Source organism: Aggregatibacter aphrophilus ATCC 33389 (assembly GCF_900636915.1).
Lineage (GTDB): Bacteria > Pseudomonadota > Gammaproteobacteria > Enterobacterales > Pasteurellaceae > Aggregatibacter > Aggregatibacter aphrophilus.
The window spans coordinates 689,797-747,467 of sequence record NZ_LR134327.1 but is presented as its reverse complement, the minus strand read 5'-3'; the positions used below and the strand labels follow the sequence as shown (position 1 = coordinate 747,467).

Genomic DNA, 57,671 nt, shown 5'->3' with positions numbered 1-57,671 from the left:
ACGGCTTCACTCAATTAGGTTTGGTGGAAATGACTCGCAAACGCACGCGCGAAAGTTTGGAGCATATCCTTTGTTGCGAATGCCCGACTTGCGAAGGTCGCGGACGGGTAAAAACCGTGGAAACCGTATGTTACGAAATCATGCGCGAAATTATCCGCGTGCATCATTTATTCTCCAGCGAACAATTTGTGGTTTACGCCTCCCACGCCGTTGCCGATTATTTAATCAATGAAGAATCCCACGGCTTACTGGCCGAGTTGGAAGTTTTCATCGGCAAACAAATTCAAATAAAAACCGAACCGTTTTACACACAAGAACAGTTTGATGTGGTGGTGATGTAAAAAAAGTGCGGTAGATTTTATGAGTATTTTAGAAACACCTATACTTCCTCCGTAAATAGAGGAAACCAAGCGATACAATCTAAAAATACCCGGTATTATGTAGCAAATGCACAAAACGCTTGCTGAGCTTGTCGAAGCATTCGTTTTGTGTATCGGAGAAGCTGAAATGACTTACACATCGACAAGCTCAGCGACCGTCATTTCAGCTTTGTGCAACTGCTATATAATTTCGAAAATACCCGCAAAACCCACCGCACTTTCCTCAACAGTAACAACAAAAGGAGACCTTATGAAACTCTACGTTTACGACCATTGTCCGTTTTGCGTGCGCGCCCGCATGATTTTTGGTTTGAAAAAAGTGCCTGTTGACTTGGTCACGATCCTAAACGATGACGTGGAAACGCCAACCAAGCTCATCGGTCAAAAAATCGTCCCGATTTTAGTTAAAGAAAACGGCGAAGCCATGCCGGAAAGTTTGGATATCGTGCGTTACATTGATGCACACTACGGGGAAAAAGTTTTATCGGAAAAGGTTCGTCCACAAATAGAAGATTGGCTAAAACAGGTTGGAAGCTATCACAATCATTTGGTTCTCCCGCGTTTTACCCGCCTTGGTTTACTGGAATATGCCACCCAAAGTGCGGTCAATTATTTCACTGAAAATAAAGAAAAATCGATCGGCAACTTCGCTGACAATCTGGCAAATACCGACACCTATCTCGCCCGTCTTGCACCTGATTTAGCTCAACTCTCCGATTTAATCCAATCGGACACCGCACTTAATGGCAATCTTTCCTTAGAAGACATCCTCGTTTTCCCAATCTTGCGTAACCTCACCTGTGTAAAAGGCATCCATTTCCCGCCGAAAGTAAAAAACTATGTGGAAACCATGTCCCGCTTGAGCAACGTGCCGTTGTATTGGGATAAGGCGATTTAGGTGGGGAGGAGAAGATGAAACCTCTTTGTGTCGTATTAAGCGGTGCAGGCATTAGCGCCGAAAGCGGTATTCCGACGTATCGCGCGGAGGATGGTTTATGGGCAGGGCATAAAATTGAGGAAGTTTGCACGCCGGAAGCCCTGCAACGTAACCGTAAAAAAGTGTTGGATTTTTATAATGAACGCCGCCGTAATTGTTCTGCAGTCCAACCCAACGCAGCACACAAGGCCTTGGTAGAATTGGAACAAGGCTACAACGTGCAAATCATCACGCAAAACGTAGATGACCTGCACGAACGCGCCGGTAGTGCTAATGTGTTGCACCTGCATGGCGAATTAAACAAAGCGCGCAGCGGTTTTGACCCCGATTACATCGTACCTTGCTTCGGCGAACAATCCGTGGACGATAAAGACCCGAACGGACACCCAATGCGCCCCCATATTGTCTTTTTCGGCGAAAACGTCCCCATGTTAGAACCGGCAATTGACTTGGTTTCGCAAGCGGACGTTGTTCTGGTTATCGGCACTTCATTACAGGTTTACCCCGCCAACGGCTTGGTCAACGAAGCCCCGAAAAATGCCCAAATTTACCTCATCGACCCGAATCCAAATACAGGCTTTATCCCACGCCCGGTGGAAACAGTAAAAATGAAAGCCGGCGAAGGCGTACCGAAAGTAGTGGCGGAGTTATTAGGAAAAGTAAAAAACATTTAGAAAAACGACCGCACTTTAAATAAATAAAATATATTACAGCACATAGGAACCTTAAAATGCGCTATCCACTTTGGCTACGAGTTGCCATACAGAACGGCAATATTCTTTATCCTTATATTGTTCAAAAACATTATGAAACATCTTTAACAAAACGTTATAAAAATAATTTTAAGATTTCATCAGTCCTATCTGATGTAATTGTTGTTCCGGAACAATATCGACTTGGGAATTATTTTTGTGATTTTTATTATAATAATGAAGATTGTGAATGCGTTTTTTCTGAATATAAATTTTCAGAGAATAAAAAAGTAGAAATTGTTCGCAATCTAGACTATAAACTACGAATGGATCATAACATTGTTGAGAAGTTTAAAGAGGAATTTCCTGACCGCGATGAGTTAATTATTTACTCCGGATATATGGGGGTTAATTACTTTCGTAATGGTCTTCAAAGCAATCTACTTTTTTGGGATAAAACTTTTTGGTATAGCTATTCCAAACCGGACTTTATGACAGCTGAGTTAGAACAGTTGGTACAAGAAAAAAGGGTAAGGTTACTTGATGTTCCCGGTATGGAAGGAATAACCAAGATAATGTTTGTTAATGAGTTTGAGCCTTTTGATTTGAATCGAGCATTGCCGGTCAATAATTCAACGATTACAAATCATCATTCTTTATTACCTAAATATACATTGCCAAGATTGAAAGTATTACTTTTTCTTATTTTATTTTTCATCTTCTTCTTTTATTGTGTTGTGTCTCCTTCTTTTGAATTTACAACCTATCCATATGAACTCTACCATTATTTGTATTATCCGGTTATTGCTCTTTCTATTATGCTAGTCTTTATTTTGGCTAAGCATAATCATTTCAAAACGATGGCAATATATGCTTTTACTAAGCTGTATATTTGGGGGATTTCTATCAGTGCTGCAATTATTCTAAGTATATTCTTGTTGAAAGGAGTAATTTTGCCTTATGGCGGTAAACTTTATACGCTGTTAAAGTCACCGGAATATCATGATCTTGTTATAACAAATTCAGTTGAATCTAAGGAGAATTATTCAAACTATCAATTGTATGGAGAACGTTGCAACTATCTTCTTCAATTAACAGATAATTCTCAAGATAAACACTATTATTTTTGTTCTTCAAAAGATAAAAATGAATTGCCTAAATATTATGAGATGGAAATCCAAGAATCGAAATTTGGATATCATATTAAGCAGATCCAACCCAAGTATTAACCTTGTTTTTAGCGTTTAACAATCGAAGAGCGGTCAAAATTCTTAGTGTTTTTTGATCGCATTTTTCATTATATTTATTTTTATATAACCAATGTGCTATATTTACTTCACTTTTTAAACAGGAGTGTGAGATGAAAAAAGTAGCAACATTGGCCGTGTTGATGATGGCGGCATTTTCTGCGCAGGCAGCGGATTTGTATCTTTATGCCGGCGCAGGCTTGAAAGAACCGGTTGAAAAAATTATTCAGCAATTTGAAAAGGATACGGGTAATAAAGTCACCGTGGAATACGGCGGTTCGGGGCAGCTTTTGGCACGTTATAATCAGGTGAAAAGCGGCGATTTGTTCTTGTCCGGTTCGGCGGATTATGTGGAAAAATTGCAACAGGCGAATGAAGTGAAAGACGTTGCGCCGGTGGTATTGCATATTCCGGTGATGGCGGTGCGTAAGGATAAAAGCGCGGGGATTGATTCTTTCAAGGCACTGGCGGAAAGTCAGTTGCGTTTGGGCATTGGCGATAGTAAAGCCATGGCATTAGGCAAAGGTGCGGAAAAAATCTTTGAACTGTCCGGTTATCAACAACAGCTTAACGATAAAGTGGTGGTGAAAGCGGCGACGGTTAAACAATTGATGTTGTATTTGCTTAATGGGGATGTGGATGCGGCGGTTGTTGGTCGTTCCGGGGCGTGGAAAGTGCGTGATAAAGTGGATTTATTACCAAACCCGGTCGGTACGCCGGAAGAAAAAGTGACCCTTGGTTTGCTTTCCTCAAGTCAGCAGCCGACAGAAGCCAAACAGTTGTTAGACTTTTTCAAATCCGAACAAGGCGTGAAATATTTTACCAATGAAGGCTTCCTCCCTATTAAATAAAAGCCTCAGTTTAAAGTTAGCACTGATTCCGCTGGTTATGTTGTTATGTATTGTCGTAGGCGCAGTGCTTTCTTTAACGGCGCAATTGGATTTTTATTTTTTCAAAAAAGCGTTGTTCGATGCAGAGTTGCATTTCGCCTTAGGGATGTCTCTCGGTACCTCGCTTATTTCTCTTCTTTTGGCGCTATGTATTGCTATTCCATCCGCGTGGCTGATGAGCCAAGTGCGGTTACCTTTGCAAAAGTTTATTGATACGTTTCTTGATTTGCCGATGGTGTTGCCGCCGTTGGTGACAGGCTTGAGTTTGTTGCTGTTGTTTAATTCGCAGGGCATATTGAGCCAACTGATTCCTGGGATCAGCCAATGGATTTTTAGTCCGATCGGCATTGTGGTGGCGCAGACTTATATCGCCTCGTCTATTTTGTTACGCAATGCCAGAGGCATTTTCACGTCGTTTGATCAGGGGTACCGTCTCGCCGCCTACAATTTAGGCTTATCGCCTTTCAGAACGCTGTTTAAAGTGGAATTACCCATGTGCTGGAAGCCGTTGTTGGGCGGTGCAATTTTGGCGTGGTCGCGGGCCATTGGGGAATTTGGCGCGACACTAATGCTTGCCGGTGCCACCCGCTTTAAAACCGAAACCTTGCCGATGGCGGTGTATCTGAATATCTCCAGTGGTGACTTTGAAATTGCGATCGGTGCCGCGTTGTGGCTCTTGTTTATTGCTACCTGTTTGCTGTTTTTGCTTCGGGTGCTGAATCGGAATGTTTAATATGCTGAAGATCGAAAAGTTACAGGCCGGTATTTTGCAACAGGTTTCTCTTTGTGTAGCAAAAGGAGAATGTGTCGCCGTAGTGGGCGAGTCGGGTAGCGGAAAAACCACCTTGCTAAATGCGATCGCCGGTTATATTGATTACGAGGGCGAGATTTTACTCGCACAGAAAAATCTGAATGTATTGCCACCGTGGCAACGAAATTGCCGTTATTTAAATCAGCGCTTGTATTTATTTCCGCATAAAAGCGTCGCCGGTAATTTAATGCTCGCCAAATCCGATGCGTCCCGTGAAGAACAGTTGGCATTGTTGGAAAAATTGAAAATCGCCCATTTAATTGATCGTTATCCTCATCAATTATCCGGTGGCGAACAACAACGGGCAGCGCTTGCCAGAGCGTTAATCCATCCGCCAGATTTGCTGTTATTGGATGAGCCTTTTTCTTCTCTTGATTGGCAAACCCGTGAGCATATTTGGCATGAGGTAAAAAGCCTAACTCAGGCATTGCAGATCACCACATTATTAGTAACACATGAGCCGAAAGAGGCGGATTTTTTAGCAGGAAGACAGGTTAGATTGCATTTAGGACGATTTATTTAAGGAGAACACATGATTTATTTTTCAGATAAAGAATTAGACGATTTTTTATTGGAGGATATTTATCGTGGCGATTTGACGACGCGTGCGCTCGGTTTGGACAACGTATCGGCGAGAATTTTATTTAAACGTAAAAATGCCGGTATTGTGGCGGGAATCGGTGTGGCAGAAAAATTGCTGAAAAAACTGGATATTGAACCTCAGGTTTATGTGCAGGAAGGCGAAACCGTTGACGCCGGCATGGTGCTGTTAAGTGCGGTGGCTTCCGGCGACAAATTACATCAGGCATGGAAAGTGGTTCAGTTGGTGTTGGAGTGGTCTTGTGGCGTGGCGCAATACACGGCGGATATGATCGCTAATGCCAAAGCCATTCATCCTCATGCGGTGGTGGCTTGTACCCGTAAAAGCATTCCGAATACCCGAAAGCTGGCGACCAATGCGGTGTTGGCCGCGGGCGGGCATATTCATCGCCAAGGCATTAGTGAAACGTTGCTGGTGTTTACCAATCATCGCAACTTGCTTGCGGAACCCGATAATTGGACGGCAATCGTGGAACGTTTAAGACGGGAAGCGCCGGAAAATAAAATTACTTTGGAAGCGGATAATTTCAGTCAATTTGAACAAATGCTCGATGCCGAACCGGATATTATTCAACTGGATAAATGGTCGGTGGATGACGTGAAGCGTGCATTGTCTTTGGTGGCGGCAAGCGGTAAAAAAATCACCCTTTCTGTTGCAGGCGGCGTAAATAAAAATAATGTCGCCGATTATGCCAAGTTGGGCATTCATTTATTTATCACCTCCGCCCCTTATTATGCACCGCCGGAAGATATTAAAGTGGTGATTGAGCGGCAATAACAATAATAAATGTGGCGTAAAGTGCGGTTAATTTTGGGGGTGTTTTGGAAAATACTTCGAAAAATGACCGCACTTTTTATTCCCCTCTAACCGCCTCAAAAATAAATCTGTAATCTACATTTTAGCTAACTTTCTTTTTCGGTTTTTGCGGAAAATACGTTATAATTTTGCACAATTTTCTCAACTTTTTTTTGATTTATTTTTGAGTGTGATTTCATGTTAAAACAAGTGACTGACTCCCTACTAGCCCGTAATAATTTGACATTGTCCGATTTGCCGAATGTGTTTGACACGTTGGCGCAGCGCAATGTGGATTATGCGGATTTGTATTTTCAACTTAGCCAAGATGAAAATTGGGTGTTGGAAGATAGTATTATTAAAGAGGGCGGTTTCCATATTGATGGTGGCGTAGGCGTCCGTGCAGTAAGTGGTGAGAAAACTGGGTTTGCCTATTCTGATCAAATCAACTTAACTAATTTGCAACAATGCGCACAGGCAGTGCGTGGTATTGCGCAACCTTCCCAATGTAATTTTATTCTACCGGTGAGATTTAATCCGCTGGATGCACCTTTGCGTTATCAGTCGATTAACCCGCTATACAGTTTAAGCCAAGAACAAAAAATTGAATTATTGCGTTTGGTTGATAGAACCGCCCGCGCGGAAGACCCACGAGTGGTGCAGGTGAATGCCGGATTAAGTATGGTGTATGAAGAGATACTGGTAGCGGCCACCGATGGCACCTTGGCGGCAGATATTCGACCGTTAATTCGTTTATCGATCTCCGTGTTGGTAGAACAAGACGGTAAGCGCGAGCGTGGTAGTGCGGGCGCAGGCGGTCGTTTCGGTTTGGAATGGTTCTTTGAGAGCTATAAAGGCGAACAAAGAGCGGTCTATTTTGCGAAAGAATCTGTGCGTCAAGCATTGGTAAATTTAGGCGCGGTGGCGGCGCCGGCAGGATTAATGCCGGTTGTGTTGGGCGCAGGTTGGCCGGGTGTGTTATTGCACGAAGCAGTAGGACATGGCTTGGAAGGCGATTTTAATCGTAAAGAAAGCTCATTGTTTACCGGCAAAATTGGTGAATTAGTCACGTCGCCGCTATGTACGATCGTGGATGACGGTACCTTAATGGATCGTCGTGGCTCGGTCACCGTAGATGATGAGGGCGTGCCAGGTCAATATAACGTATTGATTAAAGACGGTATTTTGCAGAAATACATGCAAGATAAAATGAATGCCCGTTTGATGGGCGTGCAGCCGACAGGTAATGGACGTCGTGAATCCTATGCGCATTTGCCAATGCCTCGCATGACTAATACCTATATGTTGGCGGGTAAAGATAAATTTGAGGATTTGGTGGCTTCCGTAGAACACGGCATTTTTGCACCGCACTTTGGTGGCGGCCAAGTGGATATTACCTCCGGCAAATTCGTGTTCTCTACTTCAGAAGCTTATTTGATCGAAAAAGGCAAAATCACTAAGCCGGTGAAGGGCGCAACGTTAATCGGTAGTGGTATTGAAGTCATGCAAAATGTGTCCATGGTCGCCGATGACGTGGAATTGGATCATGGTGTAGGTACTTGCGGTAAAGAGGGGCAAAGCGTGCCGGTAGGCGTGGGGCAACCGGCATTACAAATTGACCAAATTACCGTGGGCGGTACAAATTAACCTAGTTTAGCAATTACAAATTTAAGGAACGGAGAAAGTCCTATGATAGGCAAAAAGAAATTTGTAGCAGTGGGGGCTATTGCGTTAGCTGTTGCAGGTAGTGTTTATTGGTATCAACAACAAAAAACAGATGATACTAATGCGATTACGGTGAAATTTAATCGCATTCAACAGAGTGATTATGAACAAACGCCAAGCGTGATTTACCCACTGAATATTGAGTTTAGTGGTAGTGTCGCACCGATTGACAAAGTGAAGGGAGAAATCAATCAAGGTGTGAAAATTGAACCGGCCATTGAGGGGAAATGGGTCTGGAAAAATGATCATTTATTAACATTCACCCCGAATCAAGATTGGCCGACAGGGCAAGAATATAAAATTACGTTAGAAAAAATCGCATTAAATCCAAGCCTAACCTATGCTAAATCGGTGGTGGGAACTCATTCCATCAAAACCGAGCCATTTAGTGTTACGCAATCCGATGTTGAATTTTATCAAGATCCTAATTTGGCGCATGTTCGCCATTCTTTAGCGCATTTCACCTTCTCTAACCCTATTGATCCGAAAGAATTAGAAAAAGCGGTTGAGGTGAATTTGGTGCGTCAAAATCAAGATAAATCGCTTGATATGATTAATCCGCTGAAATTTAAAATTAATTATTCTGACAACAAATTGGATGTGTGGATTAGTTCTGATGAATTGGGGTTATCTACCCAACCGAATCAATTTGTCGAAACTAAAATCAGTCAGAAATTACGCGCCAAAACAGGGGTGAATACCTTGGAAAAAGGTGTGTCGGAGCTGGTTGCGATACCGACCAAATACAGTTTGGATAATTCCTATAATCAGTTCAAAATTATTAATAATGAACGCGATGAGGCAGAACAGGTATTAACCCTCAATTTTAACTATGGCGTAAAGGGTAAGGATATTGCCGATAACTTGATTACAGTGCTATTGCCGGAATTGCCTGAAGGTCAAAGTTATACCCGTACGAAACTGACGGAAGCCATGGTAAATAAAGGCGAACGCATTCAGCCCGAACTCATTCTAAGCGAACAACCTTATGCTAAAGCACAGTCTTTTCGTTTTGATATTCCGGAAGGTCGTTGTGTGTATTTGCAATTGGAAAATAAATTTACGGCATTAGGCGGTTATCAACTTAAAGACGCTGTAGGCGATTTACAATGCGCTCCGAATTATCCAACGTATATCAGCTTTGTGGGCAAAGGGGCATTGTTATCTCAATATGGTGACGGCAAACTCACCCTGGCAGTTCGCAATGCGGATAATGTTCGATTAGATATTGGTCGCGTCCAAGGCGAGCAGTTACGCCATATTGCCAATTTAAATTCCGGTAGTTTCCAAAAACCGGATTTGGGTCGTTTGAAATTTGATGATATTGCGAATTTCAAAACCGAAACCTTGGTTGTCAACAACAGTGAACCGCGCAAATCTGATTATCTCAGTGTCGATTTGAGTCAAAAAGGCTTGCCAAGACAAGGGATCTTCTGGGTGAAGGCAAGTGCGGTCAATTCCGGCGACGATTCTTCTAATGATGACAATAGCAACAAATTGAAAGATTCCGATGAAACGTCAGAATACGACTATTATTCTGAGCAAGAGTCGAAAAAAGTTGATTATCGTTTGGTGGTGTTAACGGATTTAGGCATTATCGTCAAAAAGGCCGCTGATGGTACTCAATCTGTGTTTGTACAATCTATTGCAAGTGGCGATCCGGTATCCGGTGCAACCGTGAAAGTTATTTCCCGTAATAACACAGTGATTGCTTCCCAATATACCAACCGTCAAGGCGTTGCGTTGTTGCCATCTTTGGAAAATTACAAACAGGAATTGGAACCTGTGATGTATTTGGTGACTCGCGGAGCAGATCAATCTTTCTTACCTATTAATAAATCCGACCGCACTTTAGATTTCTCTCGCTTTGACATTCGCGGCCAAGAAATTTCACCGGAGCAAAATGCTATCAAAGCCTTTGTGTTTAATGATCGTGGCATTTATCGTCCGGGCGAATCTCTTTATATCGGGATTATCAGCAAGGCCTTGGATTGGCAGAAATCGTTGGCTGGCGTACCGCTAGTGGTGGAATTGACTTCACCATCAGGCAAAATTCTTTGGCAGAAAAATATTCGTGTAAATGAAGGTGGTTTGAACAGTTTGAATTATCCGTTAGAGGAAAGTGCAGAAACCGGCGAATGGTCTGCGCGGGTTTATATTGCTCAAGGAAAAGAGCAAACCGAAGTAGGTTCCATGACCTTCCAAGTGCAGGAATTCCAACCGGATACGTTAAAAATTAATACCGGTTTTAACGGCGATCAAAAATTGGCTTGGGTTGCGCCACAAGATTTAAAAGCCACCGTGCATTTAACTAATTTATTCGGTACCCCGGCGCAACAACGTAAAGTAAGTGCAAATATTATATTGCATTCTATCTTCCCAAGTTTTCCGGAATATAAGGATTATCAATTCTATGATAACCAACGAAATAAAGATGCGATCCTGCTAGAACGTGAGTTGCAAGATCAGCTGACCGATAATAACGGTGACGCGACTTTTGCCTTAAATTTGGCACAAGAAGCGGAAAATACCGTGCAAATGTTATATTTCACGGCAGACGGTTATGAAAACAACAGTGGCCGTGGTGTGTCCAAAGTGCAATCTATCTTAGTGTCTGCTCAGCCTTGGTTAGTGGGTTATAGCAGTTCACAAGATTTAAGTTATTTAAGAGAAAATAGCGAAAATAAAGTCAGCTTAATTGCCATTGACCCAAGTTTGCAAAAAGTATCCGTTGAGGGCTTAAGTGCGGTCTTAATGGAGCGCAAATATGTTTCCGTATTAACAGAGCAAGCATCCGGTGCGTATAAATACGAATCCAAAATGGTAGAAACGCAACTCAGCGAACAACCATTAGTGATTAATCGTATTGGTTCCGAAGTGAGTTTAAATACAGAACGTAGCGGTGATTTCGTGTTGGTGATTAACAATCAATATGGCGAAACCGTAAACCGTATTCCTTACACTGTCATCGGTAATAGCAATGTGACGGTGGCCATGGATAAAAACACCGAGCTAAAATTGAATTTAAACAAAAAACAATTTATGCCGGGTGAAGAAATTGAAGTGGCAATTAATGCACCTTATGCAGGTAGTGGCTTAATTACGATTGAACGTGATCGTGTTTATGCCCATCAATGGTTTAAATCCACCACTAACCGCTCTGTTCAAAGAATCAGAATTCCTGCTAATTTTGAAGGCAGTGGTTATATCAACGTGCAATTCTCCCGTGATATGAAGTCTGATGATATTTTCACCAGTCCATTAAGTTATGGTGTTGCACCATTTAGCGTGAACGTAAACAATCATCGCTTAGAAATGAATGTCAGCGCGCCAAAAATGGTGAAATCTGGTGAAAAAGTAGATCTTACTTTGACGACCAATAAACCGAGTAAAGCAATTATTTATGCCGTGAATGAAGGGATTTTACAGGTTGCCGGTTATCAACAGGCGGAACCATTGAAATTCTTCTTCCCGAAATATGCATTACAAGTTGAAACTTTGCAAATTCTAGATTTAATCCTGCCGGAGTTCCGTAAAGTGTTGCAATACGCTCAAACCGGTGGTGACGCCGATCTTGAAATGGCTATGGCGGCGAAAGTGGCGGCAAATACCAATCCGTTTAAGCGTAAAGTCGATAAACCGGTCGTCTTTTGGTCGGATATTGTGGATGTAGACGGCAGCAAAACGGTAAGCTATCGCGTGCCACAAGGCTTTAATGGCAATTTGAAAGTTATGGCCATTGCCGTGGCGAACGATGGCGCACAAATGAATATCGGACAAAGTGAAACCTTAGTGCGGGATGATGTGGTTTTATCACCAACCGCACCGATTACCTTGGCTCCGAATGATGAAGCGCAAGTGAGTTTAAGTGTTGCTAATAATACAAAAAGCGAACAAAACATTTTGATTCAGCTAAATGCTGCACCTCAATTCCGTTTATTAAACAATGCGCAAACCTCTATTACGTTGGCGCCAATGAGCGAAGGTTCGGTTGATTTCAAATTAAAGGCTACCGATCATCTAGGTTCCGGTATTTTATATTTTACTGCCGCCTATTTAGATGAGCACCAGCAACCGGCGCAAGCAGAACGTAAATATCACATTTCTGTACGTCCGTTGACGGCAAAACAACAATTCATCAAAGTCGGTGAAGTTGCGTCAAATAAACAGGCAGAAATCCAATTACCGGCAGTATTGTTCCCGCAGAGCCGCAAACAAACAGCATTAATTTCACCTGCACCATTGGTGTTGGCACAAGGGATAAGCAGTTATTTAGGTAACTACGATAACTTATGCACCGAGCAAATTATTAGTGCGGCGATGCCGAATCTGTTATTTGCCAATAATCCGGAGTATCAAAGCTTGTTAGGCGTATTATCTCAGGTAGGTGATACCCAAGCCCTTCAAGCCAACAAAGAACAGCTTAACAAAAACTTGTTACGTGTCTTTAGCCTGTTGCCGGAGCGTCAAACGACGGATGACGGTTTCGGCTTATGGTCGGGCTTAGATGGCAACGATGCTTTCTTAACCGCTTATGTGGCACACTTCTTAATTGAAGCGCAAGAACACGGCGTGAAATTACCGGCGGCTTGGGTAACACCAAACGGGTTATTTAATAAGGCGGTCAGCGCCTTAGAGCGCTTAAGTCGTCCTGACAGCTCGGATGATTTACCGATGTTACGTCAACGCGCCTATGCTACCTATTTATTAGCACGTTTAGGACAAGTGCCAAGTGACAGTTTAATGTCTATTCGTAGCTTGTTAGATCGCAACTTTAAAGCCGAAGAATGGCAATCCGATTTAACCGTTGCTTGGCTGGCAGGTGCTTATCAATTAGTGAAACAAGAACAAGATGCGGATATGCTGATTAGCGATGTGATGGCAAAATTCAGTGATTTACAATCGCAAGCTAAATGGAGCTATAGCTATTATCTTGATCCATTGATTGAAAAAAGTGCCGTGTTATATGTGTTAGCACGTCATTTCCCTGAACAAGCAGAAAAATTGTCCGACACCCTGCTTAATAGCATTGTGCAGGATTTGAATGAAGAACGTTATAACACTTTATCTTCCTCCATGGTGTTACTTGCCTTAGATGCCTACGGTAAACAGCATCCGGAACAATTGGCGAAGTTACATATTCAACAAAATGGACAAGATATCGGTCAATTACAAGGTGTATTCTTATCTGCTGAGGTCGATGCCGATAAAGCGCAATTAAACTTTGTAAACCAAAGTGAACAAAAAGCCTGGTATGCCATCAGCCAAGCCGGCTATGTGCAGCAACCGAAAGCAGAAGCCATTAAAAACGGTGTAGAAATCGACCGCACTTATACTGATAAAGATGGCAAACCGGTGACTTCCGTGAAACTGGGTGATGTGGTTAACGTTCAAGTGAAAGTACGATCTCTGCAAAATGTACAGCAGGATATGGTGATTACCGATTTATATCCGGCAGGTTTTGAGGTGGTTAGCCGTAGTAATAACGATGAAGACAATATTAATGCAAAAGAGGATGATGTCATTTATATCTTTGATTTTGCTCATCGTGATTTGCGTGAAGATCGTATGTTGAGTTACGGCACAGTAGGAGACACTACAACGGTGATCAATTACCAATTAAAAGCAGTGAATACGGGTAAATTCCAAATTCCACGCGCTTATGCGGAAAATATGTATAACCGTGCAGTAAACGCCCAATCTGCCGATAAAGGCTATATTGAAGTGGTTCAATAACAAGTGGCAATCCTCTCCGTGACTTAGCGGAGAGGATTATTTTTTATTATCAAAATTTGCTATTTTTAAACATAAACCTCACAGGTTTGAAAGCATCATTATTCCAACCCTATGCCAAAATCTCGCAAAAGAATTTATTGCCTTTTATTGTTGTCATTCCTCCTCGGCATAGGCTTACTCATTCGTTTTTTGCCTCACGAACCGTTAAAACAACGTTTTCCTTATTCTGTTGCCGTGTATGACGAACAGCAAAATCTGTTGCGTTTAACCACGGCGAAAGATCAGAAATATCGCCTTTGGACGCCTTTGGAACAGCTTTCTCCACAACTCGTTGAGGCGGTGTTATTTCAAGAAGACGAATGGTTTTATTACCATTTTGGTGTCAACCCTTATGGTTTATTGCGTGGGGCGACGCAGACTTATTTATTAGGTGGGACGCCACAGGGCGGATCTACCATTACGATGCAGTTGGCACGGATTTTGTGGGACATTGATAGTCGTAAAATCAGTGGAAAAATTGAACAAATCTTACGCGCGATTCAACTTGAATTGCAATATTCCAAACATGACATTCTTGAGGCCTATTTCAATTTTGCGCCTTATGGCCGCAATGTCGAAGGTGCCGGTACCGCCAGTCTGATTTATTTCAATAAAGCCAATAAAAACCTGAACTTGGCAGAAGCGATGATTTTGGCGATTTTGCCGAAAAACCCTAACGGCTATATTCAACAGAATAATAATCAGCTTAATCCGCAACTGTTTAACGCACGCAATAAGTTATATCAACGTTGGATTACCGAACATCCGCAAGATCGTCAATGGCAATCTCATTTCACCTTGAATTACCCCTTGCGTTCCTTAGAAAAACTCCCGTTTTTTGCACCGCACTTTACCGATCAAGTGTTGCAATATTATGCCGACAGTGATGCGATTCAAAACGGACAAATTGTCACCAGTCTAAATAGTGGTTTGCAACGCTTGGTAGAGCGTATTAGCCGACGTTATTTAGCCCAACAAAAACATTATGGCGTGACCAATATGGCGGTGTTGGTGGTAGATAATCGCACCATGCAAATTAAAACGTTGATTGGGTCGGGAGATTATTTCAATACACAAATCAGCGGCCAAATTAACGGCACCTTAGCAAAGCGCTCCTATGGTTCGACGCTGAAACCCTTTATTTATGGCTTGGCATTTGATCAAGGCTTGGCGCATCCAAAAACCATTTTGAAGGATTTGCCCACCAATTTCGCCGATTATCAACCGGAAAATTATGAAGGTAATTTCCTCGGGCCGGTGACGGTAACTCAAGCGTTGCTGCAAAGTCGCAATATTCCTGCGGTAGAAATGGCACAACAGCTGAAGCAGCCTGATCTTTATGATTTATTAAAACTGGCAAATATTTCGTTGCCAAAAAATAAACAACATTATGGTTTGTCTTTAGTATTGGGCGGGGCAGAACTTTCTATGCAGCAGTTAGCAGAGTTATACGCCGCCTTGGTCAACCAAGGTCAATGGCAACCGCTGCAATTATTAAAGAACCCAGTGACTACTCAAGGCGCACGTTTGCTTAGCGCCGAAAGTAGCTACATGGTGAGCGATATGCTAAGGCAAAATATTCGTCCCGATATTTATAATAAATCCATTAAAACAAAACTGCCGCTATATTGGAAAACCGGCACATCTAATGGCTTACGCGATGCTTGGACGGTAGGCTATTTCGGCAATTACACACTGGTGGTATGGTTTGGGCATTTTAATAATAAAAGCAATCCGCAATTTATCGGTCGTCGTCTTGCAACGCCGTTATTTTTACAACTGGCAGACGGCATTATTGCGCAATATCCAAACATGAAAGACCCATTAAAACGTGAAGGATTAAATTTAACGGATGTGTCGGTTTGTGCCGCCGATGGTAATTTACCGAACCAACATTGTCAGCAACTCACCCAAACCCTGTTTATCCCCGGTAAATCACCGATTCAGGTGAGTAATATTTATCAACAATTACGCGTGCGAAAAGGTACCGACATGTTGGCGTGTGAAAGCGATCCGAACGATCAAACGGAACAAAAAATCTATGAAATCTGGAGCACCGATTATCAAAAGCTCTTTGCTCAAGCCGGGATTATGAAACGTAATCCGATGGTGAATGTTGAATGTCCTTACGAACAGCAAAATCAATCTTTACAACAGATCACGCAAAATCCGTTGCGAATTAATTCGCCATTAGAAAATCGTACTTATCACATTCATCCAAACAACCCTGAAAACCATATTCCGCTTATCGCCACCACATCAGGTGAAATCCAACATTTATATTGGTTTATCAATAATGCCTATTTAGGCGAAAGCCTTTCATCCAAAACTTTCCTCTGGAAACCCACCAAAAGCGGCACCTACCAAATCACTGCCGTCGATGATCAGGGGCACAGCATGACAATGAGTGTGGATGTAAGAGTGGTAAATTAGCAGAAGTGATGAAATATTATTTATCCAATTTTATGAAATATATATTTATTTTATTAAAAGTGCTTAATTTAAGATTGAATAAGATTTAGCATTTATAATCATAAAACTATATACTTAGCAGCATTAAATTTTACTAAATTAGTTTTCATTTTTATTAATGGAGTTTTCTTATGTCGGCCCAATCCGATTACCGTTACAGCTTAAAAGTCAATGGTAATACCGAATTTGACGTAGTGAGTTTTGTATTAACCGAGGGACTTTCGCAACTATTTCGTTTAGAATTGGAGCTAGCCGCCTTTAACCCCGCCTCTTCTTTTTCCGATGTGTTAGATAACGAAGCGACCTTGACCTTTTGGCAAGGTTCGGCGCCAGTGCGTTATGTTTCGGGCATTGTCACAGGGTTTGCGCAAGGCGAAAGCGGTTTTAGTCGAACCCGGTATAAAATGGTAATTGAGCCGTCGTTAAGTCGGGCGCGATATCAATCGGATAATAAAATCTTCCAACAGCAAAACAGCGAAAAAATCCTCCGTACACTGTTGCAAAAGAATCAGGTCTCGCAAGTGGATTTCAGTTTAACGAATGCGGATTGGGTGCGAGAATATTGCGTGCAATATCGGGAAACGGATTTAGCCTTTATTGAACGTTTAGCGGCAGAAGAAGGCGCCTATTATTATTTTGAACATCAAGCGGACAGCCATCTCTTACATTTCTGCAACGATAGCCAAACCGCCCCGCATAAAGGCACCTTGCTTTATAACGCCACGCCGTCAGGCGACCGTCCGCAGGCCGCGTTATGGCATTTCGCTTATGAAGCCAATCTTACCCCACAAAGCCAAACCTTACGTGATTATACCTTCACCAATCCCCGCTATAACTTAGAACAGTCTTCGCTTGCCCAAGGGCAAAATATCCTCGGGGGGCAAAGTGCGGTCAATTCTGCGGGCGTTTATGAAAAGTACGACTACCCGGGACGATACAAACGGGATGAACAGGGTAAACCTTTTAGTCAATATCGTTTGGAGTATGAGCGTCGTGAAGCGGAAGTCGCCTTTGCTCAGGGAGATGATTTACGGGTAGTGCCGGGGTATGTGTTTGAGCTTGAAGGGCATCGTAGAGCAGACTTTAATCGCCCTTGGCTCATTGTGTCAATCGAACATCGCGGTTATCAACATGGGATTTTAGAAGAAGAGGCGGGAGCGTTAGGTAATCGTTATGAAAACCACCTTAAACTGATACCGCACACCACGCAATGGCGACCTCTGCCACAACCGAAACCGAAAGTGGACGGTCCACAAATGGCGCATGTGGTGGGTCCGGAAGGGGAAGAAATCTATTGTGACGACTGGGGCCGGGTGAAAATCCGGTTTCCGTGGGACAGAGTCGGCAGTCATGACGAACACAGTTCTTGCTGGGTGCGGGTCAGTCAGGGTTGGGCGGGTGCGCAGTATGGCAGTCAAATGCTGCCGCGCATCGGACAAGAAGTCATTGTCAACTTCTTGGAGGGTGACCCGGACCAACCGATAATCACCGGACGTACCTATCACAGCACTACCGAACCACCTTATCCGCTGCCGAAACATAAAACGCGGATGACGATAAAATCAAAAACGCATAAAGGCAACGGCTTTAATGAATTACGTTTTGAAGATGAAAAAGGTCAAGAAGAAATCTTTCTGCATGCAGAGAAAGACCATAACCATATCGTCAACCATGACGAAACCAGCCAAATAGGGCATGACCGCACGGAGCAGGTGAGTCGAAACGAAACCGTGAATATCGGACATGACCGCATGGAAACTGTCGGTCTGGATGAAAGCCTGACTATCAACCGAGACCAAATGCGCCATATTGGTCGCAACCGCATCAGCAAAATCGAAAAAGACAATCTTCTCAATATCGGCAATAACTACCAAGTGAACGTGCATGCGGACACGATTATCAAGGTGGGTAAAGATACCACGATTGAAGTGGCGCAGAATGGCGAATGGCTTGCCGGTGATTTACTGGAGAGTATTTGTAAGCATTTTAATATAGAGGGCTATGAGGAAGTGCGTCTGCAGGGCCCGGCGGGCGAGATTGTGGTAAATCAAGAAGGGATTACATTGATAGGGAATGTGCGGATTGAGGGGGAATTGGTTCGGGAAAATGGGGGGCCGGATGCTGTTACTCGTTTCGAAACAGAAAACCATACACCAAATTCACCTTTAATGCAGATACAATTTTTCTTATCTCCACACTCTGAACAGCCACTAATTGGTATGCCTTATACGTTATATGCAGATGGGAAAGAAATCGGAAAGGGTATGACGGATGATAAGGGTGAGATTGAAATTACACATGAAGAAAATGTAGAAAAATATGAAGTCAAATTTATTAATGGGATTCATTATGAAATTCCGATGATTGAGGAGTTTGTCAATGATTCGGATAAGGATGAGATAATGAGTCATGGCTTCTATTTAGATCCAGAAAAAAATATAAAAGAAGCGCTTGAAGAAGCCAAGAACTACGCAAAATTAATTGGAAAACTAGTGTAAGAAAGGGTTATAGAATGACTGATGTAACAAAAAAGCCTATTCAAATTCCAGCTTCCAAATATATGCCAAAGGCAAAAGTTGGATTGAGTTGGTTTTTATCTGAGGAAGATAAAAAAGAGTTTGAACCTAGCATGTCAGATGCACATAGTAAGCAAGTTCCAGCCACATTCAGGGCATTAATTAATGGAGAGGAAGCTTTTGGGGCTATCTATGACAAAATAGAGAATGCAAGTTCTTCCATAGATATTGCAATCTGGGGCTTTCAGCCTTCTATGTACTTTAAACGCAAAAAAGACGGTAAATTTTTACGAATAGGTGATCTTCTTATTAAGATGGCCTTAAACAATGTAAAAGTAAGACTTCTTGTTTGGAGTATGTGGGGTGATGTGCAAACAACCTCCGAAGATGCTGCAAATTTGGGGAATAGACATTATATTGGTTATGGTCGAGCTGCGAAGGAAATTTCTCAGGAACAAATGGAATATGATGCTTATTGGTATGAAGCAATTAGGGGAGAGTTCCATACAACATTTGATAGGATTCGTAATTCGCCAGATGGAGATAGTGAGAAACTTGATAAAATCGCATCTGAATTAGAAGAGAAATATAAAGCAAGATTTCCTTATTTATGGAAAATTTCAAAAGATCAAGAACGCTTAAAAAAAATTCAGTATAAAAACAGACGAGTAACGTTATTTAACGATATAACAAATGGAGGATATTCTGATAAGAATTTACCCTGGCTTGCTGAATTAGCATTGAGTGCGGCATCTACACACCATCAAAAAATGGTTTTAATTGACTATAAAAAGCCCGAAAAAGCAGTTGGTTTTGTGATGGAGCACAATATGTTGGATAACTATTGGGATCGTAGTACTCATATCTACGGAAATTTAGAGGCTGCTAATGCAGGGAAAAATGTTAATACGCCCCTACAAGATGTATCAAGTATTGTAACAGGGGAAGTACTATGGGATTTAAATTATAACTTTTGTCAATCTTGGGATAGAGATGGTTTTTTCGATAATCGAGGATACTATGATTCGAGCGAAAATTTAACTCAAGATAGAAAAGGCATTCAGCGTAGTAGTTTTAAACCTAACCCCAATATGGGAATGGACGGAATGACATTACAGGCTCAGATAGTACGTACCTACGATAAACCTAGAGTGAAGGATATTATGAAAGTTTATTTAAAAAATATCCAACAAACAACGAGTTATATCTATACTGAAAATCAATATTTCCGTTGGCCTGTATTAGCTGAAGAGTTTTTATCTCATTGGAAAAACATGAGAAAAGGCAGACCTGGTCCCATTCATTGGTTTGTTGTTACAAATTCATCGGACAGTGGTATCGGTTCAGGTACATTTACTACTAATAATATGTTGAAATTGTTAGGACGTCAGGATGTGATGCCGAATGTGGCTAGAAACGTAAACTTAGAAGAGTTAGAGACAGAAAAATCTAGAATAGCTTTATCCAATCCCAAAGGGACTTTGGGGGTTCCGGGACCATTGGATGAAACGAGAAAAGCTAGGATAAAGGCGCTAGATGCCGAGATTGAGTCTCGTAAAAAAGACTTAGAGAACGAAAAACAAAAGATCAAAAAAGGTGATATTGCTGAACCGGAAGAAGATCGTCAATTTACGCAAAAACTAGGTTATGAATTTAAAGACACACCGGGTATCAATGCGCATATTTGCACATTGGTGGCAGATAATGCCTGGCAGGAAGTGTATGTGCATTCGAAAGTGACGATTATGGATGACACCTTTACCATTATTAGCTCGGCAAACTTGAATACGCGCAGTATGGAAAAAGATACCGAATTGGGCATTATTTTACAAACAGGCGAGGTCGCACGTGATTTACGCAAGCGGTTGTGGAGTTTGCATACCAAGAAGAATGCAGCAGCCAATCCGGATGGTATGCACGATTATAATGTGGCTGAAAGTGCATTTGATGAATGGAAAGACTTGCTTGATGCTAATCGACAAGCAAAAAAAGAAAAATCCTCAAAACCATTATATCCGCTACGTCAATTTTTTAGACCTAATCCAAAGGTTTCAAGGAAAGATTGATGAAAAAATGTTTTAAAATTTTACTGGTTTTATTGTTAGCTAGCATTATTGGGCTGTTCTTTTTATATCGCTATTTAGAATGTAACCCAATATTTCTGGGAGGAGGGCCTTCTGGCCCGCGCCCTGAGCGCTGCGATATAAAGGAAAAAGAACAACAAAGGAAAACACAAATGGCACAATTAGAACAGTTGGCAGCATTGGAATTTACGTGTCAAAAAGAAGAACTTCCGCCACTTTCGGAAGAAACTCAACAATTATATAACTACGCGCTTTACCATGACTTACATAATATGTGGACGGGAGATAAAGGGGATGAAGTATGGAACGGCTTGGCTCGTTATTACCGCATTGCTGCGGCTAATGGCGATTATAAAGCTAATGTGCGGTTGCAATATCTGTTAAACACCGGGCGCATTAGCACCGATATGCCACAAACGGAAGTGCATAATCTCAATGAAGAACTGGCAAAACAATTGCTGGCGACAGCCTACTATAATCTATATGGTTATTTGGATGAAGATTATGGAGTACGTACCGAAGAGGGCGGTAAATATGCTTATTTGAGAAAAGCAGCGGATTTAGGCAGCCGGGAAGCGCAATATACAGTGGCTGAAATGCTAGAGAATATAGAGGACCCAAATGAGAGTGAAGAGGCCTTTAAATATCGCATGTCTATTGCAAAAGATTTGTACTCTTGTGCATCAGAGCAAGGATTAGGTGATGCTTCAAATGAATTAGCTCTAGGTTTACTATTTCATAAAAAATATTCCGAAGCTCTAGTAGCTTTACATCGAGGGACAAAAAATGGTCATGACTCATCGGCCCGTCGATTGAGTAAGGCTTTTGGTGGTAAATACAAAAATGATGATATGTATTTTTTAAATATACCTGAAGATAAAGAACGTTCACGTCGTTACGAAATTATTGCAAAATACTTATCACGCTATGATTATCTCCACCCCAAAGTCCCCGACCTAGACGAAATTGTGCCATTGCCCCCGGCAAAATTACCGGAATGGGATGGTAAAATCGCCTTCCAGCGTTGGTATGAAGGGGAAGCCCCGCCTAAACCGAGTGAGGCACTGATGCAGAAATTGGCGAATCAGGCAGGACTTCGAGTGGATAATGGACTGGATTTAGAAACAAATTTACCGAAATCCGTAAAAAAATAATAAAATATTGACCGCACTTTATATGTTTAAAGTGCGGTTTTATTTTGAGATGTTGTTCTAATAGGGTGCCCAATGAAAAAATGTTTTAAAATTTTACTGGTTTTATTGTTAGCTAGCATTATTGGGCTGTTCTTTTTATATCGCTATTTAGAATGTAACCCAATATTTCTGGGAGGAGGGCCTTCTGGCCCGCGCCCTGAGCGCTGCGATATAAAGGAAAAAGAACAACAAAGGAAAACACAAATGGCACAATTAAAACAGTTGGCAGCATTGGAATTTACGTGTCAAAAAGAAGAACTTCCGCCACTCTCAAAAGAAACTCAACAATTATATAACTACGCACTTTATCACGATTTGCATAATATGTGGACGGGAGATAAGGGGGATGATGTATGGAACGGGTTAGCCCGTTATTATCGCATTGCTGCCGCTAATGGCGATTATAAAGCTAATGTGCGGTTGCAATATCTGTTAAACACCGGGCGCATTAGCACCGATATGCCACAAACGGAAGTGCATAATCTCAATGAAGAACTGGCAAAACAATTGCCGGCGACAGCGTACTATAATCTGTATGGTTATCTGGATGAAGATTATGGAGTACGTACCGAAGAGGGCGGCAAATATGCTTATTTGAGAAAAGCAGCGGATTTAGGAAGTCGAGAAGCACAATATACAGTGGCTGAAATGCTGGCAGATATAGAAGATAGTGAGGAAACTCAAGATGCCTTCAAGTATCGCTTAGAGTTAGTTAAGCAGTTGCGAACTTGTGCATCTGAACAGGGCGTTGGTAATGCATCCTCTAATTTAGGTGCAAACCTTGAATTAGCTAAAAAATATTCGGAAGCTGTAAAGAGTTATCATCAGGGTGTAAAAAATGGCGATACGATATCTGCATTAGCACTTTCTCTCGGTTTTAATCGAGAAACAACTAGGGATTCTTTTAATTTTCTTGATGTCCCATCCTGATGATGAGCGAGCAAAACGTTATAGCGTGATTCGTTCATACCTATCACGCTATGATTACCTCCAACCCAAAGTCCCCGACCTAGACGAAATTGTACCCTTACCCCCAGCAAAATTACCGAAATGGGACGGTAAAATCGCCTTCCAGCGTTGGTATGAAGGGGAAGCCCCACCAAAACCGAGTGAGGCACTGATGCAGAAACTGGCGAACCAAGCAGGACTTCGGGTGGATACCGGGTTGGATTTAGAAACGGGTTTACCAAGAGAAGTGAAAAAATAACAAAAATTTCGACCGCACTTTAGATTGTAAAGTGCGGTTAATTTTTGTCTTTTTATAACTAAAAATTTGTCAACTCAGTCTGCGCAGACTCTTTCTCTTTATACTAAATTTCACTTTTTACTTGCCTTTAATAATTTAATTTCATATGAAGAAAAGAGGAAGATATGAAGTTATAGCTACTAATAGTGTATATTATGGCTATACTGATGATAGCGTTTTATTGAAGAGACTAATAATGTGAGCATCATGAGTTATGCTTTCTATTTAGAGCAAGGAAAAGCTGAAAATAAAAGCCAGCAGAAGAGAAGAGCTATATAAATTAATTGAAAAACTGATATTAAGGAAGGTAGTGGTATGACTGAAAATATAAGAAAACTTATTCACATTCCTGCATCAAAATATAAATTAAGAGCAAAAGTAGGATTTAGTTGGTTTTTATCTGACGAAGATAAAAAAGAGTTTTTACCTAATATGTCAGATGCTCACAGTAAGCCTGTTCCCGCTACATTTAAGGCGTTAGTGAATGGGGATAAAGCATTTGCCACAATTTATGAAAAAATAGAAAAAGCAGAGTCTTCTATAGATATTGCGATTTGGGGCTTTCAGCCTTCGATGTATTTTAAACGTGACGGTAAGTCTTTGCGTATTGGTGATCTTCTTATTAAAAAGGCTTTAGAAGGAGTGAAGGTAAGAATTTTGGTTTGGAGTATGTGGCTTGATGCTCAAGCATTAAAGAGAGATTCTGCAAATTTAGGTAAAAAGAATCTAATTGGTCATGGTCATCCAACTGAGGAGATTTCTTCGGAACAATCGAATTATGATGTTGATTGGTACAACGCAATAGACGGCAAGTTTCATTTAAAATGTCGTAATGAGCATGATGACAATGATTATTATAAAGAGGCTAGGGATAAATTAGAAAATGAATATAAGGAAATGTATCCTTATTTGTGGAAAATTTCAGAAGATAAGAAACGTTTGCAAAAGATTCAGTATAAAAACCGACGGATAACACTTTTTAATGATATAGGGAGTGGAAAGTATGCTGATAGAAATTTGCCTTGGAAGGCTGAATTACTTCTCGGGGTGACCTCTTCTCATCACCAAAAAATGGTATTGATAGACTACGAATATCCAGAGCGCGCAGTTGGATTTGTGATGGAGCATAATATGCTGGATAACTACTGGGATGAAAGTGTTCATATTTATGGTGAACTAAAAAAAGCTAATAAAGGAAAAAATGTCAATACGCCATTACAAGATGTTTCTAGTATTGTGACAGGGCAGGTGTTATGGGATTTAAATTATAATTTTTGTCAATCTTGGGATCGTAATGATTTTTTTGAGAATCGGGGAAGCTACGATTTGAGTGAAAATTTAACTAAAAATAGAAAAGATATTCAGCGTAGTAGTTTTAAACCGAATCCAAGTATGGGAATGGATGGAATTACATTGCTGGCTCAGATAGTGCGTACTTACGATAAACCTCGAGTGAAGGATATTATGAAAGTTTATTTAAAAAATATCCAACAAACAGTGAGCTATATTTATACTGAGAATCAGTATTTTCGTTGGCCGGTATTGGTAGAGGAATTTTTATCTCATTGGCGGACAATGCGCAAGTATAGACATGGTCCTATTCACTGGTTTGCCGTCACTAATTCATCAGATAGCGGTATTGGTGATGGTACGTTCACTACCAATAATATGCTGAAATTATTAGGCAGGCAGGATGTGATGCCAAATGTGGCGAAAAAAGTGAGATTGGAAGAATTGGAAGCAGAAAGAAATAGAATATCTTCAACTAATCGTGGTACGCCTGGGCTCATTCCCCTGTTAGATAAGACTACTGAAGCACGACTAAAAAAAATAAACGCTCAAATTGAAGCCTATAGGAAAGAGGTGAAAGAGGCTAAATCCCGGATAAAATATCAATACCTTGAGAAAGAGCTAGAAAAGCATCAATTTCAGAGAAAAAAACAAGGTGATATTCTATATGGAGAGACAGATCTAGATTTTACCAAAAATTTGGGGTATGACTTGAAAGATACACCAGGAGTAAATGCACATATTTGTACCTTAGTGGCAGATAATACTTGGCAGGAAGTGTATGTTCACTCCAAGGTAACGATTATAGATGATGTATTTACCGTAATAGGCTCAGCAAACTTGAATACGCGTAGTATGGAAAAAGATACGGAGCTCGGGGTTATTTTAGAATCAGGAGAGATCGCACGTGATTTACGCAAACGGTTATGGAGTTTGCATACCAAGAAGAATGCCGCAGCAAATCCGGATGGTATGCATGATTATAATGTGGCAAAACAAGTGTTTGCTGTTTGGAAGGTTCTGCTTGATGATAATCGCAAAGCCAAGAAAGAAAAATCATCAAAACCATTATATCCGTTACGTCAATTTTTTAGACCGAATCCAAAAGTGAGTAAGTTAGACTAATGAAAAAATGTCTGAAAATTTTACTGGTAATAGTGATAGTGACAATCATCGGTTTGTTTTGGTTATATCGCTATTTTGAATGTAACCCGCTACATCTTGGCGGAGGTCCCTCGGATCCGCCACCGGCACGTTGCTATGCAAAAGAACAGGAACAACAAAGGAAAACACAAATGGCACAATTAGAACAGTTGGCAGCATTGGAATTTACGTGTAAAAAAGAAGAACTTCCGCCACTCTCAGAAGAGACTCAACAATTATATAACTACGCACTTTACCATGACTTACATAATATGTGGACGGGAGATAAGGGAGATGATGTATGGAACGGATTAGCCCGTTATTACCGTATTGCCGCCGCTAATGGCGATTATAAAGCTAATGTGCGGTTGCAATATCTGTTAAACACCGGGCGGATTAGCACCGATATGCCGCAAACGGAAGTGTATAATCTCAACGAAGAATTGGCAAAACAATTGCCGGCGACAGCCTACTATAATCTATATGGTTATTTGGATGAAGATTATGGAGTACGTACCGAAGAGGGCGGCAAATATGCTTATTTGAGAAAAGCGGCGGATTTAGGGAGTCGTGAAGCACAATATACAGTGGCTGAAATGTTAGAGGATATTGAAGATCAAAATGAGAGTGAAGAAGCCTTTAAATATCGGATGTCCATTGCAAAAGATTTGTATTCTTGTGCATCAGAGCAAGGGTTAGGCGAGGCTTCAAATGAATTAGCTCTTGGTTTACTATTTCATAAAAAATATTCAGAAGCTCTAATAGTTTTACATCAAGGTGTAATAAATGGCAATGATTCTTCCGCTCATAGGCTAGATAAAGGATTTTCAGGTCAATATAAAGATGGTGATATGTATTTTTTGAATGTGCCTGAAGATAAAGAGCGCTCTAAACGTTATAACATTATTTGGAATTACTTGACTGATAACGACTATCTTCAACCCAAAGTCCCCGACCTAGACGAAATTGTGCCATTGCCTCCGGCAAAATTACCGAAATGGGACGGTAAAATCGCCTTCCAGCGTTGGTATGAAGGGGAAGCCCCGCCTAAACCGAGTGAGGCACTGATGCAGAAATTGGCGAATCAGGCAGGACTTCGAGTGGATAATGGACTGGATTTAGAAACAAATTTACCGAAATCCGTAAAAAAATAATAAAATATTGACCGCACTTTATATGTTTAAAGTGCGGTTTTATTTTGAGATGTTGTTCTAATAGGGTGCCCAATGAAAAAATGTTTTAAAATTTTACTGGTTTTATTGTTAGCTAGCATTATTGGGCTGTTCTTTTTATATCGCTATTTAGAATGTAACCCAATATTTCTGGGAGGAGGGCCTTCTGGCCCGCGCCCTGAGCGCTGCGATATAAAGGAAAAAGAACAACAAAGGAAAACACAAATGGCACAATTAAAACAGTTGGCAGCATTGGAATTTACGTGTCAAAAAGAAGAACTTCCGCCACTCTCAAAAGAAACTCAACAATTATATAACTACGCACTTTATCACGATTTGCATAATATGTGGACGGGAGATAAGGGGGATGATGTATGGAACGGGTTAGCCCGTTATTATCGCATTGCTGCCGCTAATGGCGATTATAAAGCTAATGTGCGGTTGCAATATCTGTTAAACACCGGGCGCATTAGCACCGATATGCCACAAACGGAAGTGCATAATCTCAATGAAGAACTGGCAAAACAATTGCCGGCGACAGCCTACTATAATCTATATGGTTATTTGGATGAAGATTATGGAGTACGTACCGAAGAGGGCGGCAAATATGCTTATTTGAGAAAAGCAGCGGATTTAGGAAGTCGAGAAGCACAATATACAGTGGCTGAAATGCTGGCAGATATAGAAGATAGTGAGGAAACTCAAGAAGCCTTTAAGTATCGTTTGAATCTTGTTGAACAGTTGTGGGCATGTGCATCAGAACAAGGGCTTGGTGAGGCCTCTGGAAATTTAGGATCTTTTCTTAGACTTGATAAAAGATATGATGAAGCATTGAAGGTTTCCCATCAAGGAGTTAAAAATGGTGATTCCATATCTGCATTAGTGCTTTCTCATGCTTTTGAAAGCGGGGTGCAAGCAGATAATCTTAATTTCCTTGATGTATCTCCTGACTATGAGCGTGTAAAACGTTATCACATGATCAGTTCATATTTATCACGTTATGACTATCTCCAACCCAAAGTCCCCGACCTAGACGAAATTGTGCCATTGCCTCCGGCAAAATTACCGAAATGGGACGGTAAAATCGCTTTCCAGCGTTGGTATGAAGGGGAAGCCCCGCCTAAACCGAGTGAGGCACTGATGCAGAAACTGGCGAATCAGGCAGGACTTCGGGTGGATAATGGACTGGATTTAGAAACCAATTTACCGAAATCCGTAAAAAAATAATAAAATATTGACCGCACTTTATATGTTTAAAGTGCGGTTTTATTTGAGATGTTGTTCTAATAGGGTGACCAATGAAAAAGTGTTTTAAAATTTTACTGGTTTTATTGTTAGCTAGCATTATTGGGCTGTTCTTTTTATATCGCTATTTAGAATGTAACCCAATATTTCTGGGAGGAGGGCCTTCTGGCCCTCGCCCTGAGCGCTGCGATATAAAGGAAAAAGAACAACAAAGGAAAACACAAATGGTACAATTAGAACAGTTGGCAGCATTGGAATTTACGTGTAAAAAAGAAGAACTTCCGCCACTCTCAGAAGCGACTCAACAATTATATAACTACGCCCTTTATCACGATTTACATAATATGTGGACGGGAGATAAAGGGGATGAAGTATGGAACGGCTTGGCCCGTTATTACCGTATTGCCGCAATGAATGGGGACTACAAAGCCAATATCCGTTTGCAATACCTATTAAAAAGCGGACGTATTAGCTCCGATATGCCGCAAACGGAAGTACATAACCTTAATGAAGAACTGGCAAAACAACTGCCGGCAACGGCTTACTATAATCTGTACGGTTATTTAGATGTAGGCTATGGAGTACGTACGGAGAAAGATGGTAAGTACGCCTATCTACGTAAAGCAGCAGACTTGGGTAGCAGGGAAGCGCAGTATGTTGTGGCGGATATATTGGGAGATATTAATGATGAAGAAACCTTGCAAATGCGGTTAGAAATAATTGAAAAACTGCGTACTTGTGCATCAGAACAAGGGCTAGGTAAAGCCTCAAATAGCTTAGGTATTGGTTTTATAATAGATAAAGAGTATGCAAAAGCCTTAGAAGCATTTCATCAAGGTGTAAAAAATGGAAGCTCCCTTTCTGCAAGTACATTAGAGGAAGCATTTAGTGGCAAACAAAAGGAGGGCGATATGGATTTTCTAAATTTATCAGAAGATCCTGAGCGTGCCAGACGCTATGAAATAATTTGGAAGTATTTAGCCTATAAAGACTACCTCCAACCCAAAGTTCCCGACCTAGACGACATCGTACCGTTGCCACCTGCTCCGTTGCCGGCATGGGATGGCAAAATTGCGTTCCAACGTTGGTTTGAAGGAGAAGCTCCGCTCAAGCCGGATGAAGCGCTGGTGCGCCGTTTGGCATGGCAGGCAGGGTTAAACGGCGATACGGGTTTAGACGAAAAAACCGGCATGCCGAAGAAACCAACAAAATAACAGAAAAATCCACCGCACTTTTGGGCTGAACGGGTTAAAAGTGCGGTGGTTTTTTAGGGTGTTTTTATCATCGATATTTTCCATTTTTGTATTGCTATTTTTTGGAGTGACTCATGGTAGCACGAATTTTTAAAATCATCGTTATTGCTATGATTGCCTTGATTGTTTTGGTGATTTGGGTCGGCATGAGTTTATTTAAAGGTGTTGATTTAGGTGGTACCGGACACTCGACTTCACCCGGAGTTATTGACGAATACAAAGCGAGAAAAATCAAAATGGAAAAAATGGAACAATTACAAGCAAATTTAGAATTTGTTTGCAAACACGAAGAAAAACCTGAATTATCACAAGAAACCCAACAACTCTATAACTACGCGCTTTATCACGACCTGCATAATATGTGGACGGGCAAGCGGGGCGATGAGGTCTGGAATGGGTTGGCACGTTATTATCGAATTGCAGCAATGAATGGCGATTACAAAGCCAATATTCGTTTACAGTATTTACTGAAAAGCGGACGCATTAGCTCCGATATGCCACAAACGGAAGTGCATAATCTCAATGAAGAACTGGCCAAACAATTGCCTGCCACTGCGTATTATAATTTGTATGGTTATTTGGATGTGGGCTATGGTGTACGTACGGAGAAAGATGGCAAGTACGCCTATCTTCGTAAAGCAGCGGATTTAGGGAGTCGCGAGGCACAATATGTCGTTGGGGATATATTAACTGATATTAATGATGAAGAAACAAGACCGTTGCGTTTAAAAATCTATGACCAATTGTTGGCTTGTGCTTCAGAGCAAGGATTAGGTCAAGCATCAGTTATGTTAGGTATTGGACTTCAAAGAAAGAACGAATACCAACAAGCATTGGAAGTGTTTCATCAAGGAACAAAGAATGGCAGTTCCTCTTCTGCAAGTCGGTTGGAAGAAGCATTTAGTGGCAAACAAAAGGATGGCGATATGGATTTTCTAAATTTATCAGAAGATTCTGAACGTTCTCGTCGTTATAAAATTATCGGTGATTACCTTTATGAAAAAGACTATCTCCAACCCAAAGTTCCTGATTTGGATGATATTGTGCCATTGCCTCCAGCGCCATTGCCGGAATGGGACGGTAAAATCGCCTTTCAGCGTTGGTATGAAGGGGAAGCCCCGCCCAAACCTGATGAAGCCCTGGTGCGTCGTTTGGCATGGCAGGCTGGGTTAAACGGTGATACTGGTTTAGACGAAAAAAACGGCATGCCGAAGAAACCAACAAAATGATTAAAAAATTAACCGCACTTTTGAGCTGAATGGTTTAAAAGTACGGTGGTTTTTTAGGGTGTTTTATAATAGATATTTTCCATTTTTTTCTTGCTATTTCCCGGAGTGACTAATGGTAGCACGTATTTTTAAAATCATCGTCATTATCATGACGGTCTTGATTGTGCTGGCAATATGGGCAGGCATGAGTTTATTTGAAGGTGTTGATTTAGGTGGTGCCGGACACTCGACTTCCCCCGGAGTTATTGACGAATACAAAGCGAGAAAAATCAAAATGGAAAAAATGGAACAATTACAAGCAAATTTAGAATTTGTTTGCAAACATGAAGAAAGGCCGGAATTATCACAAGAAACCCAACAGCTATATAACTACGCGCTTTACCATGACTTACACAATATGTGGACGGGTAAAAAAGGGGATGCAGTATGGAATGGGTTGGCACGCTATTATCGAATTGCAGCAATGAATGGCGATTACAAAGCAAATATTCGTTTACAGTATTTACTAAAAAGTGGACGAATTAGCTCCGATATGCCGCAAACAGAAGTACATAACCTTAATGAAGAACTGGCAAAACAACTGCCTGCCACTGCGTATTATAATCTGTACGGTTATTTGGATGTAGGCTACGGTGTACGTACGGAGAAAGATGGCAAGTATGCCTATCTTCGTAAAGCGGCAGACTTGGGGAGTCGGGAAGCACAGTATGTTGTAGCGGATATGTTAGGTAAGATTAATGATGATGATACATTAGAAATGCGTATAAAACTAATTGATCAACTACGTGCCTGCGCTTCGGAACAAGGTCTAAGTGATGCTTCAGAAATGTTAGGACTTCGATTAGAAAGAATATCAGAGAGCACTAGAAGCATTTCATCAAGGTGTAAAAAACGGTAGTGAACTTTCTGGTAATGTTTTATCAGAAGTTTTTAATAATAAAAGAGAAGATAAATATTTGGATGAATTAAACCTTAAAGAAGATAGTGAGCGAGCTCGTCGTTATAAAATTATCGGCGATTACCTTTATGAAAAAGACTATCTCCAACCCAAAGTTCCTGATTTGGATGATATTGTGCCATTGCCTCCAGCAAAATTACCGGAATGGGATGGCAAAATTGCTTTTCAGCGTTGGTTTGAAGGGGACGCGCCAGCTAAACCAGATGAGGCTCTTGTACGCCGTTTGGCATGGCAAGCTGGGTTAAACGACGATACGGGTTTAGACGAAAAAACCGGCATGCCGAAGAAACCGACAAAATAACGGAAAATCCACCGCACTTTTAGACTGAGCGGGTTAAAAGTGCGGTGTTTTTTTTGTTCTTTTAAAAACTAATAATCACCTCACCAAATATTACGAGATTACACATTTTTAAATCCTAACAACAACCTCTAGCATCAGCATGATTGAGAGGTATCATCTCTTACTGATAGTGACACTTCTAAAAGTGCGATCAATTCTGTAACAGTTTATCAAAACACGCTTTTTCTGATTCTACACAACAAGCCTTGGTGCAGTCCATTAAAACCTCATCCGATTATTCGTGGTACACAAGTTGCCCATGTTACAGGTCCGGAAGGGGAAGAAATCTATTGTGACGACTGGGGCCGGGTGAAAATCCGGTTTCCGTGGGACAGAGTGGGCAGTCATGACGAACACAGTTCTTGCTGGGTGCGGGTCAGTCAGGGTTGGGCGGGTGCGCAGTATGGCAGTCAAATGCTGCCGCGCATCGGACAAGAAGTCATTGTCAACTTCTTAGAGGGTGACCCGGACCAACCGATAATCACCGGACGTACCTATCACAGCACTACCGAACCACCTTATCCGCTGCCGAAACATAAAACGCGGATGACGATAAAATCAAAAACGCATAAAGGCAACGGCTTTAATGAATTACGTTTTGAAGATGAAAAAGGTCAAGAAGAAATCTTTCTGCATGCAGAGAAAGACCATAACCATATCGTCAACCATGACGAAACCAGCCAAATAGGGCATGACCGCACGGAGCAGGTGAGTCGAAACGAAACCGTGAATATCGGACATGACCGCATGGAAACTGTCGGTCTGGATGAAAGCCTGACTATCAACCGAGACCAAATGCGCCATATTGGTCGCAACCGCATCAGCAAAATCGAAAAAGACAATCTTCTCAATATCGGCAATAACTACCAAGTGAACGTGCATGCGGACACGATTATCAAGGTGGGTAAAGATACCACGATTGAAGTGGCGCAGAATGGCGAATGGCTTGCCGGGGATTTACTGGAGAGCATTTGTAAGCATTTTAATATAGAGGGCTATGAGGAAGTGCGTCTGCAGGGCCCGGCGGGAGAGATTGTGGTCAATCAAGAAGGGATTACATTGATAGGGAATGTACGGATTGAGGGGGAATTGACTGAAGAGGGCGGTTCGCCTGAGGCGGTGAATCCGTTTGACACCAAACCGAATGGTACACGGCCGGTAGATATTCAAGATTTAATCATTTCGTAGTTCATTATAACGATAAGAATAAAGGAAATTGTCAGTATGTCAGAACAGAAGAAGAAAGAGACCCCGGAAACCACAAAAGTCGAAAGCCCGAAAATACCTAACGTAGCTTATCCATTGAAACCGAGAGGTAATGTCACGAACCTTTCTCAACAATACTTTAATCACCTTGCAGGAGATGAAAGTGCCCGTTTTCTGTTTAATAATAGCGGACTTTGGCATCAAGGGATTCATTTAAGAGCGTCAAAGTTTCCGAGTAGTGAATTTGAGAATGACAAGATTTGTGCTATTGCCGATGGCAAATTGATTGCCTATAAAGTGGATAGCGAATATAAAAAGGATAACAGTAAAGCTGAAGCCCCGATGGAAGGTGCGGTGTATTCTACGGGTTATTTTTTAGTGAAACATGAAGTGGCCTATCCGAAAGAGAATGTACTGATGTTTTATTCGCTTTATCGTCATACGGCAAAGTTGGGTGATTATAAAAGCGGAATAGAAAAGATTGTTGGTGTTACCAAGTCGGCAGATAATAAGATTGTTATCCGAGATGCGCAAAATCATCCGCTTAATCCACGTGTGGAATTGAATAATGGTGTGACTATTGGGGTCAGACGACAGACGCAGACGCAAGATAAGTTTGATGAATTTCGAAATCATGGTGCCGTTAGCAGATGTGGCGAAACAGACCGTGAAAAAGAAAACGGATAAGACGGGTAAGGATTATTACAATGTACAGCCGTATCTTTATAGTTTGGTGCAGAAGAATAAAGATGGCGGAATTTACGTGGATGATAGTCATTTAACTCATGGCTTATTATTTCCGGGTGTGAATGTGTTTAACCAAACGGAGAATGGACTTTGTATATTCAAACATGGACTCCATCAATATATTGACCCGAAGAGTGATTTGACGATTGAGCAGAAAAATGAATTGGACCCGATGTTCAAATCGATTATGGATGAGTTGGATTTAGATAAGGATAAAAACGCTGCGGTCTCATTTGAAGCGGGTAAGCTGAAGGATTTATTATTAAGCCCGGTACAACAAGGAAGATTGACGGGGATAGTGGCTAAGCATGACAGCGAATGGAAGAAGACAAGGGCAGCGGATTTTATTCGGACATGTGGGACTTATCGGGATAACAATAAAGAAGACAGTGCTTCTAGAATCGAAAAACGGGTGGAAGACTTATCGATAAAGCTAGAAGTGGATGGATTTATTTGTGATTGCTCAACTTGATAAAGATGGAAAATTTGAAGAAAAATATCGATTTAATCATGATGATAATGTAGCCCAATTGAATTGTCAAAAACCAACAAATTAGTCTTATTTAGATGGTATTTTATAAAAAAGCGCGGTTAATTTTTTCAGTGTTTATAAAATAACGTGAAAATAGACCGCACTTTTTTATTGGTTTTATAGACTGAAAACTTTTTAAATATAAATCTATCTATTTAGATAAGCAGATAGAGATTAGAACGACGAAGCATTTGAATTATCACAAACCCAAGTTGAAATCATGGTACCGTTAGCGGATGTGGCGAAGCAGACCGTGAAGAGGAATTATACAATTAGGAGGATTTATGAAAAAATTTTTAATAGCTCTTTGTTCTATAATTTTATTAACTGCAGCTAATAAAAATTGTGATGATATAGAATGTCATAAAAAAATATTGAAAAATATAAGGCTGAGTTAAATAAATCATTTCAAGAGTTAGTTAAAGTAGATGAAAATAAGCTTGTGATAGATTCTTTTAAAAAATCTCAGATTTTATGGAACAAATTTATAATAGAAGACTGTAAGTTTATGAATTCTCCAATGTCCTTAACTCAAGGGGAAGGGTATATAATTGTTTACTATGAATGCTTAGAAGGGCATTATAATGTAAGAATAAAACAGATTAATAAGATGGTTGATGATATAAAATAATATGATAAAAAATTATTTTTTTTAATGATTTTACTTTTGTCTTGTCAATCCAATGCAAATTGTTTTACAGATAAAGAGTATAATGAGCTAATATTTAAATTCCTACCTAATAGTAATGATGATTATTATGAAAATTACCCTTATGGAATAATTGACAATATGGCAGATTGTAGCAAGAGTGATGAATTATCTAATTGAGTTTGCCATGATGCTAAACTGAAAAAATCCCTATTGTTATTATCAATAGCCGAAATTTATGCTTATGAAAATGCAACACATACCCCTGTGGCGGATTATTCAATGTACAATAATGATTTTAAAGATTGGCTAAATAATTTAGTAAAAGCGGAAAAAAATAGAGATGTTGCTCTGCGTAAGCTATGTTATAAAGACTAAACTGTCTGATGACTTTGGTGGTGACTTTTCTTATCCGCCTGATATTTATGAGGTAATATCCAGTAAAGTGAATTCAAATGGTGTCGTTGTTTATAATTTGAACTCTATAATTTATCTAGGGAAATCCTGTGATGCTTCAGATGGTATAAAGAAAAAAGGTCATTGGTATAAAGATAAAGATCAATTTGTTGTGGAATTAGATAATACTAAATATAGATTCAATTATGATGAGAAAGTGTTTAGTTTTAATTGTGAATTTCCACAGTAAGTTAATGCAATACTTTTAATATAAAAAATCACCGCACTTTCATTGGTAAGCCAAAGTGCGGTGATTTTTTTCGTGTTTTTAAATCAACAGATTTAGTTTTTTAGCTTTAACCACTTGCTGCTTAAGGTTCTGGCTGTCATGGCACCGTTGACGTTTAAAGCAGTGCGCCCCATGTCGATGAGCGGTTCGATAGAGATGAGCAAGCCGACAAGTTCCAGCGGTAAATTTAGGGTGGATAGCACCACGATAGCCGCAAAGGTTGCGCCACCGCCTACGCCGGCAATACCGAAGGAGGAAATGGCAACGACAAGAACCAAGGTAGCGATGTAGCTCAGGCTAAACGGATCCACGCCGACGGTTGGGGCGATCATCACGGCGAGCATTGCCGGATAAATCCCTGCGCAACCGTTTTGTCCGATGGTCGCGCCGAAGGTAGCGGAGAAGTTGGCGATGGCCGGGGTGTTGCCGAGTTTGTCCGTTTGGGTTTCGATGTTTAACGGAATGGTTGCCGCACTTGAGCGGGAGCTAAAGGCGAAGGCTAGGGTTGGCATCACTTTCTTGAAATAGTCGATCGGGTTAATGCCGGAGAAGGCAAGTAACACACCGTGCACGATAAACATCAAAATAATCGCGACATAAGAGGCAATGATGAACGTGCCTAAATTCAAAATATCCGTCCATTTTGAAGTCGCTGCGATTTTAATCATTAATGCGAACACACCGTATGGCGTTAAGCGAATGACGAAGCGAACCAAACGGGAAACCAATTTATTTAATGTTTCCACGCCTTGGGCAATGCGTTCGCCCAATGCCTGATCTTCTTTGCGTAAACTCAATGCAGCCACACCGAGGAACGCGGCAAAAATGACCGTGCTGATAATAGACGTTGGGTTGGCGCCGGTTAATTCCGCAAACGGATTTTTCGGGATAAAGGAAAGTAACATGGCCGGAATTGTTAGATTGCTTACTTGATCCACCCGTCCCAAGACTTTCGCTTGTGCCGCTAATTCACGTTCGCCGGCTACCAAGCCTTCAGCGGTTAAACCAAACACATACACCATGATAATGCCGATGAAGGCCGCAATCGCGGTGGTGATTAATAACACGGAGAGCACGCTAAAGCTGATTTTGCCCAAGGAGCTTGCCTGATTTAAGCGGGTAATCGCCGATAAAATAGAGACAAATACCAACGGCATGACAATCATTTGTAACAATCGTACATAGCCACTACCCACAAGATTGATCCAATCTAGGGCGGATATGATCAAATCCTGCTCGGCAAGGGATTGCAACAATGCGCCGGCACCCAAGCCCAGTAATAAACCAATGAAAACCGTTTGTCCTAATTTTTCCGTTTTCTTGTATAAATAACCAAGGAAAACCAAGGCTAAGGCAAAAATCGCTAAGATAATGAGTAACATTTTTTGCTCCATAAAAAATAAATATCACCGAGATTAAAGCTATTTCATGCTGAAAAAGCTAATAAATTCTAGATATGAATTATAACTAAAAGTATGGTTTGAGGGCTTCAATCCGCTTTTAAAAAAACGACCGCTCAAAAGTGTGGTCGTTTTTTGCCATATTTTTTATTTCACTTGATTTAATAAGAACTGAACCAACAAAGACACCGGTCGGCCGGTTGCGCCTTTATTAGCGCCTTGTAACCAGGCTGTACCGGCGATATCGAGGTGCGCCCATGGGTATTTCTTCGTGAAATTGGAGAGGAAGGCTCCGGCAGTGATAGCACCGCCCCAACGTCCGCCGATATTGGCTAAATCGGCAAAGTTGGATTTCAGCTGTTCTTGATATTCTTCACTTAACGGTAAACGCCATGCCTTGTCGGCGCTTTGTTGAGCCGCCTGTTCAATGGCAGTCGCGATATCCTCATGGGGGGAAACCAAACCGCTGTTATGTTGACCCAATGCCACTACGCAAGCGCCCGTTAACGTGGCAATGTCGATGACTACTTCAGGATCGAAACGTTCTACGTAAGTTAGGGTGTCACACAGCACCAAGCGGCCTTCCGCATCGGTGTTTAAGACTTCCACGGTTAAGCCGTTCATGGTGGTGAGAATGTCACCGGGGCGATAGGCGTTGCCGTCCGGGAGATTTTCACAGCCCGCCATCACGCCGATGACGTTTAACGGCAGTTGTAATTGTGCTAAGGCACTCATCACGCCATAAACGGAAGCCGCACCGCACATGTCGTATTTCATTTCGTCCATGTCGGCCGCAGGTTTGAGGGAAATACCGCCGGCATCAAAGGTTAACCCTTTACCCACCAATACAATCGGTTTGGCGTTTGGATTCGGGTGATTGCGGTATTCCATAATGGATAATTTGGCCTCATTGTGCGTACCGCGTGATACCGCAAGATAGGCGCCCATACCCAATTTTTCCATCTCCGCTTCACCTACAATGGTGGTTTTAATCAGCGGCGAGGTTTCGGCTAAGCTCAAGGCTTTGTCCGCCAGATAAGCAGGGTTGCACACATTCGGCGGGCAATTTGCCACATCTTTGGCATGGCTTACGCCCAAACCAATGGCGCAACCGTGTTGGATCGCCTGTTCGGCAAGTGCCTGCTCATCGGTATCAACGTTAAAAATCAGTTCGCAAAGTGCGGTGGATTTTTCCGATGTTTTTTGGTTTTTGAATTGGGTGAATTGATACAAATCCTGTTCGAAAGTTTCAATAGCAAAGCGAATGTTCCAATAAATATTACGTTGGTTAAAGGAAATTTCGGTTAAAAAATTGACCGCACTTTTGGTTTGGGTGGTTTTTAGAGCTTGTACGGTTTTTTGGATAAGTTGTTTATATTGGCGCTCGTTCAGTTCGCCCGCCTTGCCACAACCCACAAGCAACACGCGTTCAACGGCAATGTTTGGAAGATGACGTAATAATGTGGTATCGCCTAATTTTCCGCTGACCTCGCCGCTTTCTACTAATCGGCTGAGGTAGTTTTGCGAAACGTCGTTAATTTTAACCGCACTTGGCGACAGGGTTTTATCTTCAAAAACGCCTACAATCAGGCAATCGGCAGATGGGTTTATTGCGACTTGTTGCGCGCTGTACTTCATGTTTTCCTCGCTTATTTTTCTGTTTTCGATGTCAAAATTAGGGTATTATACGCTACCTATTATTTCGGGCTTGTGCTTAATTTGCCCGTGTTAAACAAAACGAATTTAATCTCTTTTGCTTAAATTGCAAGAGAAAAAATAGGCGATAACGTGATTTTAACCAGATATTTAACGAAAGAAGTTTTTAAAAGCCAAATCGCGATTTTGTTCATTTTGCTGTTGATTTTTTTCTGTCAACAGTTGGTGCGCGTGTTGGGTTCTGCGGCGAATGGACAAGTGCCTGCCGATTTGGTGTTTTCCTTGCTCGGGCTGGGGATGCCAACCATGGCGCAATTGATGTTGCCGCTTTGTTTATTCATCGCTATTTTATTGACGCTCGGGCGGTTATATGCAGAAAGTGAAATTACCGTCATGCGCGCTTGCGGTATCGGTCAACGCATTTTAGTTAAAATCGTATTGATCCTTTCTTTATTTACTGCCGCCGTAGCTGCCTACAATGCGTTGTGGCTTACGCCCTGGGCAATTCACAAACAAACGGAAATTGTGGAAGAGGCTAAAGCTAATCCGAATATGGGGGCATTGTCCGCCGGTCAATTTATGACGGCGAATAACAGCGATTTTGTCTTATTCATTGATAATATTCAAGATAATCAAATCAATAACGTTTATGTATTCCAAACTCAGCCAAAAGGACAGAGCAAGCCTTCCGTGATTGTGGCGGAAAAGGGTGAATTAAAAGCCTTGCCGAACGGCGATCAGATCTTAAATTTGCAAAATAGTGATCGTTTTGAAGGCACGGCAATTTTACCTGATTTTCGCATTACGCATTTTGACGAATATCAAGCTTATTTAGGCCATAAAACCGTGGCGGACGATGCTGATGAAGCGGGTGAAATGGACATTATGCAATTATGGAATGCCAATGCGCCGGCGATGAAAACCGAGTTTCATTGGCGTTTAACCTTGATTCTAGCGGTGCCGATTATGGCATTGTTGGCGGTGCCGTTAAGTCGTGTGAATCCACGCCAAGGCCGCTTTGCCAAAGTGTTGCCGGCGTTGTTGTTATATTTGATTTATTTCCTGTTACAAAGCTCACTGAAGTCTGCCGGTGGCGCGGGCAAATTAGATGCTTCGTTGTTCATGCCGTTAGTGAATATCGCCTTTTTCGCCCTCGCTATTTTCTTGAATAGTTGGAATAGTGCGTTTATGTATCGCATTCGTTATTCCTTCGGCAAAGAGGCAAAACAAGGATAAACGCTATGAATACATTAGAACGCTATATCGGTAAAAGCATTTTAGGTACGATTTTTGCTACTTTATTAATGTTGGTAGGCTTGTCTGCGATTATTAAATTTGTGGAGCAATTTCGTAGCGTAGGCAAGGGCACTTACGACATTTGGCAAGCGATTGCCTACACCGTATTGACGATGCCAAAAGATGTGGAAACGTTCTTCCCCATGGCAGCCTTATTGGGCGCATTAATCGCTTTAGGCAACCTTGCCAGCCGTAGTGAATTGGTCGTCATGCAATCTTCCGGTTTTTCCCGTATGCGAATCGGTCTTGCTGTGATGAAAACCACTATTCCGTTGGTATTATTGACGATGATTATTGGTGAGTGGGGTATTCCGCAAATTGAACAATTTGCTCGTGATATGCGTTCCAAAGCCATTTCCGGTGGCTCCATGTTATCGGTGAAAAATGGTATTTGGGCGAAAGATGGCAACAACTTCGTGTATGTTCGCAATATTTCCGATGACGTAGAATTACGTGATATTTATATTTACACCTTTAACGAACAACGCCAATTGGAAAAATTAAAACACGCTAATCATGCTACTTTTAATAATGGTAAATGGATGTTAAAACAAGTGAATGAATCCACAATCCAGCCTGATAGTGTCAACACTATCAACCGTTTAAATGAAGAATGGCAAACCAATTTAACTCCTGACAAACTGGGCGTGGCATCATTAAGACCAACATCGTTATCGATTTCCGGGTTGTCCAATTACATTACGTTCTTAAAAGAAACAGGGCAGGATTCAAAAAACTTTGAGCTAACCTACTGGCGTAAGTTATTCCAACCGATTTCTGTGGGCGTGATGATGATGTTAGCACTATCCTTTATTTTTGGTCCGTTGCGTAGCGTCACTGCCGGTGCACGGATTCTCATTGGGATTTGTTTTGGCTTCTTGTTTTATGTGGTGAACGAACTGTTCGGCAAATTCAGCTTGGTTTACAACACAACACCGTTAATCGGTGCGCTGATGCCGAGTATGTTATTCTTAGCGATTACTTGGTGGCTACTGGCGCGTAAGCGGAGTTAGGTCTAAAGTGCGGTCGTTTTTATAAACGTTTTTAAGCCCGTGAGACAATCTCGGGCTTTTTAATAAGCATATTAATCTTATTCATTCATTTAATGAAATATTTGAAATTGACACATACTCCATTTCTCTTTAATTTAAACCAATCTTCCAGACTGATTAAAATATTAGGCAACTTTATGAGTTATGCAAAAGAAATTGATAATTTGAACCAGCACTTAGCCAATTTGAATGGCAAAATTAATGTTTCCTTTGAGTTTTTCCCACCGAAAAATGAAAAAATGGAAAATCTTTTGTGGGATTCCATTCATCGCTTAAAAGTATTAAACCCTAAATTTGTTTCTGTCACCTATGGCGCTAATTCCGGTGAGCGTGACCGTACACACAGCGTAGTGAAAAACATCAAACAACAAACCGGCCTAGAAGCTGCACCTCACTTAACAGGTATTGATGCTACTCCTGATGAACTGCGTGAAATTGCCAAAGATTATTGGGACAGCGGCATTCGTCGCATTGTGGCATTACGAGGAGACGAACCGCCCGGTTATAGCAAAAAGCCATTTTATGCTGCGGATTTAGTAGAATTACTACGTTCTGTAGCGGATTTTGATATTTCTGTTGCTGCCTACCCGGAAGTGCACCCGGAAGCCAAATCGGCACAAGCGGATTTAATCAATCTGAAACGCAAAATTGATGTCGGTGCCAACCATGTGATTACGCAATTCTTCTTTGATATTGACAGCTATTTACGTTTCCGCGATCGTTGCGCATCTATTGGTATTGATGCAGAAATCGTGCCGGGAATTTTACCGGTAACCAATTTCAAACAGTTACAAAAAATGGCGTCGGTAACCAATGTAAGTATTCCGGCGTGGATGGCTAAAATGTACGAAGGCTTAGATGACGACCAAACTACCCGTAACCTTGTAGCTGCCAGTATTGCCATAGATATGGTGCGTGTGTTGTCTCGCGAAGGTGTAAAAGACTTCCATTTCTATACACTAAATCGTAGTGAATTAACCTATGCCATTTGTCCTATCTTAGGCATTCGTCCGACATTGTAGTAAGAAGAAAATTAAAATCCTATGGATTTTGACCGCACTTTGAATGCTCCTTAATAAAAGTGCGGTCATTTTTTTGGATGATTTTAGCTTTGTTCTTTTTTCAATAAAGAACATAAAAACAAGAAGGTGGAACAGATGACTACCGATGGGCCGGCGGCGGTGTCGTAATAGGCGGATAGCATTAAGCCCATAGAAACGGCGATCATGCTGATGATACTGGCGATGATAACCATGCTTTCCGGTGTGCGGGCAAAGCGTTTGGCTGCTGCGGCAGGAATGATGAGCAAAGAGGTAATAATTAATGCGCCGACAAATTTCATACTTAATGCAATGGTTAACGCCGTTAACACCATCAAAATAAACCGCATTCTTTTCACGTTAATGCCTTCCACTTGCGCCAGTTCGGGACTGATAGTAGTAGAAATGAGCGGTTTCCAAAAATAGAATAATGTTGCAAGTACGATGACGGCACCAATGCCGATATAAATCAAATCTTCGTAGTTAATAGAAAGTAAATCACCGAATAAATACGACATTAAATCTACCCGCACATTTTGCAATAAACCTACCGTAACAACGCCGATCGAAAGACAGCTGTGCGCGATGATGCCAAGTAGCGTATCGACGGAAAATTGCGTGTTATTTTCCAACCAAACCATCGCGATGGAAAGCAATAGTGTGAGTATGAGAATGGCGATATAAGGATTGATTTGCAGAAAAATACCAAGTGCCACGCCAAGTAGGGCGGAGTGGGATAGCGTATCGCCAAAGTAAGCCATTTTACGCCAAACGACAAAAGCACCGAGAGGCGCGGTGATGAGCGAAAGTATCATGCCTGTGAGCCAAGCAGGGAAAAGAATATCAAACATAATGTTATCGTTAATGTGGTTGTTTAGGTTCTATGTTACAAATATCGCCGTGCATATCGTGACGGTGGTTATGATGGTGGGTGTAAACCGCAATATTTTTAGAAAATTGGTCGCCGAAAAAGTGAATAAACGTCGGGTCATTAGACACTGTTTCCGGTGTGCCTGCACAGCAAATATGCTGATTTATACAAAGCACTTCATTGGTGTCTGCCATCACAATATGTAAGTCGTGAGATACCATTAAAATTGCGCAATTAAGTCGCTTTTGGGTTTGGTGGATTAGTTGGTAGAGTTCTGCCTGACCAGTCATATCTACACCTTGAGTCGGCTCATCTAATACCAATAAATTTGGTTTATTTAAAATTGCCCGTGCCAATAACACCCGTTGCATTTCTCCACCAGAGAGCTTTTGCATACTGTTATGCATTAAATGGGTGATAGACAATAGCGTCATCGCTTCCTGAATATCTTGCTGATAGATGCCTTTTTTTAGGGATAAAAATTTCTCAACAGTGATGGGAAGATTGTGATCCAAATGGATTTTCTGCGGTACATAACCAATGCGAATGTGTTTGTTATAAATTACTTTGCCTGAAGTGGGTTGTTGTAATTTAAGCAATACTTTTAATAAGGTAGATTTGCCCCCGCCGTTTGGACCGACAATGGTAATGATGGAATTGGGATAAACCGTCAGATTAATGTTGCTTAATGCGACTTGTTGACCGTACTTAACATTAATATTTTTTAATTCGACTAAAGGCAATTTGATTGCATGAATTTGCATTATTTTTGTTCTATTGGGGAAAAATTGCGCTAAAAATAACTTATTTTTTAAAGTTTAACAAGTTGAACGCAAATTTATGTGTATAATTGCCACATTTGTTTGGAATTTATCATTTTCTGCTGAATTTTTTAAAGTTTGTTTGGTCATAAATACACTTAAACTCATCATCCGTTGTAAAGGGAATCAAAGTAGTGCAACACGTAAAACTAGCAAGAGATCGTCGTAAGAGAAAATCGCGCATTAAAGCGCTTATTTTCTTTATTGCGCTTTTCTCTATTTTTACTGGTTTTTTCCTACATTTAAATGATACCGCTTCTGACAAACTTGACGAAGTCAATGATCCGATTTATTCCAATCAGCCGACAAAAAGCGATGATGCCGCTGATGTGCAAGACCAATTCCAAGATATTTTATCCGATGATCTTTATCCTGCCTCTGCTTATACCATGTCATTTGCAAACGAGGTGTATCACGAAGTACAAATCTTAGCTGACACTGTTGGCATTACCACCATTGATAATAATGCGACATCTTATGATGATGACGTCGGCAAAGATGACGAAGTGGAAGAAGTGAAAACCCATGATGAGCTCGATGATTTGGATAAACTACCGGATGACGCAAAAGATGCGGTAACTAATATTTTAGATGTAGCGGATCAGGCTATTCGTATTAAAGATCAATTCAGTCACACCGTAGTGAAGGGCGATACGTTAAAAGACGTATTGGAATTATCCGGTTTGGATGCAGACACTAGCCAGCAGTTAATTGCCTCTTATCCCGAATTGAAACACTTGCAGGCCGGGCAACAATTCTACTGGATCTTAAATAATGACGGTGATTTGGAATATTTAAACTGGTTGGTTTCACAGAAGAAAGAACATATCTACGAATTGCAGGCAAATGGACGGTTCAAACGCCAAATTGTTGAGAAGAAAAGCGTGTGGAAACGTGAAGTGTTGCGCGGCGAAATGGAGTCGTCTTTCGTTAATAGTCTGAAAAAATTAGGATTAGATAATCGTCAGATTTATCAATTATTTTCTGCTTTGCAATGGCAGGTAAGCCTCAAACAATTAAAGAAAGGTACGAAAATTTCCGTTTTGGTTTCCCGAGAATACTTGGAAGGCAAACTTACCGGCCAAGGAAACGTAGATGCTATTCATATTATAAGTGATGGTAAGAGTTATTACGCCATTCAAGCCAGCAACGGTCGTTATTACAATCGCCAAGGTGAAACCTTAGGCAAAGGCTTCTCACGTTACCCATTACAACGTCAGGCACGTATTTCCTCGCCATTTAACCCGCGTCGTCGCCATCCGATCACCGGTCGAATTGCGCCACATAAAGGAGTGGATTTTGCCATGCCGACAGGTACACCGGTGATTGCACCTGCAGATGGTACGGTAGAAAAAATCGCTTATCAGGCTTACGGTGCGGGGCGTTACATCGTGATTCGCCATTCTCGTGAATACCAAACCGTATATATGCACTTAAGTCGCCCATTGGTGAAAGTTGGTCAAACAGTGAAGAAAGGTGAGCGCATTGCGTTATCAGGCAATACCGGTGGTTCAACCGGGCCACACTTGCACTATGAATTCCACATTAACGGTCGCCCGGTTAACCCATTGACGGTGAAATTGCCGGGGGGCAGTAGCGGAATGGATACCGCTGAGCGTAAAGCCTTCCTCGTCAAAGCTAATGAAGCCGAACGATTGTTGAAATAAGTTGTTGTATAAAAAACTCTACTAAAAATAACCGCACTTTGAATGCAGATCAAAGTGCGGTTATTTTTATACCTTTTTTAAAGCTGATTAGGCTGCAGTTTGCAAAATGATTTTGTTGGCATCCAAAATCCAGCGGTTTGTTGACCACCAGTTTAATGATTTTGGCACGAATCACAAAATCACCAAAGCCTTCATTTATGTTGTGCGCAGTTGAGGGCGACTGATTGAATTCCAAATTTTACTGGTTTACCCCAAAGGTCTTCGTAGCTTTGTCGTATTTTAAACCGGAGTGGGAGCCTTCGGAACCGTTGAAGTAAATGTCTTTCGGTTGGGAGCAAGCGACAAGAGTTAAAATGCCTGCCAAGACAAGAAGTAGTTTTTTCATAAGATACCTTTAGTTTTAGATTATTAGATTAAATGTGGCGCGATTATAGCATATCAACATCAAATTCGTTTAATTTCCGGAGGTCCTTTTTATAGTAGATGTTCCGTCGACTAAATAAGGCTATAATTTGCCTTGATATTTTACGGAGAAGAATGATGTCGGAAAAAACATTTGAAAAACTGACCGCACTTTTAGTCCAAAATCAGGCTCGTTATCGGGTGGTAGAGCATTCGTCGGCAGGCAAATCGGAGGACGTTGCGAAAATTCGCGGTACGCAAATCGGCCAGGGGGCGAAAGCGTTGGTTTGTACTTTGAAAGGCAACGGCATGAAACAAACCATTTTGGCTGTGTTGCCGGCGGATCAACAGGCGGATTTAGACAAAATTGCTATGCATTTTGGCGCAAAGAAAGCCTCTCTATCCAGCCCTGCGGAGGTGTCTGTGCTTACCGATTGCGTATTTGGCGCTATTCCGCCTTTTAGTTTTCATGAGAATTTGTTGCTCATTGCTGATCCGAGTTTATTACAACGTTATGATGAATTGGCATTTAACGCAGGTACGCTCGAACGTTCGGTGATTTTAAACACCGAGGATTATGCGCGCATTGCGCAACCACGGTTGGTAGAATTTATTCGGAAGGATTAATTGGAATAAAGCAAAAAGGCTTAGATTTTTCTAAGCCTTTTTATGTTTTAAAGTGCGGTCGATTTTTCGAGTGTTTTTTGGTTTACTCGTTAAACATCGCAGAAATGGATTCTTCGTTGCTGATACGACGAATAGCTTCGGCAAGCATACCGGAAAGTGTGAGTGAGCGCACTTTGCCAAGGGCTTTGATTTCTGCTGAAAGAGGGATGGTATCAGTAACAACCACCTCATCAAGGGCATCGCTGGCAATATTTTTTGCTGCAGAACCGGAGAAGACGGCATGGGTGGCATAAGCGAATACGCGTTTGGCACCACGTTCTTTTAAGGCTTCTGCCGCTTTGCATAAAGTGCCACCGGTGTCGATCATGTCATCAACCAATATACAGTCGCGATCGGCTACATCACCGATAATATGCATGACTTGGGAAACGTTGGCACGCGGACGACGTTTGTCGATAATTGCCATGTCGGTGTCGTTTAATAATTTGGCCACTGCGCGGGCTCGAACTACACCGCCGATATCCGGAGAAACGACGATTGGGTTGACCAAGTCGGTTTTCTTTAAAATGTCATCAATTAATACCGGAGAACCGAACACGTTATCTACCGGCACATCAAAGAAACCTTGGATTTGTTCTGCGTGTAAATCGCAAGTTAACACGCGGTCAACGCCGACGCTAGATAAGAAGTCGGCAATCACTTTAGCGGTGATCGGTACACGGGCGGAACGAACACGACGATCTTGGCGGGCATAGCCGAAATAAGGAATCACAGCGGTAATACGACCGGCAGAAGCGCGACGTAAGGCATCAACCATTACTAATAATTCCATTAAATTGTCGTTGGTTGGCGCGCAGGTGGATTGGATGATAAATACATCGCTACCACGCACGTTTTCGTTGATTTGCACTTGCACCTCACCGTCGCTGAAACGACCGACAGTAGCATTACCTAAAGACGTGAATAAACGCTCGGAAATGCGTTTAGCGAGTTCCGGTGTCGCGTTACCGGCGAAGAGTTTAATATCTGGCATTGTAAATGTGACCTCAGGAGTTAGATTATCAAGTAAGAGTAACGGATTAAGTCGGCAAATCTTCAACATTTATGCGTTGCAACATTGCATGTAATGGAGAAAGGTTTAATCCCTTTGCAACAAAACCAAAGCAATTTTTTGGTTTTGCCTGTAGAACCAATTGAGCGGATTGTTCATCGTCAAATTCCGCAAAAACACAAGCGCCGGTTCCGGTTAGTCTAGCTGGTGCATATTCTACCAACCAGTTAAGCAGTTCTTCAACCTCTGAATAGTGATCCCGGACAACTTTTTCGCAATCGTTTGCGTATTTTTCTTGAAGTAATTGTTGTAACGGTTTCTTTGGTGTATTGCGTGGTAAATCAGAATCGGAGAATACAACAGCAGTGGAGATCGAGACGTTTGGTTTCAATACCAAATACCATTTCTCCGGTGGCTCGCAATAGGTGATTTGCTCACCGACACCTTCAGCAAAAGCCGCTTTGCCGTGCACGAAAATCGGTACATCGGCACCTAAAGCTAAGCCTAATTTTGCCAGTTCTTCGGTGGTTAAGCCTGTTTTCCATAAATAATTTAATGCCACTAAGGCAGTTGCCGCATTAGAAGAACCACCCCCAACGCCACCGCCGATAGGCAGAATTTTATCTAATTCGAGGTCGGCGCCAAGTGGGGTATTGGTATGTTGTTGGAGCAAGGTTGCTGCGCGATAAATTAAGTTATCTTCTACTTTTAAATCGGTAATAGACGAAATTAAATTGATTTTGCCATCATCACGCACCTTGATATGTAGCCAATCACCGAAATCCAAAAACTGAAACAGGGTTTGTAATTCGTGGTAGCCATCGGGGCGTTTGCCGTTGATGTATAAGAAAAGGTTTAATTTGGCGGGGCAAGGAAAGTACAAACCGTGTGTGCTTTCTGATGAGTTAGTAGATAAAAGTGCGGTAGAAAATTGATATGTTTTCATGCCTTAGAATTTCCATTCATCTACGCGGATTTTCAGCGTTTGTCCGTCGGTCTTCAGTAAGATACTTTCCGGCATCGGCGGTTGGTGATTAGCTTGATAAGACAAATAATCCGCTGTCCAAGTTTTGCCGTCGAAGGCATGGCTGAAAGAGGCCAATAGGTGATTTTCACCGACTTGATAATCATCGTTATCTTTCGGTTGGCCTTTTAACCAAAAAGCAAATTGCTCCAACGGGAAGTCCATTCCGATAATTTCGCGCAACAACATTTTGGCATCTGCCGCAGAACGTTGACGACCTTTGTTGTCGGAAATGGTCATACCTTTGGCATGCATTTGAATTTGTAGGGTTTCGCTACTGATGGTGGAATACAATTTCAATGTATAATTTTGCGGGTTATTGTATTGCCAGTCAAAACGAGTAGAAAAACGTTCTTTTGTGCTGATATAACCGAGCTGTCCCAAGGCCTGATAACCTTGAATTTGCTTGACTTGTTGTAGATGTTGTTGCCAAGTCGGATCCGTTTTCTCAATATATTTTACATTAGTCGGGCGTTGTTCATCAGTGATTACACAGCCAGTTAATAACAAGCCTGCGAACAAAAGCCAAAAGTAAGAGGTTAAATTTTTCATAAGCAATAATTTATTCAAAAAAAGTGGAAGTATTTTACGCACCCTTGTGGGCGGAGTAAACCATTCATCCTAATTAGCCTGCGGCTAGGGTTTAAAGTGCGGTAAGATTTCCGTGCGTTTTTGTTTCACTGCAAAAATACGACCGCGATTAAGCTGATCACGAATGGCTTTATTTTCAAAACCTGCCGCAATAATGGATTGAATATCGACTTTCAAGGCTGCTTGATATAAAGCCAAAGCAAATTCTTGCTGTGGATATTGACTCTGTTCAAAGCCTTTTCTACCGCGGGTATCGGCAAAGCATACCAATAGAAATTCCATAAAACGTAATGGTTTACGCCACACATCAAATGTATTAAACAGTTTCACTACAGTTTCCGGGCGCAGTTCAAAGATTTTGTGAATATGTGTGTGGTATTCGCAAGTTAGCTCTGCCAGTTGTTGATAATAGGACGGCACTTTGAGGCGCTTGCACAGATTGCGGGTGGGTGTCATGCCTAATTTTTCATGGCCATGATGATGTGGCCAATTGGATTTTGGCGTTTTTGCTTTGCCTAAATCATGACAAATGGCGGCAAAACGCACCGCACTTTTATGACAATCTACCTGTTCTGAAAGCAACGTTGCTTGTTGCAATACCATCATTGCGTGCACAAAACTATCAATTTCAGGGTGAAATTTGGCGGGATTTGGCACGCCATATAAGGCGTCTAATTCAGGGAATAATACGGCAAGGGCGCCAATCTGACGCAAGGTTTCAAAATAGATTTCAGGATTTTTTTCGTTTAGCGATTTTTCTGTTTCTGCCCAGACCCGCTCGGCAGTGAGATGTTGTAATTCGCCTTGTTCCGTGAGTGTTTGCATCAATTGCAGTGTTTCCGGCTCAATAGTAAACCCCAAATGATGATAGCGTGCGGCAAAACGGGCAACGCGCAACACACGCAAGGGATCCTCTACAAACGCGGGAGAAACGTGGCGCAAAATGCGTTGTTTTAAATCATCGGCACCGTGGTAAGGATCATATAAATTGCCTTGTAAATCCTGTGCCATAGCGTTAATGGTGAGATCGCGACGAATTAAATCTTGCTCAAGAGTAATATCGGCGGAAAAGTCACAAATAAACCCCGTATAACCTTGACCCGATTTGCGTTCAGTACGTGCTAAAGCATATTCTTCTTTGCTTTGAGGATGGAGAAAGACAGGAAAGTCTTTCCCCACTTGTTGATAACCGAGACTAAGCAAGGCTTGCGGCGTTGCCCCCACAATCACCCAATCTCGGTCTTGTACCGGCAGGTTGAGAAGCTGATCACGTACAGCTCCACCAACCAAATAAATTTGAAATGGAGTCTCGATCATTATGCCCAACCATCACGACGACGGCGTTTTGGCATGATAAACGGTAGAATTAAGCCGATTAATAAGCCGACACCCAACACGGAACCGCCGTAAATAAACCATTGAATAGCAATTTCGCGTTTGCCGGCATCAAGCATGGCTTCTAAATCGCGATTTTTATTTTTAGTGATTTCTAATTCGCGTTTTAGTTGAGAATTTTGTTCTAATAATTCACTGCTTTGTTGTTCCGCTTGTTTGGTTCGACGTTGCATTTCTACCGTACGTTGTTGCCAGTCGCCATCTATCCGATTTAGTTTCAGAGTTAATTCTTGAATTTGGTTTTTGAGTCTTGGGTTTTCCAATTTGCTGCTGGCTTCATTGCTTAGTTCGTTGGTAAGAATCCAGGCTTCGCGGTTTTTAGCATCACGGATTAAGGTGTATCGATCTTTTTGATCAAGTACGGTTACCGCTTCACCCGATTTAATTGCTCCAGCAATTTTATATTGATCACCGGCACCTTTGCGTAAATAAGTAGATAGGTTTTCTGTAACGTATTTGGTTTCTGCGTGGGCTACATTGACGCCTAAACCGAGAAAGCCGAGTGCGAGGAGATAACTAATTGTTTTTTTCATAATTGGATATCCTAAGTCGATAAGAAATAAAAGTGTGGTGAAAAATGACCGCACTTTTGTGTCTTGATTAATTGAAAACAGTTTGTAATAGATAATAAATAATAATAGAGAATAACGCGCCTGCCGGTAGAGTAACAACCCAAGAAACAAAGATATTACGAATGACCGTCAAGTTAATCGCCGCAATACCGCGTGCAAAACCGATACCCAATACTGCCCCCACCAAGGTTTGTGTGGTGGAGATCGGTAATCCGGTACCCGATGCCACGACAACGGTCATTGCGGTAGCAAATTGTGCAGCAAAACCGCGACTTGGGGTCAGATCTGTAATCCCTGTACCGATAGTGGCCATCACTTTATATCCCATGACAATCAGGCCGACCATAATGCCGCTGGCACCTAGCGGTAGAATCCACCATGCGAGCGGTGCGTTATTTATAATTTGACCGTCGCTTTCAATAATGGCTACTACGGCAGAAAGCGGGCCGATGGCATTTGCCACATCGTTTGAACCATGGGCGAATGCCATGGCGCAAGCGGTCATGAGCATTAAAATGCTGAAGACTTTCTCTACACCGCCAAAGGCACCGCCTTCTAGCATTTTAAATTTAAACTTATTGCTACGAAAATAGAAATAGCAATAAACGATACCGAAAAGGCTGATGACCAATGAAAGCAGTATATTTTCTGTACCGCTCAAGTTTGACCCAACGTGTTTTAACCCTTTGGTTAAAGTCACGATACACAAAATAAAAATGGTTAGTCCCATGTAATATGGACCGTATTTTTGTGCATTTTTAAGCGGGCTTTCCGTGTCAAAAATCAGTTTTTGCGTACTGATAAAAATCGCGTAAGCCAAAAGACCGGCAATGACCGGTGTGATAAACCAACTTCCTACGATATTTTTGATGTTGCTCCAATCTACAGAGTGAAAGCCTGCAGTGACGCAAGAGAAACCGACGACAGCGCCGATAATTGAGTGAGTAGTGGATACCGGCCACCCCATTTTAGAGGCGATTAATAACCATGCGCCGGAAGCAAATAGGGCGGCCATCATGCCGAAAACCAACACTTCTGGTTGGTTGATAAATTGGGTGGTGTCAATAATACCGCTTTTAATGGTTTCGGTAACTTCGCCACCGGCTAAATACGCCCCGGCGGCTTCAAAAATCATTGCAATAATAATCGCTTGTTTTGGCGTGATTGTGCCTGAGCCAACGGATGTTCCCATTGCGTTTGAAACATCGTTGGCACCAACACCAAAGGCCATGAAAAAGCCGAAAACGGCCGTAATGATAATTAATAACGAGCCGTATTGAGAGAGTAATTCCATGAAGAATACCTAAATTAATGAAAATTATGAACGCGCCAGCATGAGTTCAATGCGTGAGCCGACACGTTGTGCTTGATCGGCCAATACGCCGACCCATTCGATGATTTTGTATAAAAACATGACGTCGATCGGGTTGTATTGATCTTCAATGTCAAACAGCATTTTTCTTAATTTAATTTGCATTTGGTCGGTATCGTCTTCGATGCTATCAAGTGAATTAATCATTTGATTCACGAAGTTTAATTCACGACCTTTGAAACCGGTTTCTAATAATTGATCCATTTCTTCAATGACTTTATGAGCTTGTTCGGTTGCATCTAAACTGCGTTTTACATAGCTCATAAATTCCGCTTGCATTTCTTGCGGAATGCCGAATTGGCGGCCCACCATACGTCCGGCAATGTCTTTGGCAAAGTTGGCCAATTTGTCTTGTTGAGTCACTAATTCCAATAAATCCGTACGATCAATCGGCATGAATAAACCGCGTGGTAATTTCAAACGGATTTCCCGTTTTAAAGCATCGGCTTGGCGTTCATGGGCGGAAATGTCTAAACGAATTTGTTCCGCTTTATTCCAGTCGGCGACGAAAGTTGCTTCAAAGAAAGGGACTAACAGTTCACAACATTCGGTAACTTTGTTGGAATGTTTTTGGAGGGGTTTTAAAGGGGAGTGGGCGAATAATCCTAGGATATTATTCATTGCCATAAAAGTGACTCCTTTAATTCAGGTTAATACTCAGCGCGCATATTACATGATATGAATGAAAAATTCACGATTTTGATCGAAAAAAAACGGCGTTTATCGGATAATGAGCGGCGAAAATGGTAATGAAATAGAAAACCTTATGAATTTGAAGGAGTTATTATGCATGATGAAATTGAATTAAAACTGGCTGCAGAAAATATTCAGGTTGAACAATTAACGTCGATTTTGGCGCAATTTAATGTAATTGAGCACCAAAAAGCCTTCTTGGTTAACACTTATTATGATACGGCTGATGGGTATTTTACTCGCCATAATATGGGGTTACGTGTTCGACAAAAAGGCAATGATTATACGTTAACACTAAAAACTGACGGCAAGGTGTCGGGCGGTTTGCACGTTCGTCCCGAATATAATGTGACGTTGCCGAATGCCGAGCCGAATTTGGCCGCGTTAACCGAACAATATGAATTATTGTTAGAGACAACGGCTCCGCTAAAAGCGATTTTTAGCACGGATTTTGAACGTCAGATGTGGTTGATTCAGGCTTCGCCGACAAGCCAAATTGAAGTGGCTGTTGATTTGGGCAATGTTATTGTTGGTGAAAAACAGCAGGTCATTAGCGAAATTGAATTTGAAATTAAAGAAGGTGGATTGGCGCCATTTTTTGCCTTTGTGGCGGGTTTTCTACAGCGTTATCAAGGCAAAGTGCATTTTTATTCCATGAGCAAAGCCAAACGGGGGTATCAACTGGCGCAGGGCACAGCACCGAAAGCTTCAGATTGGATCGAACGTTGGCGCAGCTTTTTGCATACGGAAAAATACGCCAAAAAAACATCGGAAAAACTGACCGCACTTTTGCGTTACGAACAAGATTTAATCGAAGAAACGTTGGCGTTGGGTGTGGATTTTTTTGCTACCGATTTTATTAAAACCGTTGAGCGTGTCGGCGCCTTTTTTAATTTGGCACATTATTATGACGACAACAAAAATCTCTTAGAAATGGCGCTCAATGAACAGGTTGCAGCAAATCATCACTACGCGTTGGAAAATGTGTTGATGGAATTGACTGAGGCCAACGCGCAATTATTTGCGCACATTCGCGAGATTATTCGCTTACATAGCGAAACGAAAGACAACGCGTTAGCAATGAATAAATTGTTCGATCTTATCCAAACGCCACAGTATGCACAGCGTATGCTTCATCTGATGACGTTAACTCTCGGTGAATAAGGCGGCTATCATGGCAAAAGCGAAAACGGCATATGTGTGCAACGATTGCGGCGCGGAATTTTCTCGCTGGCAAGGACAGTGTTCCGCCTGTAAAGCGTGGAACACCATCACCGAAGTGCGGTTGGTTTCTGCGCCAAATAATAAAGCGGATCGTTTTACCGGTTATGCCGGAGAAACCCGCGCCAAAATCCAAACCTTAGATCAAATTAGCTTGCAAGAAACGCCGCGTTTTAGTAGCGGTCTTAAGGAATTGGATCGCGTATTGGGCGGTGGTGTTGTGCCAGGCAGTGCGATTTTGATTGGCGGCCATCCGGGCGCCGGGAAGAGTACGTTACTGTTACAGGTGATGTGCGATTTGTCGCAAAAAATGACCGCACTTTATGTGACCGGTGAGGAGTCTTTGCAACAAGTGGCGATGCGTGCTAAACGCCTCGGGCTACCGCCGGAAAAACTCCACATGCTGTCGGAAACCTCTGTGGAACAAATTTGTCATTTGGCGGATCAGTTAAAGCCACAGATTATTGTTATCGACTCCATTCAAGTCATGCACTTAGCCGATATTCAATCCTCGCCCGGTAGCGTGGCGCAAGTGCGCGAATGCGCTTCTTTTTTAACCCGTTATGCGAAAACCCGTCAGGTCGCGATTGTGATGGTGGGTCATGTGACGAAAGACGGTACCTTGGCAGGGCCAAAAGTGTTGGAGCACGTCATTGACTGTTCTTTATTATTGGAAGGCGAAACCGATTCGCGCTATCGTACGTTGCGTAGCCACAAAAATCGTTTCGGTGCCGTGAATGAATTAGGCGTGTTTGCCATGACGGAGCAAGGGCTGAGAGAGGTAAAAAATCCATCAGCGATTTTTTTAAGTCGTGGTGATGAGCAGACCTCAGGCAGTTCGGTAATGGTGCTGTGGGAAGGTACTCGACCGTTGTTGGTGGAAATTCAAGCCTTGGTGGATCATTCCATGTTGGCTAATCCGCGCCGTGTTGCTGTGGGACTAGAACAAAACCGCCTTGCCTTATTGCTTGCCGTGCTACATCGCCACGGTGGCGTACAAATGGGGGATCAGGATGTCTTCGTCAATGTCGTCGGTGGGGTCAAAGTTACGGAAACCGGTGCCGACTTAGCCTTGCTCTTGGCCCTCATTTCTAGCTTCCGCAATCGCCCGTTACCGCAAGATTTGGTGGTTTTCGGTGAAGTAGGACTAGCGGGTGAAATTCGCCCGGTGCCAAGCGGACAAGAACGTATCAGCGAAGCTGCCAAACACGGTTTTAAACGTGCTATTGTGCCCTTTGGGAATAAGCCAAAACATCCAGTAGAAAATATGCAGGTGTTTACGGTGAAGAAGCTGTGGGATGCGATTGGGGTGTTGGATAATTTTTAAAACGGGTTTTGCCCGATGCCGTCGGGCGAAATCCGATCTGGTTTTAAAGATGAATGCCAAATACCCAAAAACATCATCACCTCACTTTATTACTGAAATTTTCCCCAATTTACGCTAAAATCTTCCCTCAATTTTCAAACTCAACTCAGAATCCCATGGAAAAAAAACTATCCAAAGCTCTCGATGCTATCGACATAAAAATTCTCAATGAATTGCAACGTAATGGAAAAATTTCCAATATTGATTTGTCCAAGAAAGTGGGGTTGTCGCCGACGCCTTGTTTGGAGCGGGTGAAACGCTTGGAGAAACAAGGCGTGATCATGGGCTATCGTGCCTTGTTGAACCCGGAATTATTAGATTCGCCGTTGTTGGTAATTGTGGAAATTACTTTGGTGCGTGGTAAGCCGGATGTGTTTGAAGAATTCAATGCGGCGGTGCAGCAATTAGATGAAATCCAAGAATGCCATTTGGTTTCCGGTGATTTTGATTATTTGCTGAAAACCCGAGTAGCGGATATGGCGGCCTACCGTAAATTGCTTGGCACGACCTTATTACGCTTGCCAGGCGTGAATGACACCCGCACTTATGTGGTGATGGAAGAAGTGAAACAAACGAATTTTTTACAGTTGAAATAGCATACAAGTCGTAACGCATGATTAAACATATTACCGAACATTTTTCGCCAAAATCTTACCTGTTAAATTTACTGCTGGGATTGACCGCACTTTTGGGCCTGTATTTGATTATTGCATGGTCAGGTTATACGCCGTTGGATAGCTCTTGGGCAACCTCCAGTTTTGCGCCTGAAACCATCAATAAAGCGGGTGCATTGGGCGCTTGGTTTGTGGATTTATTTTTTGTTTTTTTCGGTTACATCGGTAATCTGATTCCTTTTATTTTATTTTTTATTCCCGTCTATTTAATTCGTTCTAAACGCGTGAATAATCTCACTTGGACAAAAGTGAGCCTGCGTTCTTTCGGCTTTATTTTGTTGTTGTGTGGCTTGACAGTGATTTGTACGTTATCGTTGAACAATACTGCAAGTTATCTTGCCGGCGGTGTTTTGGGTGGTAGTTTGACGTTGAATTTGTATCCAAGCTTAGGCAAATTCGGGGTGTTGTGTCTTGCCATTGTGTTTTCAGTGATAGGGTTTATTTTTTGCTCCGGCGCGTCATTTATTCGTGTGCTAATGCGTTTTTATCAATGGCTGACGATGCAAAATCCACCTGAACCGAAAAAAACGGAAGAGGATGAACCATCGGAAGCAGTGGAAGAAATCGTCATTAGGGAAGAGGATATTTTGGCTACGCCGTTGGCAGAAAATCTGTCTAATGCACCAATTGATGATATTGTCGCGCCGACAAATCAGATTAATATCAGCGGCTTGTCAACGACAGCACAAGCGAGTAATGCGGACAAGGTTCAAGCCTTTGCGGCAGATGATAAACCGGATGAGTTTGTCGCCTATGATTTTGAACAACAAGAACCGTTGCCGAATGTGAGTATTTCCACCCACAACAGTGAAGTTAACCTGCCGAATCAAGATAATTTTACACCGGTGTGGCAACAGGCTGATGACAATAACAACAGTCAAAGTGCGGTGGATTTTTCACAAGATTTTCACGCTTCAAATTTTGCTACCGATGAGGCGATTCCAAGTGTTTCTTTGGCAAATCCAACTCAAGCGGATGCTGATATTGAAAGCACGGCGGAAAGCGATTTAGCCCGTCAGTTTGCCGCCCAAGAACAACAACGTTTGCAGGAAATGGAACAGCGTGCC

Annotated in this window: 44 protein-coding genes and 3 pseudogenes (2 of these 47 only partly in view); 35 read left to right on the top strand and 12 right to left on the bottom strand. The window is 41.8% G+C overall.

The window, feature by feature from the left end:
* The 26 genes and pseudogenes from rng to EL144_RS11725 all read left to right on the top strand — a co-directional run.
* Positions 1-341: the end of a ribonuclease G gene (gene rng / locus EL144_RS03680; protein ID WP_005702770.1), read on the top strand. The gene continues 1,135 nt to the left of window position 1, outside the view; only the last 341 of its 1,476 coding nucleotides appear in the window; the start codon falls outside the window, past its left edge; its stop codon occupies positions 339-341.
* A gap of 289 nt (positions 342-630) precedes the next feature.
* On the top strand, positions 631-1,278 hold the full coding sequence (gene grxB, locus EL144_RS03675; protein ID WP_005702772.1) for a glutaredoxin 2: 648 nt from the start codon (positions 631-633) through the stop codon (positions 1,276-1,278).
* A 14-nt stretch (positions 1,279-1,292) separates the two neighbouring features.
* Positions 1,293-1,991, top strand: coding sequence for an SIR2 family NAD-dependent protein deacylase (locus EL144_RS03670; RefSeq protein ID WP_005702773.1), 699 nt, complete (start codon positions 1,293-1,295; stop codon positions 1,989-1,991).
* 56 nt (positions 1,992-2,047) lie between these two features.
* Positions 2,048-3,238: an aminotransferase class IV gene (locus EL144_RS03665; protein WP_005702774.1), complete on the top strand. Its 1,191-nt coding sequence runs from the start codon at positions 2,048-2,050 to the stop codon at positions 3,236-3,238.
* Positions 3,239-3,369: 131 nt separating this feature from the next.
* Entirely contained in the window at positions 3,370-4,107 is a 738-nt protein-coding gene (modA, locus tag EL144_RS03660) for a molybdate ABC transporter substrate-binding protein (protein WP_005702775.1), read from the top strand.
* Positions 4,082-4,879: an ABC transporter permease gene (locus EL144_RS03655; protein ID WP_005702776.1), complete on the top strand. Its 798-nt coding sequence runs from the start codon at positions 4,082-4,084 to the stop codon at positions 4,877-4,879. Before modA ends, EL144_RS03655 begins: the two co-directional genes overlap by 26 nt.
* 1 nt (position 4,880) lies before the next feature.
* Positions 4,881-5,480, top strand: a complete 600-nt coding sequence (locus EL144_RS03650) for an ABC transporter ATP-binding protein (RefSeq protein WP_032994703.1) — start codon at positions 4,881-4,883, stop codon at positions 5,478-5,480.
* A 9-nt stretch (positions 5,481-5,489) separates the two neighbouring features.
* Entirely contained in the window at positions 5,490-6,335 is an 846-nt protein-coding gene (modD, locus tag EL144_RS03645; protein ID WP_005702778.1) for a ModD protein, read from the top strand.
* Between the two features lie 216 nt (positions 6,336-6,551).
* Positions 6,552-8,000 carry a metalloprotease TldD gene (gene tldD, locus EL144_RS03640; protein ID WP_005702779.1) on the top strand — a complete coding sequence of 483 codons (1,449 nt, stop codon included), beginning with the start codon at positions 6,552-6,554 and terminating at the stop codon, positions 7,998-8,000.
* Positions 8,001-8,042: 42 nt separating this feature from the next.
* Positions 8,043-13,814 (top strand): alpha-2-macroglobulin family protein, encoded by a 5,772-nt coding sequence (locus tag EL144_RS03635; protein ID WP_050332614.1) that lies wholly within the window; start codon positions 8,043-8,045, stop codon positions 13,812-13,814.
* A gap of 111 nt (positions 13,815-13,925) precedes the next feature.
* A complete protein-coding gene (gene pbpC, locus EL144_RS03630) occupies positions 13,926-16,286 on the top strand; it encodes a penicillin-binding protein 1C (RefSeq protein ID WP_005702783.1) in 2,361 nt (786 codons plus the stop codon).
* A gap of 170 nt (positions 16,287-16,456) precedes the next feature.
* Positions 16,457-18,823, top strand: coding sequence for a type VI secretion system Vgr family protein (locus EL144_RS03625; RefSeq protein ID WP_126379390.1), 2,367 nt, complete (start codon positions 16,457-16,459; stop codon positions 18,821-18,823).
* A 14-nt stretch (positions 18,824-18,837) separates the two neighbouring features.
* Complete coding sequence (locus tag EL144_RS03620; protein WP_005705169.1) at positions 18,838-20,907, top strand: phospholipase D-like domain-containing protein; 2,070 nt, start codon at positions 18,838-18,840, stop codon at positions 20,905-20,907.
* On the top strand, positions 20,907-22,079 hold the full coding sequence (locus EL144_RS03615; RefSeq protein WP_065336523.1) for a DUF6396 domain-containing protein: 1,173 nt from the start codon (positions 20,907-20,909) through the stop codon (positions 22,077-22,079). The genes EL144_RS03620 and EL144_RS03615 overlap by 1 nt, the downstream gene beginning before the upstream one ends.
* A 72-nt stretch (positions 22,080-22,151) precedes the next feature.
* Positions 22,152-23,325 (top strand): annotated as a pseudogene (locus EL144_RS03610) (DUF6396 domain-containing protein).
* A 354-nt stretch (positions 23,326-23,679) separates the two neighbouring features.
* A complete protein-coding gene (locus EL144_RS03605; RefSeq protein WP_050332966.1) occupies positions 23,680-25,779 on the top strand; it encodes a phospholipase D-like domain-containing protein in 2,100 nt (699 codons plus the stop codon).
* On the top strand, positions 25,779-26,951 hold the full coding sequence (locus EL144_RS03600) for a DUF6396 domain-containing protein (protein WP_126379386.1): 1,173 nt from the start codon (positions 25,779-25,781) through the stop codon (positions 26,949-26,951). Before EL144_RS03605 ends, EL144_RS03600 begins: the two co-directional genes overlap by 1 nt.
* Before the next feature lie 72 nt (positions 26,952-27,023).
* Complete coding sequence (locus EL144_RS03595) at positions 27,024-28,196, top strand: DUF6396 domain-containing protein (protein ID WP_126379383.1); 1,173 nt, start codon at positions 27,024-27,026, stop codon at positions 28,194-28,196.
* 71 nt (positions 28,197-28,267) lie between these two features.
* Positions 28,268-29,428: an SEL1-like repeat protein gene (locus tag EL144_RS03590; protein ID WP_005704776.1), complete on the top strand. Its 1,161-nt coding sequence runs from the start codon at positions 28,268-28,270 to the stop codon at positions 29,426-29,428.
* A gap of 113 nt (positions 29,429-29,541) precedes the next feature.
* Positions 29,542-30,696, top strand: a complete 1,155-nt coding sequence (locus EL144_RS03580; protein ID WP_065336525.1) for a DUF6396 domain-containing protein — start codon at positions 29,542-29,544, stop codon at positions 30,694-30,696.
* A 112-nt stretch (positions 30,697-30,808) separates the two neighbouring features.
* Positions 30,809-31,955: pseudogene (locus EL144_RS03575) on the top strand (DUF6396 domain-containing protein).
* Positions 31,956-32,144: 189 nt separating this feature from the next.
* Positions 32,145-33,182 (top strand): type VI secretion system Vgr family protein, encoded by a 1,038-nt coding sequence (locus tag EL144_RS11680; RefSeq protein WP_126379375.1) that lies wholly within the window; start codon positions 32,145-32,147, stop codon positions 33,180-33,182.
* Between the two features lie 36 nt (positions 33,183-33,218).
* Entirely contained in the window at positions 33,219-33,887 is a 669-nt protein-coding gene (locus EL144_RS11765; RefSeq protein ID WP_005703512.1) for a hypothetical protein, read from the top strand.
* Positions 33,835-34,419, top strand: coding sequence for a type IV secretion protein Rhs (locus EL144_RS11760; RefSeq protein WP_232010647.1), 585 nt, complete (start codon positions 33,835-33,837; stop codon positions 34,417-34,419). Before EL144_RS11765 ends, EL144_RS11760 begins: the two co-directional genes overlap by 53 nt.
* Before the next feature lie 433 nt (positions 34,420-34,852).
* Positions 34,853-35,110 (top strand): lysozyme inhibitor LprI family protein, encoded by a 258-nt coding sequence (locus EL144_RS11755; RefSeq protein ID WP_080987861.1) that lies wholly within the window; start codon positions 34,853-34,855, stop codon positions 35,108-35,110.
* Positions 35,111-35,134: 24 nt separating this feature from the next.
* Positions 35,135-35,774 (top strand): annotated as a pseudogene (locus tag EL144_RS11725) (hypothetical protein).
* A gap of 92 nt (positions 35,775-35,866) precedes the next feature.
* Here the strand turns inward: EL144_RS11725 and EL144_RS03545 are convergent.
* Positions 35,867-37,195, bottom strand: coding sequence for an L-cystine transporter (locus tag EL144_RS03545; RefSeq protein WP_032995028.1), 1,329 nt, complete (start codon positions 37,193-37,195; stop codon positions 35,867-35,869).
* Between the two features lie 165 nt (positions 37,196-37,360).
* Complete coding sequence (locus EL144_RS03540) at positions 37,361-38,851, bottom strand: leucyl aminopeptidase (RefSeq protein ID WP_005703516.1); 1,491 nt, start codon at positions 38,849-38,851, stop codon at positions 37,361-37,363.
* A gap of 150 nt (positions 38,852-39,001) precedes the next feature.
* On the opposite strand from EL144_RS03540, the gene lptF reads away from it, so the two are divergent.
* From lptF to metF, 3 genes are all read left to right on the top strand, one after another.
* Positions 39,002-40,105: an LPS export ABC transporter permease LptF gene (gene lptF / locus EL144_RS03535; protein ID WP_005702583.1), complete on the top strand. Its 1,104-nt coding sequence runs from the start codon at positions 39,002-39,004 to the stop codon at positions 40,103-40,105.
* A 5-nt stretch (positions 40,106-40,110) separates the two neighbouring features.
* Entirely contained in the window at positions 40,111-41,178 is a 1,068-nt protein-coding gene (lptG, locus tag EL144_RS03530) for an LPS export ABC transporter permease LptG (RefSeq protein ID WP_005703518.1), read from the top strand.
* A 176-nt stretch (positions 41,179-41,354) separates the two neighbouring features.
* Entirely contained in the window at positions 41,355-42,239 is an 885-nt protein-coding gene (gene metF / locus EL144_RS03525) for a methylenetetrahydrofolate reductase (protein WP_032995030.1), read from the top strand.
* Between the two features lie 83 nt (positions 42,240-42,322).
* Here the strand turns inward: metF and znuB are convergent, their stop codons facing one another.
* Together znuB and znuC are read right to left on the bottom strand one after the other, a co-directional pair.
* A complete protein-coding gene (gene znuB / locus EL144_RS03520; protein WP_005703521.1) occupies positions 42,323-43,108 on the bottom strand; it encodes a zinc ABC transporter permease subunit ZnuB in 786 nt (261 codons plus the stop codon).
* Between the two features lie 10 nt (positions 43,109-43,118).
* Positions 43,119-43,892, bottom strand: a complete 774-nt coding sequence (gene znuC / locus EL144_RS03515) for a zinc ABC transporter ATP-binding protein ZnuC (RefSeq protein WP_005703522.1) — start codon at positions 43,890-43,892, stop codon at positions 43,119-43,121.
* A gap of 191 nt (positions 43,893-44,083) precedes the next feature.
* Here znuC and mepM point away from each other — a divergent pair, with 191 nt between their 5' ends.
* A complete protein-coding gene (gene mepM, locus EL144_RS03510; protein ID WP_005703523.1) occupies positions 44,084-45,616 on the top strand; it encodes a murein DD-endopeptidase MepM in 1,533 nt (510 codons plus the stop codon).
* A 238-nt stretch (positions 45,617-45,854) separates the two neighbouring features.
* Here the strand turns inward: mepM and EL144_RS11335 are convergent, their stop codons facing one another.
* Positions 45,855-46,001, bottom strand: coding sequence for a putative periplasmic lipoprotein (locus tag EL144_RS11335; RefSeq protein ID WP_005702589.1), 147 nt, complete (start codon positions 45,999-46,001; stop codon positions 45,855-45,857).
* A 155-nt stretch (positions 46,002-46,156) separates the two neighbouring features.
* Here EL144_RS11335 and EL144_RS03500 point away from each other — a divergent pair, with 155 nt between their 5' ends.
* Entirely contained in the window at positions 46,157-46,645 is a 489-nt protein-coding gene (locus EL144_RS03500) for a YbaK/prolyl-tRNA synthetase associated domain-containing protein (protein WP_005702590.1), read from the top strand.
* 82 nt (positions 46,646-46,727) lie between these two features.
* On the opposite strand, the gene EL144_RS03495 is transcribed toward EL144_RS03500, so the two are convergent.
* The 7 genes from EL144_RS03495 to EL144_RS03465 all read right to left on the bottom strand — a co-directional run bounded on the left by EL144_RS03495 (position 46,728) and on the right by EL144_RS03465 (position 53,277).
* On the bottom strand, positions 46,728-47,678 hold the full coding sequence (locus EL144_RS03495) for a ribose-phosphate pyrophosphokinase (RefSeq protein WP_005702591.1): 951 nt from the start codon (positions 47,676-47,678) through the stop codon (positions 46,728-46,730).
* Positions 47,679-47,724: 46 nt separating this feature from the next.
* Positions 47,725-48,642: a 4-(cytidine 5'-diphospho)-2-C-methyl-D-erythritol kinase gene (gene ispE, locus EL144_RS03490; RefSeq protein WP_005703527.1), complete on the bottom strand. Its 918-nt coding sequence runs from the start codon at positions 48,640-48,642 to the stop codon at positions 47,725-47,727.
* 3 nt (positions 48,643-48,645) lie between these two features.
* Complete coding sequence (gene lolB / locus EL144_RS03485; RefSeq protein WP_005702594.1) at positions 48,646-49,272, bottom strand: lipoprotein insertase outer membrane protein LolB; 627 nt, start codon at positions 49,270-49,272, stop codon at positions 48,646-48,648.
* Positions 49,273-49,356: 84 nt separating this feature from the next.
* Positions 49,357-50,628, bottom strand: a complete 1,272-nt coding sequence (locus tag EL144_RS03480) for a multifunctional CCA addition/repair protein (RefSeq protein WP_005703529.1) — start codon at positions 50,626-50,628, stop codon at positions 49,357-49,359.
* Positions 50,628-51,239, bottom strand: coding sequence for a TIGR04211 family SH3 domain-containing protein (locus tag EL144_RS03475; RefSeq protein WP_005702596.1), 612 nt, complete (start codon positions 51,237-51,239; stop codon positions 50,628-50,630). The genes EL144_RS03480 and EL144_RS03475 overlap by 1 nt, the downstream gene beginning before the upstream one ends.
* 67 nt (positions 51,240-51,306) lie before the next feature.
* The gene (locus tag EL144_RS03470; RefSeq protein ID WP_005703530.1) at positions 51,307-52,572 is read right to left on the bottom strand and encodes an inorganic phosphate transporter; all 1,266 of its coding nucleotides are present in this window, start codon (positions 52,570-52,572) and stop codon (positions 51,307-51,309) included.
* Between the two features lie 24 nt (positions 52,573-52,596).
* Entirely contained in the window at positions 52,597-53,277 is a 681-nt protein-coding gene (locus tag EL144_RS03465) for a TIGR00153 family protein (RefSeq protein ID WP_005703531.1), read from the bottom strand.
* A gap of 159 nt (positions 53,278-53,436) precedes the next feature.
* Between EL144_RS03465 and EL144_RS03460 the strand changes: the two genes are divergently transcribed.
* The 4 genes from EL144_RS03460 to EL144_RS03445 all read left to right on the top strand — a co-directional run.
* Positions 53,437-54,507, top strand: a complete 1,071-nt coding sequence (locus tag EL144_RS03460; RefSeq protein ID WP_005703532.1) for a CYTH domain-containing protein — start codon at positions 53,437-53,439, stop codon at positions 54,505-54,507.
* A 10-nt stretch (positions 54,508-54,517) separates the two neighbouring features.
* Positions 54,518-55,891, top strand: coding sequence for a DNA repair protein RadA (radA, locus tag EL144_RS03455; protein WP_032995032.1), 1,374 nt, complete (start codon positions 54,518-54,520; stop codon positions 55,889-55,891).
* A 155-nt stretch (positions 55,892-56,046) separates the two neighbouring features.
* Positions 56,047-56,526 (top strand): leucine-responsive transcriptional regulator Lrp, encoded by a 480-nt coding sequence (gene lrp, locus EL144_RS03450; RefSeq protein WP_005702602.1) that lies wholly within the window; start codon positions 56,047-56,049, stop codon positions 56,524-56,526.
* 17 nt (positions 56,527-56,543) lie between these two features.
* Positions 56,544-57,671, top strand: the 5' end (the start) of a protein-coding gene (locus EL144_RS03445; protein WP_005703535.1) for a DNA translocase FtsK. It continues 1,629 nt past the right edge of the window; the window shows 1,128 of its 2,757 coding nt (coding positions 1-1,128); the start codon lies at positions 56,544-56,546; its stop codon lies off the right edge, out of view.

Bases quoted from the DNA above. Each gene is read 5' to 3' on its own strand.
- grxB (WP_005702772.1), top strand. From the start codon at position 631: ATGAAACTCTACGTTTACGACCATTGTCCGTTTTGCGTGCGCGCCCGC.
- EL144_RS03650 (WP_032994703.1), top strand. From the start codon at position 4,881: ATGCTGAAGATCGAAAAGTTACAGGCCGGTATTTTGCAACAGGTTTCT.
- EL144_RS03620 (WP_005705169.1), top strand. From the start codon at position 18,838: ATGACTGATGTAACAAAAAAGCCTATTCAAATTCCAGCTTCCAAATAT.
- EL144_RS03595 (WP_126379383.1), top strand. From the start codon at position 27,024: ATGAAAAAATGTTTTAAAATTTTACTGGTTTTATTGTTAGCTAGCATT.
- EL144_RS11335 (WP_005702589.1), bottom strand. From the start codon at position 46,001: ATGAAAAAACTACTTCTTGTCTTGGCAGGCATTTTAACTCTTGTCGCT.
- EL144_RS03495 (WP_005702591.1), bottom strand. From the start codon at position 47,678: ATGCCAGATATTAAACTCTTCGCCGGTAACGCGACACCGGAACTCGCT.
- EL144_RS03625 (WP_126379390.1), top strand. From the start codon at position 16,457: ATGTCGGCCCAATCCGATTACCGTTACAGCTTAAAAGTCAATGGTAAT.
- ispE (WP_005703527.1), bottom strand. From the start codon at position 48,642: ATGAAAACATATCAATTTTCTACCGCACTTTTATCTACTAACTCATCA.
- lptG (WP_005703518.1), top strand. From the start codon at position 40,111: ATGAATACATTAGAACGCTATATCGGTAAAAGCATTTTAGGTACGATT.
- modA (WP_005702775.1), top strand. From the start codon at position 3,370: ATGAAAAAAGTAGCAACATTGGCCGTGTTGATGATGGCGGCATTTTCT.
- EL144_RS03665 (WP_005702774.1), top strand. From the start codon at position 2,048: ATGCGCTATCCACTTTGGCTACGAGTTGCCATACAGAACGGCAATATT.
- EL144_RS03475 (WP_005702596.1), bottom strand. From the start codon at position 51,239: ATGAAAAAAACAATTAGTTATCTCCTCGCACTCGGCTTTCTCGGTTTA.
- pbpC (WP_005702783.1), top strand. From the start codon at position 13,926: ATGCCAAAATCTCGCAAAAGAATTTATTGCCTTTTATTGTTGTCATTC.
- modD (WP_005702778.1), top strand. From the start codon at position 5,490: ATGATTTATTTTTCAGATAAAGAATTAGACGATTTTTTATTGGAGGAT.
- EL144_RS03465 (WP_005703531.1), bottom strand. From the start codon at position 53,277: ATGGCAATGAATAATATCCTAGGATTATTCGCCCACTCCCCTTTAAAA.
- znuC (WP_005703522.1), bottom strand. From the start codon at position 43,892: ATGCAAATTCATGCAATCAAATTGCCTTTAGTCGAATTAAAAAATATT.
- lolB (WP_005702594.1), bottom strand. From the start codon at position 49,272: ATGAAAAATTTAACCTCTTACTTTTGGCTTTTGTTCGCAGGCTTGTTA.
- EL144_RS11760 (WP_232010647.1), top strand. From the start codon at position 33,835: ATGGTGCCGTTAGCAGATGTGGCGAAACAGACCGTGAAAAAGAAAACG.
- metF (WP_032995030.1), top strand. From the start codon at position 41,355: ATGAGTTATGCAAAAGAAATTGATAATTTGAACCAGCACTTAGCCAAT.
- tldD (WP_005702779.1), top strand. From the start codon at position 6,552: ATGTTAAAACAAGTGACTGACTCCCTACTAGCCCGTAATAATTTGACA.
- lrp (WP_005702602.1), top strand. From the start codon at position 56,047: ATGGAAAAAAAACTATCCAAAGCTCTCGATGCTATCGACATAAAAATT.
- EL144_RS03670 (WP_005702773.1), top strand. From the start codon at position 1,293: ATGAAACCTCTTTGTGTCGTATTAAGCGGTGCAGGCATTAGCGCCGAA.
- EL144_RS03500 (WP_005702590.1), top strand. From the start codon at position 46,157: ATGTCGGAAAAAACATTTGAAAAACTGACCGCACTTTTAGTCCAAAAT.
- EL144_RS03605 (WP_050332966.1), top strand. From the start codon at position 23,680: ATGACTGAAAATATAAGAAAACTTATTCACATTCCTGCATCAAAATAT.
- EL144_RS03655 (WP_005702776.1), top strand. From the start codon at position 4,082: ATGAAGGCTTCCTCCCTATTAAATAAAAGCCTCAGTTTAAAGTTAGCA.
- EL144_RS11765 (WP_005703512.1), top strand. From the start codon at position 33,219: ATGTCAGAACAGAAGAAGAAAGAGACCCCGGAAACCACAAAAGTCGAA.
- znuB (WP_005703521.1), bottom strand. From the start codon at position 43,108: ATGTTTGATATTCTTTTCCCTGCTTGGCTCACAGGCATGATACTTTCG.
- EL144_RS03460 (WP_005703532.1), top strand. From the start codon at position 53,437: ATGCATGATGAAATTGAATTAAAACTGGCTGCAGAAAATATTCAGGTT.
- EL144_RS03540 (WP_005703516.1), bottom strand. From the start codon at position 38,851: ATGAAGTACAGCGCGCAACAAGTCGCAATAAACCCATCTGCCGATTGC.
- EL144_RS03545 (WP_032995028.1), bottom strand. From the start codon at position 37,195: ATGTTACTCATTATCTTAGCGATTTTTGCCTTAGCCTTGGTTTTCCTT.
- radA (WP_032995032.1), top strand. From the start codon at position 54,518: ATGGCAAAAGCGAAAACGGCATATGTGTGCAACGATTGCGGCGCGGAA.
- EL144_RS03600 (WP_126379386.1), top strand. From the start codon at position 25,779: ATGAAAAAATGTCTGAAAATTTTACTGGTAATAGTGATAGTGACAATC.
- EL144_RS03470 (WP_005703530.1), bottom strand. From the start codon at position 52,572: ATGGAATTACTCTCTCAATACGGCTCGTTATTAATTATCATTACGGCC.
- EL144_RS03480 (WP_005703529.1), bottom strand. From the start codon at position 50,628: ATGATCGAGACTCCATTTCAAATTTATTTGGTTGGTGGAGCTGTACGT.
- EL144_RS03590 (WP_005704776.1), top strand. From the start codon at position 28,268: ATGAAAAAGTGTTTTAAAATTTTACTGGTTTTATTGTTAGCTAGCATT.
- EL144_RS03580 (WP_065336525.1), top strand. From the start codon at position 29,542: ATGGTAGCACGAATTTTTAAAATCATCGTTATTGCTATGATTGCCTTG.
- EL144_RS03635 (WP_050332614.1), top strand. From the start codon at position 8,043: ATGATAGGCAAAAAGAAATTTGTAGCAGTGGGGGCTATTGCGTTAGCT.
- EL144_RS03615 (WP_065336523.1), top strand. From the start codon at position 20,907: ATGAAAAAATGTTTTAAAATTTTACTGGTTTTATTGTTAGCTAGCATT.